The sequence below is a fragment of the Paenibacillus sp. 19GGS1-52 genome, from assembly GCF_022369515.1.
Lineage (GTDB): Bacteria > Bacillota > Bacilli > Paenibacillales > Paenibacillaceae > Paenibacillus_AQ.
The window spans coordinates 2,652,891-2,710,561 of the sequence record NZ_CP059724.1; the positions used below are offsets into that span (position 1 = coordinate 2,652,891).

Here is a 57,671-nt window from a genome sequence, read left to right on the forward strand (position 1 = left end):
ACTCCAGCGAAGCTGTTGCACTGCAAGATACTGCAGAGTTGTCCCGTGATCAACAAAGTAAAATTATTAGCCAAGTTACAACCAACTGGGATGCTAACGAAGCTAAGAATAAGGCACAAACTCACTTGACTGCAGCCGCGGCTGATCAAAAAGGTGATGTAGCGATTTTGGCTCCAAATGATGGTACGGCTCGTTCAATCGCCGATGTCTTCGCTTCAGATAGCGAAATCACCAGCTATGTGGTTACTGGACAAGATGCTGAAAAAGCATCCGTTCAATACATTATTGACGGCAAACAGTCGATGACTGTCTTCAAAGATGTTCGTAATCTTGTTAAAGATGCAATGGGAATGGCAGTTGCCATTCTGGATGGCAAAACACCTGAAACTACCGGATCGTACAATAACGGCAAAGTGGATGTGCAAGCCAAACAAACAGACGTTATCGTAGTCGACAAAGCGAATGTTAAAGCAACGCTCGTTGATTCCGGATATTATGAAGCAGGCGATTTCACCGGTCTATAATCGCACATAAACATAGCTTAGACGGAATAGTGATAGATACGTCTATCACTATTCCTCTATCTTATGACTTGTTTTGTTAAGGAGCGTAATTTAATTATGAATCCATATATTTTAGAAATGAGCAATATTACCAAAGAATTTACGGGTGTCAAAGCGCTCTCCAATGTTAACTTCAAGGTGAATAAAGGTGAAATTCATTGTTTGATTGGCGAAAATGGGGCTGGCAAATCAACCTTAATGAAGGTTCTTAGTGGTGTATACCCGCATGGAACGTACTCAGGGGACATCATCTTTGAAGGCAAGGTGCAAAATTTCGCGAAAATCAGTGACAGTGTAAAAACAGGGATTGCCATTATCTATCAAGAACTTGCGTTGTTTCCTGACCTCACCGTTTATGAGAATATTTTTGCTGGGAATGAAGTGAAAAAAGGCTCTCTGGTGGACTGGAATCAAACGATTGTTAAAGCCAAGGAAATGCTGAAAAAAGTAAATTTGAATGTGAACCCTGAGGTTCTTATCAAGGATTTAGGCGTAGGTAAACAGCAGCTAGTAGAAATCGCCAAAGCTTTGAGTAAGGATGTGAAGCTGCTCATTCTCGATGAACCTACAGCTGCGCTCAATGAAACGGATAGTGAGAATTTACTCCAACTGCTGAGAGAATTGAAAAAACAAGGCATAACCAGCATTATGATCTCCCATAAATTGAAGGAAGTCATTGCGATAGCGGATCAAGTTACCGTTCTGCGTGATGGCCGGACCATTTGTACACTGGATGCTGCTAAGAATGAAATCTCTGAGAATGTAATTATTAAGAACATGGTTGGCCGTGATATTGATGATATCTATCCCAAGCGATCGGATCAACAATTTGGTGGAAAAGTGCTGGAAATCCAAAACTGGACGGCCTTTGATCCTAAGTTGGGTCGAGAAATTGTGAAAAATGCGAATATTCATGTAAGAAAAGGGGAAATCGTCGGTATTGCTGGTTTGATGGGCTCTGGGCGAACAGAATTGGCATTGAGCATATTTGGCAATCCGCGGGCTTATAAATTGCAGGGACAATTATTTATGGATGGTGTCAAAAAAGTCTTTAAAAGTCCCAAAGATGCGATCAATGCGGGAATTGCCTATGTGACGGAGGATCGCAAAGGTGACGGCTTATTTTTGATTCAGGATATCAAACAAAATATTTCTGTAGCCAATCTAAAGGGGATATCGTCGCAGGGAGTTATCAACAACAATGAAGAAGTAAAGATCTCCAACGAATACAAACAATCACTTAACGTTAAAGCCCCTTCGGTTGAGCAACTCGTTGGTAATTTAAGCGGCGGGAACCAGCAGAAGGTATCTTTGGGCAAGTGGTTATTTGTTAATCCGAGCTTACTTATTCTAGATGAGCCGACTCGCGGGATTGATGTGGGAGCCAAATTTGAAATCTATACGATCATGAACAAGTTGATCAGCGAAGGTATGAGTATCATCATGATTTCATCCGAGCTGTCTGAAGTGCTAGGTATGAGTGATCGTGTATATGTTATGGCTGAAGGGAAAATAAAAGGTGAACTGTCGGCAAATGAAGCGGATCAAGAAAAAATAATGAAGCTTGCTACGCAATAGGAGGAAGACCGGTGAAAATACTTAACGAAGCGAAGTCGTTGATCAAGGTTAATATTCGGGATTATGGGATGTATATCGCATTAATCGTCATTATGCTGACATTTTCAATCTTGACTGATGGATTGTTTATGTCCTCCCGGAATATTAGTAACTTGATTGATGCCACAGGTTATATTGCAGTATTGGCAGTTGGGATGACGTTAGTCATCGTTATTCGGCATATCGATTTATCCGTCGGGTTTGCGGCCGGTTTCTTAGGAGCAATCGCGGCGATCCTCCTTACCCAGGCGGGAGTTTCCGTATTCCTTACGATTCCAATCATCCTAGTACTGGGTATTGTTGTTGGAATGTTCAATGGTTTCCTGGTTGCCCAAATGGGGATTCCATCATTTGTAGCTTCACTGGCAGGCATGTTGATTTTTAGAGGAGCACTGCTGCTAGTAACCGAGAAAACCGGAACGATCATGGTTAAAGACGAGCATTTTAATGCGATCGGTAATGGATTCATACCTTCAATCGCAAAAGTGGGGAATTTGAATTTACTTTCACTGATTGTTGGTGCATTAATTATTGTCCTCTTTATTTACTTTGAATTCTCTAAACGAAAAAACAAACTCCACTACAATTTTGAAGTAATATCAAATGGCATGTTTACCGTAAAAGTTGTATTTATTTCCGCTATCATTGCCTATATCACTTGGATTTTAGCAGGTTACAATGGTTTCTCCTGGACGGTAGTTATTGTGATGATCGTTGTTGTTATCTATCACTTCTTGACAACTTCTACTGTAATCGGACGACATATTTATGCCGTCGGAAGTAATCCGGAAGCAGCACATTTGAGCGGGATTAGTGTTAAGAAAATTACGTACATTGTCTTTGGCTCCATGGGAATGTTGACCGCTCTGTCGGGTATCCTCTTTACGGCCCGCTTGCAATCGGCAACAACAACTGCGGGAACCTTGTTTGAGCTCGATGCGATTGCTGCTGCTTACGTAGGTGGTGTATCCGCTGCCGGCGGTGTAGGTAAAGTTACAGGTTCTATTATTGGTGCAGTTGTAATGGCATCACTTTCCAGTGGTATGAATCTGCTTGGCGTCGGAATTTCTTATCAATATATGATCCGTGGCGGTGTGTTAGCCGCGGCAGTTATATTCGATGTTATTACTCGTAAACAAAGAGCATAGTTTAGGGTTATGCTGAGTTGTTAAAAAAACGCCGGAGCGCTAATGCGCTCCGGCGTTTTTTTGGCAAGACGAGAATTTAGGAAATCAGGCGTTAATAATTCTACCTAGCAGGGTTAGACTGTTGTATGGCGTCCAATAGAAGAAGAGAACTTAAGATTTTAGTAAGATTTGGGTAAGAAAAAAGAAAATTCAATTATGTAGTATTAGAAAATAAGGAAGAAGATAGCAGTTGAAAGGTAACTGATGGGCTTCAAGTTATATTGTACAGGGGGAGGTAGTTGTTGATGAAAGTAAAGAAACCCGAAAAAATATTGATCCTGTCCGGTACCCTTGGAGATGGACATATGCAAGCAGCGAGAGCAATGCTGGAGGCGTCAGCGCTGTATAGACCGGGAATGGTCGTGGAAGTAGTCGATTTTATGTCTTGGATACATCCCCGTATACATACCTTTGAGCGGTACTGCTTCTACCAGTGGGTGAACCACTTGCCTGCGTTGTACGGTTATATGTTTCAAAAGACACGAATGGACAACTCTTTATCCCGGTTATTAAAGCAACTCCGTACATTTAGCATTCAGCGAATGGTCACACTGCTGCAGGAAGCTAACCCTACATTACTGGTCAGTACTTTCCCGCCTGCGGCCGCGGCAATTTCTCTGCTGAAGGCGAAAGGGCTAATTGATTTGCCTGCGGTTACAGTTATCACAGATCATACTGACCACAGTTATTGGATACATTCGCATACTAATCTCTATTTGGTGGGTTCTGAGCGGGTACGTTTAGCCCTGCAGCGAAGGGGCATATCTAAGACGATCATTACTGTGACCGGTATCCCGGTACGTCCAGCCTATAGCCAGACTTTGGACAAGAGGAAATTGCGGGCAAAATGTGGTCTGAGTCCAACGGCTTTTAGTGTACTCGTTATGGGTGGGGGAGAGGGGATTATTAACAAGAATTTTATCGATCAAGTGAATTCGGAGACCCTGTCGCCAAATATTCATTTCAATATCATTTGTGGGCGTAACGAAAAATTAATGAAACGCCTGAAAGAGGAATTAAAGAACAGACCTAATGTGCGGATAAAGGGATATGTGGATGACATTCATGAATGGATGGCCATGGCAGATGTATTAATAACTAAACCAGGGGGACTCACTACCTCTGAAGCGCTGGCAAGCCGGCTGCCTATGCTTCTTTTTCAGCCTCAGTATGGACAAGAACGGGATAACGCAGATTTTTTGATCAGTGCCGGGGCAGCTTGGGAACTCAGCATTAACACATTGCAGTCTCAATTGCAGCAACTTATGGATAACCGGGAAATTTTGAGCGAGATGAAAGAAGCGGATAGAAAGCTAATGCATAGAGACTCTGCCCGGCTTGCGATAAATGAAATCTTGAACGTACAGCAATATGCTCTGAATGCAAAGTGGAATTCCCCCGAGCCGCAGTTGGCATTTATTTAATTAGGAAGGTGATCATATGGGCTTTAGGATACGCAAAACCACGGTGCAGTCCGTCTGGATGCTGTGGGAAAAAGCTTTTTCGTTGCTTTCACATTTTCGGGGATCGTATACAGAGCACTTTGGCATATGCAGTGTGATGCTAAAAAAGCACAGAGGACAGGCCATTGTATGTCAGGACACTACTGTCATTAAAGAGGGAGAGTGGGTGGGTGAACTCCACCTCGATAATGGAAGTATCCTTAAGCTGATCCAATCCGAGGGTACGGATCGTGCAGCACTCCGAACCGCTCGCATGCTGCGTACATCCATGAAGCAAATCAATAAAGCCTTCGAGTCGCACTCTGAGTTTAGGCAGGTCAAAGCTTTACTGGGTATTACGCTGCTACATCGGGGATTGACGCACGGTCTTGGCTTTGAACAACAGATGATGAAGTCCGGTATCTTTGAACGTATCACTACCCTCTATCTTCGATTGCTGCTATCTGCCATGCATCCCGATGGGAGACAGAGGATTGGTCGGCGAACGGAACAACTGGTGCCTATGCTGCTGATTCATTCACGGTCCTCACTGAAAAATCGATTCTCACCCGAACAGAATTTGTCTGGAAAGTAAGGGATAGGGGGAGTTATGTTTACATATCTTGTAGGAGGAATACTGTGCATTGCCACTCTTTATATGTTTGCTCCAAGTTTGATTACAAGAATGACAGGCTTTGGAGTCTTTCGCAAAGGAACGGTAAAAAAACAGGTGGCCTTCACTTTTGATGATGGACCACATCCGCATTATACACCGAAATTACTGGATTTGTTGAAACTGCATCAAGTGAAGGCTACCTTTTTCGTGCTTGGATCGCAAGCTGAACAGAATCCCGAACTCATTCGAAGGATGGACCGGGAAGGCCATCAGATTGGCATTCATAATTATTGTCATACTTCTAACTGGATGATGTTGCCCAGCACCGTCAAGCGTGAACATCTAGATCGCTCCGCTGATATTATAGAGTCGATTATCGGAATTAGACCCAATCATTACCGCCCACCTTGGGGATTAATCAATATATTTGATTTCTTCCGTTACAAGCAGTATCGGATTGTTCTATGGTCGCTGAAGGCGGGCGATTGGAACAGTCGGGTCTGTCAGACCCAGTTGCAGTCAACATTGTTAGGTCGCATTACCGATGGATCTGTGGTGTTGCTTCACGATAGCGGTGAGACGATGGGGGCAGACCAGAATGCTCCTTATTTTATGCTGCAAGCTTTGGAAGAAGTGTTAAATCAACTGCAAATAAGAAACCTGCAATTCGTTCGTCTTGATGAAATGGCTTGAGGGTATTTGGTAATAAAGGTGCTTCTGGAGCAGTATGAAATGTTCGCCAAACAGTTTTCTCTTGTTTAAGCTCACATCTGGATAACATGATGTGGGCTATTTGACGTTTAAAAAATATATAGAGCGTCTTCCTTTATGTATTTTAAATTTGTCACTAATTATTTCTTTATGTAGAGTAAAATACCAAAATAGGGAAAGGGTGAGTATGATTAATTTGTTAAAATTTTTTATCATATATTTGGCGGGTATACAATATTATGGATTTCATCTTCAGTTATCGCGAAGAGAGGAGATGGATTTATTCGTGTTTATATTCCCTCCTGGCTAAGCAAAACTTTATTTTTTCGGAGTACGTAGCAGTAAATTATGATATCTTAATCTTTAATTTATGCGTTTATACCTTTTTCCTTCTAATTGATCAGTTTGCCAGTGATTTAAGAAGAAAAAGACGAAGACGATAAATTCCCTAAATATTAATAACTCAACTTTCGCACCTGGAATATTGTCTTAAACCCTTGAGGGCGTAAGCAGAATTCAATACTTTTGTTGCTATTGACAAAAAACACCTTACTTGTTTGGTATCATGGAAGTGTCGAATCAACCATGCCAACAAGAAAGGTGCGTAACCCTATGTTACAACAACATTCCCTGTCTGAACAGTCTCGCTTTTCCAAACTTTTTGTCACTCTCCATATCGGGAAAACCTTACGACACGCAGGTATTTCCAAATCCTTTGGTCTTTCGAGTCTCGCGGTTTTTCAAATCGTTTTCTCTTTAGTCTTCGAAGGTAAGAACTGGTTTCGACTCCTAGAGAGTGACCGTGGAGCAGATCTTCCAGGCAAAGATGTTATCTATCGGTTTTTAAATCAAGCTTCTTTTGCTTGGCGGCGCTTCTTGCAGACCTTAAGTCTTCGCATTGTGCTCTATTTCGAATCGCTTATTTCATCTTCGCGTGTACGAGTATTCATCGTTGACGATTCCGTGTTGAGCCGAAACCGTAGTAAAAAAGCAGAGTTACTGGCACGAGTATTTGACCATTCCACGGGCAAATTCATTAAAGGCTACACCCTGTTAACGTTAGGCTGGTCGGACGGGTTTAGCTTCGCTCCGCTTGACTTTGTCATGCTTTCTTCGGCCAAGCTGGCCAATCGTATTTGCGAAATGGCTTCGAATCTCTCGAAACGCAGCGCCGGGTACAAACGTCGAATGGAGGCTTTTTCTCGGAAGCCGGATGCCGTTGTCGCCTTGCTGGAACGGGCTTTGAAAGCGGGATTCACTGCCGACTATGTGCTTATGGATAGCTGGTTTACCCAAGTTCCACTCCTTCGTCAGCTCACCGGCAAAGGCCTTGGTGTGATTGGCATGGTCAAGGAAATGAAACAACACTATCTGGTTCAAGGAACACGAATGACGCTGCGTGAAGTCTTTCAAAGCCTTCCCAAATCGAATGCCAAAGACATTAAAGGCTCTGTCATCGTACAGACGACCTGCGGTCTACCCGTGAAACTTGTTTTTGTGCGCAACCGAAATAAAAAACGAGAATGGCTCGCGATTTTAAGTACAGATGTGACGCTAGATGCAGCTGAAATCGTACGAATCTACGGCATGCGCTGGAGTATAGAGACCTTTTTCAAAGTCACCAAAAGTTATTTGAAACTGGGAACCGAGTTTCAAGGTCGTTCCTTCGATCAACTGATTAGCCATACAACGATTGTATTCAGCCGTTATTTAGCGATGGAGTACGAACGGCGTCAATCGAGTGATGACCGAACACTTGGAGGTCTCTTTTTTCTCTTCGCGGATGAAGTCCGCGATCTGGATTATCAGACCGCCCTCCAGCAACTCATGAATTTATTTCTTGAAATGTCCCAAGCCAATACTAAGAAGAACAAAACGTCCGTTTTTTGTCAACTAGAGGAATGGATCTCTAGTTTACCCAGCTATATCAAGGGTTTGTTTAGAGATTTGAGCTGCGAAAGTTGAGTTAATAATATAATATCATGCAGCATTTATGCTATCTAGGACCTGTACTCAAACCTTACAACTCATCGAGATCAAGAAAGCGTCGCAGCAAACGACGGTATACAATTTTGAAGTCAAAAATTTCAACTCTTACTTTGTATCTGATCTTGGGGTTTGGGTGATGTTAGTCGTAACGGTGCTCTGAATCAAGCAAAAAGAGATGCAGGTATACCGAGGAGTCAACGCCCTGAAGCGTTAAATAAAGTGGACATGCGCTCAGCACAACATGAAGGCGGACATGTAATTAAAGATTCAAATGTACGCAGGAACATTATCCATTTAAGAAATAGAGGTGGTTAAGAAATGTGGTATGAAGTTTTGGGAATGAACAATTTTCTAGTAAGTTTGTATGCACATGTACCTGAACTTGAGGACGTTCGTATTGCTGAAGTAAACATCCACGATGAAGGACGTATTGTTGCAGTTAAATTTGACATGCCTTATTATGCCGAACGTCCGCCCAAGAAATGGGTGGAATTAGGCAACAATACTGTTGCTGTAAGAATTGACTTGTCGGCTGTACAAGAAATTACAATTAACTCCAGTTCATTAGATTACAGGGGAAATATTGAAATCTTCAAGGATGAAGCCGAATTAATTGTAGTTAAAATTACTGGAACGATTAATGCTCTAATGAAGGCCGAATCAGGATTTATTCAATCTATTACTGGCTATTCTAATTAGATAAATGCCCTAAATGGCTAGTTATAGTATGTAAAGCAAAAAAGTATAAACTAAAGACGCTTTAGCGTACATTGAACAGGTCAATTATGGTCAGCTACCACCATGATTAACCGTTTATTTGTTATCTTCGCTTTCTCATGGATTTTCAATTCTGTTGAAACCCTAAGTTAGGCTACTTCATTATAATGAGGATGAGTAGGACAAGAAACGCAACTTTTAAGATGAAGAGTAAGTTAATTATAGCAAAGGTAGTAAAATAAACAGTAGTTAAATCGAGTTTTGAGGTGAACCTATGAAGAGAGAGAATCCAGTAGATGAGTTTCAAACGGTATATTTTATTACTGATTGGTGGGACGGGCCAAAAGCTGGATTTGCTGATTTTAATGGTACTGTTCATTGTTTTGAACGAGTATTTGATGACGTGAACGATGAATGGTCAAATTTGTATTTGATAAGACCTGTTTCAATTGAGGAATATTCACTACAGATTGAATCCTATCAGTTATTTTTAGATTGGACAAATGATAAGAGTTCAACAAGAATACATCCTACGTTAGACATAGAGAACAAAAGATATCATGAAGTAGAGCAACTTTTAGCTGAATTCAAACTTCAATTTTATAGTGAAAAGTACATTGGAGAATTCATATTAATAGCTAAAGATGAAAAAGAAAATGCAATCATGATAAATGACTTCAATTCTAAAGTAAAGTGGATAAGCGGATGATATAGGGGGAATTCAGGAGCTCTGAAGGCTAAGTCACTCACTTAAGGCAATAGCCCTGATAACCCATTATATAAACGAGGGATAGGGTTGGTCTTCTGAATACTTTGAAGTTAATGAAGTTGGATTAAATAAACTTCTTGATAGAAGCCTACTCAATGTACCGGGAATTATGCATCAGTACGGAAGGGTGAGTATGATTACTTTGTTAAAGGGTTTAGGTACTATTATTTCTGGATTTTCTATATTGTGGATTGCTTCTTCGATGGTAGCGAAGAGAGGAGATGGATTTATTCGTGTTTATATTCCACTTTGGCTAAGCAATATTTTATTTTTCCGGAGATTCCAAAACAAGGTTCCACTGTTATCAATTATTTTTCAGTTTTGGTTATATTTCTGTTTATTGTATTGTTTTCTAATATATTTAATGAAAATCTTATCATTTAACGAGTACGTAGAACTAAATAGGGCTTTCTTAATTATTAGTTTATGTGGTTATGTCTTTTTCGTCTTAATTGATATTGCAGCCCATGAATTGAGAAATAAAAGACGAAGACGATAAATTTCTCAGTTTTATATTCGAAACGTTTCAGATTGAATAATAAAATATCTTGCAGCGTTTATGCTATCTTGGGCCTGTACTCAAACTGTACAACTCGCAGAAATCTAGTAAAGATAAGTTTATTTGTTCGTTGATAATCCAGTTCAACATAAAGAGCAATTATCTAACGGAACAATACAAACTGGCCATCACCGAGATCGAGAAAGAGACGCGGCAAACGACAGTCTACAATTTCGAGGTCAAAGATTTCAAAAGGATTTAAAAAAAGGTAGGTGATTCATTCGTAATGAGTAAAGAGGAGAGAAATCAGAAGATTTTAGAATTAAGATTAAGAAATGAAAGAAAGAATATTGTAAAAAAGCTAAATCAGATTTCCCCCAATTTATCGCTTGATAGTTTTCTAGGATTAGAACAGACGAAGGAAATAAAGGAACTGGTATACCAATATATAGACGATAATTCGTCTCAACAAGAAAAACTGTCAAAAGGTACTGTGGTAACCATCGATAAATTGATGTCTGTAAAACCGGTGTTTGACAACTTTCTTAACGAAACAGCTTATTTACTTTTTGATAAAGATAGAGATATAGGAGCGATTACAACTAAATTAAATGACATTTACCTCAATATTGAATCTATTTTAGATTTCACTGAATTCTCAAAGGATTTTAGCGACTTAATAGTTGTAGGTCGTCAGTTTTGTTTTGGTTTGTGTATTGAGAGGCAGGAATATAACAACATTTTTGTTTACTGGACAAAGTAATTTTTCAACCTTGATTGGCTTCGTGCCTTTCAAGGTTTTACCCAGTATGCCTATGAAGATGGGTTTGGTCGTCTGACACTACTGAAACATCTGAAAGGCAGCACGATCCTGAACCAGTACAACTATACCTATGATAACAACGGGAATATTACAGAGCGGACCTCCACTGTTAAACTGTAACTTTCGGCTATGATGAGTTGGACCGGATCATCGCCAGCAGCGAAGCCAATGAACAGTATAGCTATGATGTGAAGGGTAACCGGACGGTGCAATTGTCGACGGCTTCGAGCCTACACACGGACACGATGGATTACAAATACGACGGCGATGGCTTGATGCGGGAGAGGAACAACGCAGAACCACCCGGTTCTACTATGACGGGGAGAATATCATCGCCAAAGGCAGTATTTCTAGCAGTACCATTAGCTTTAAAGCCAGATATGTGCGCGGCTATCAGCTGATCAGCATGAAAAATCAGTGGGGTACGGTAGGCTATTATCTGGAGAATGGTCACGGTGACGTAGTGAACCTGTACACACAGGATCAGACGCTCTTGAACACCTACGACTATGATCTTTGGGGAAATCCTAAGGTCACGAAGGAGCTAGTATCTAATCCTTTAGCAGAAATACACTATCCATATTACAAAAATTCTGCCGAATTTGATGACTTTAAATTTAAATGAGAGGAGTAATAATAAATTTATGATAGTTAAGTGTATATATAATGCTGGTAAAGATTTACCTGAAGAAACATTAAAAATAATTCATTTTTCAACTACTATATTTCAATTGAATATAGGTAATGAGTATCCAGTCTATGGAATTGCAATTTGGAAGGGAACATTAAATTATTTGACTATGGATAAGTATTTAGATTTACCATCTTGGCATCCTGCTGATTTATTTGAAATAGTTGATAGTGAATTACGATATGAATGGCACCATAAATATTATGGTTTTACTGAGGGTGTGCATTTAAATGCTATTTGGGGATATAAAGAACTTGCTCAAGAAGAGGAACATTATACAGAACTTATTGAACGGGAAGATACTGCTATCCGTATCTTTTTAAAAAGAAAAAAAGAGTTTGAAGAGTATTCTCAATAAGTAGTAACGAAATCTTAAATAACTTTCTTAGAATTTGTGAGGAGAATTGCTATTTCAAATTTATAGCAACGGTAGAATACCCTACTGTGATATAGAAGGTGGAAGGCAATCTAAGCCAAAAGAATAATCGCAACTAATCGGAGGGATAGCCCGACTATTATATTGTCAGGACGTAACTGAACATTTTATAACGGGAAGTTCATGTGTTAAAGGCTAGCCACCAGCCCTCTAATTAAGCCCGAAATTCACCAAAAAATTCGGGAGGGGGCGGCACATGAAAGGGGTCACTGTATCCATTGACCGCATTGTCATTGACTTTTCAGACGTGTATTGGGACTTCTTCAACGAATTCCATAAACGATTTTGCCATTTCTACGGGGTCAGGATGACGGTGGGGGACACGGTAATTGTCAAGACAGTTGTCGTGATTTCATAGAATGTATGTAGTCATTTTAATTGTTCTTCATCGGTGTCCATAACTCCGTCTTTTTCAGGATTGAGCCATACTTTTTCATTCAGTTTCCAGTTGCGTGTCTCTCCAGACCAACGGCTAGGATTTTTCGCTTTTGCTGCCTCATAGACGTGCTTTCTCTTCTCAAAAATTTCTTCAGAAAGACCTGAATGTCTTTGATTGGGGGTTAAGAAATTTAACCCACTGTGGCGATGCTCGGTGTTGTACCAACGGACAAATCGTAGGGTCCATTCCCGTGCCTCATCCCTTGATCCGAAGCCTTTGAGAGGGTAGTTTGGGCGGTATTTACAGGTTCTGAAAATAGATTCCGCATAGGGATTGTCATTGCTGACTCGCGGTCTGCTGCGGGATGGAATAATGCCCAAACTGTATAACGTTTCAAGCAGAGTCGCGCCTTTCATAGGACTACCGTTGTCCGAATGCAGAATGAGCGGGCTTTTTCGAACGGCACATTGCTCACTCAACACGGTTCTCCGCATGAGCTGACTGGCATATTCGGAGGATTCTTCTTCCCAAATCTCCCAGCCTACGATTTTACGACTGTATAAATCGAGCACGAGATAGAGATAGTAAAACACGCCTTTGATCGGACCCTGCAACCAGCTAATATCCCACATCCAGACTTGATTGGGTGCGGTGGCGCAGTGGCTAGTCAGAGGTTTAGAGGTAGGCTTTAGGCTACGCCCACGGTGATGCTGTTGCTGATACTTGTGCATGACCCGATAAAAGGTAGACTCGGAACCGAGATAGATCCCTTGATCTGCGAGTCTAGGGACAATCTGACTGGGTGGTAAACTCTTAAATTCCACTTGATTGATTACGGAAACAATCTGCTGTACTTCGGGTTCGCTGAGTTGATGAGAAGGCGCTCGCTTAATGGCATGGGGTCGTTGATCTTCGAGCGGCGTTCGCTCACTACGCCAGCGCTGTAACGTTCGTTGGGTCAAAGAGAGCTCTAGACAAGCCTTTCTTTCTCTTGCTCCTGCCTGTACGGCTTCCCCGATAAGGGTGATGGCGATTTGACGATCTGAGGCAGGAATCATTCGTCCTCGGGGTCCCCCCAAATCGCTCGGGCCTTTTTTCGAAGCACCAGTAAGGCAGCGGTTTCGGCTAAGGCGGCCTCTTTTCGTTTTAACTCGCGGGCAAGGTTCTTGTTCTCTCGTTCTTTGTTACGTAGTTCTTTTTGCAGCCGGGTGGCTTGTTCAGCAACGCCTCCGTTGGCTTGCATACAGGCGTCACGCCAGGCTTCGATTTGTTCAACAAACAGACCTTTTGCTCGACAGTACTCAGACAATTCGATCTCACTTAGTGTGGCTGTCTCGACAACAATGGCGAACTTGTCTCGGGTGCTCCACTTCTCTGTTTCCTTTTCACCACCAGGGAAAACGCCACCGGTCGCCCGGGCTTCCTTCTGCCACTTATACAAGGTGCCTTCCCCGAGGCCGCTGTCCCTTGCGATCTGACTCACCGATTCATTGTTTGGGGGCATCATCCGCTGCATAATCCTATGTTTGAGTTCGTCACTGTATCTAGCCATTGTCGCTCCACCTCAGTCTCTCTTTTAATCTACTTTACATACTATTGAGAGGTACGACAACTAGCATGACACAGGGGGGACAGAGAATTTCAATACCGAATCAAAATCAATACGGGAGAATACTTCATGCACATCTCCTAAAAGTTGGTCTTTGCCCCGAAAACTCGAAAGAACACGCTAAGAATTGAAGTCTTTCCGAAATCGCTTGTTTACTTCCGTAATTGGCTCGAACAAATCCGAGAATATTCCAATCAGGTGTTGTTCGTGCGGTGTGATGTTGCATTTGACATTCCCGTTCCATTGAAGGACTTGTTCACGATGTCAACGAAGGGTCGTAAGCTACGGATGTTCAAAGGTACTCGTTATTACAACGCTAAACATCAACGTCAGGAGGATGGCTATTGTCGAGTGTATGACAAGAAGCGTCAGTTATCTGAGACATGGAGGCAGAATGGACTAACACAGAGATGGTCGGCAAACAATAAGGAATAAGAAACGGAGGTAAAAATGAATACAGAAATGAATGCAAATTTCCTATATGCACAAGTCGATGAAGAAATTGATGTGCTAATGATTGGGTTTACTGATGATGAGTTTGATACAAAAGAGTATATTTTGTTGCAAAAAACTCTAAATTCTAGTGAAGAAGATTTTGAAGAAAGATTTGATAAGATTCATATTACTTATAATGATGAGTCGCAGTCGTTATACGGTGGTATTTTGAAATTTTACTTTGCACTCAATCGTATAGAAATAACTCTGAATGTAGAGGCGACTGAGATATTGAATTGTACCTCTGTTATTGTTATTAACTCAACTTTCGCAGCTCAAATCTCTAAACAAACCCTTGATATAGCTGGGTAAACTAGAGATCCATTCCTCTAGTTGACAAAAAACGGACGTTTTGTTCTTCTTAGTATTGGCTTGGGACATTTCAAGAAATAAATTCATGAGTTGCTGGAGGGCGGTCTGATAATCCAGATCGCGGACTTCATCCGCGAAGAGAAAAAAGAGACCTCCAAGTGTTCGGTCATCACTCGATTGACGCCGTTCGTACTCCATCGCTAAATAACGGCTGAATACAATCGTTGTATGGCTAATCAGTTGATCGAAGGAACGACCTTGAAACTCGGTTCCCAGTTTCAAATAACTTTTGGTGACTTTGAAAAAGGTCTCTATACTCCAGCGCATGCCGTAGATTCGTACGATTTCAGCTGCATCTAGCGTCACATCTGTACTTAAAATCGCGAGCCATTCTCGTTTTTTATTTCGGTTGCGCACAAAAACAAGTTTCACGGGTAGACCGCAGGTCGTCTGTACGATGACAGAGCCTTTAATGTCTTTGGCATTCGATTTGGGAAGGCTTTGAAAGACTTCACGCAGCGTCATTCGTGTTCCTTGAACCAGATAGTGTTGTTTCATTTCCTTGACCATGCCAATCACACCAAGGCCTTTGCCGGTGAGCTGACGAAGGAGTGGAACTTGGGTAAACCAGCTATCCATAAGCACATAGTCGGCAGTGAATCCCGCTTTCAAAGCCCGTTCCAGCAAGGCGACAACGGCATCCGGCTTCCGAGAAAAAGCCTCCATTCGACGTTTGTACCCGGCGCTGCGTTTCGAGAGATTCGAAGCCATTTCGCAAATACGATTGGCCAGCTTGGCCGAAGAAAGCATGACAAAGTCAAGCGGAGCGAAGCTAAACCCGTCCGACCAGCCTAACGTTAACAGGGTGTAGCCTTTAATGAATTTGCCCGTGGAATGGTCAAATACTCGTGCCAGTAACTCTGCTTTTTTACTACGGTTTCGGCTCAACACGGAATCGTCAACGATGAATACTCGTACACGCGAAGATGAAATAAGCGATTCGAAATAGAGCACAATGCGAAGACTTAAGGTCTGCAAGAAGCGCCGCCAAGCAAAAGAAGCTTGATTTAAAAACCGATAGATAACATCTTTGCCTGGAAGATCTGCTCCACGGTCACTCTCTAGGAGTCGAAACCAGTTCTTACCTTCGAAGACTAAAGAGAAAACGATTTGAAAAACCGCGAGACTCGAAAGACCAAAGGATTTGGAAATACCTGCGTGTCGTAAGGTTTTCCCGATATGGAGAGTGACAAAAAGTTTGGAAAAGCGAGACTGTTCAGACAGGGAATGTTGTTGTAACATAGGGTTACGCACCTTTCTTGTTGGCATGGTTGATTCGACACTTCCATGATACCAAACAAGTAAGGTGTTTTTTGTCAATAGCAACAAAAGTATTGAATTCTTCTTACGCCCTCAAGGGTTTAAGACAATATTCCAGGTGCGAAAGTTGAGTTATTAATTATGACCATGAGAAAGTAGATATTAATGAGCTCCATAACTACCTTCTTCAGATGTTTTCTAATGAAAAGGACATATATAGTTACAATATTTAATTTTAGATACCTTGACTAGCTTCATGCCGGTTAGCGCATCTATGTCCTACATGTAATGCTGAAATGAAAGTGAAGTCATTTTCCGGGCAAAAAAGAGATTGGGATATTGATCATACTCCGGCATGGACAAATAGGAAATTCCCATCCAATATTACAAGAAAGAAGTTATAAATAATTACCAAAAAAGTAGTAGATTAAAATGTCTGGCTTGTAATCAAAAAGGAAATAGGAGGGATTGAGTTTTTGTGGAAAAATATACTGAATTCTTGGAAGATCATTTAGGCAAGATTGAATATGGTTGGAGTGAAGATAGCACAGGTAATGAAATGCCATTTCAAGTAGTAAAGTATAGTGATGGACCCTTTACTGGTTCTGTAACTTATTCAACCTTAGGATTGAGTAACGAGAAGTTAGTATCTTCCGTTTCAAAAAAGCAGATTAGGCAAGAGTTAATATTTGTTTCATATTCAACTTTTGGGGATGAGAATATACCTGGCATTCTCCAACAAGTGGGGTTAGAGGCAATGAAAATAATAATGCCTATTTAAGAGGAGATGTTATAGGGCCATATGGGACATTATTTGAAGGCTCAGAATTAGAAGCATTATATGTTACAATGCCAGTTTATTTCCCAGATTCATTTCATACATTTGATGGTGTTGGTGATGTATCGATAATTCAAGCGTGGCTAATACCAATTACATTTAATGAAGCGAATTTTATAAAGCAAAATGGATGGGAAGAGTTCGAGGATATGCTAGTGAATGTAGATCCTGATTTAATTAATTTTAAACGTGCAAGTTTCATTACTTAAGAGAGCTAAAATTTCATTAACCTTGATTGGCTTTATGCTTTTCAAACTTACCCCATGTAATACCGCTACAAGAATTTTTTGATTTCCTTTGTACGTACGTAAATGCTTGATGAGTATAAACTAATTAACGCTAAAGCGTTACACGAAACAGGTAGATTATGGTCAGACAGCACCATGATTAACCTGTTTTTTGTTATCTTCGCTTTCTTGCGTTTTTTCAAATTCAAAGTACACGGAAACTCACACTCAACTACTAAACCTACTGTAGGATATTCTATTAAAGACAAGAATAGCGGTGGGGGTGCTGAAGTATGGTGAAATCACAAGATGAGAAAAACGATATACACAGAAATGGTATAACTTAACAAAAGTGATTACTAAATACTGGGAGGTAGGGAAATGAAGTTTTTCATATCAATATATTCAGGTAAGGCAACATTGTAAGGACAGCCACCTTGCCCTCTAATATAGTCCGGAATTCGTTAAAAAATTTCGATTGGGTACTGAACATGGAAGGAGTAGAAGTTTCGATTGACCGCATTGTAATGTAAGCTCAAATCGCCGCATGAAACTATGGCTGGGTTGCATCGGCGTGACGGCGACCTTCACCTATTATAAGAATGGGTTGCGCAAGTCGATGACGGATGAGACCGGCACGACACAGTACCAGTGCAACCGGGATTCCACGCTGCGTAAAGTGACGTATCCGGACAGCAAGAAGGTACTCTACGAATATAACGAATCCGGCACACGTAAGAGCATGACCGACCCTTTTGGAGCGATCACGCTGTACCTGTATGACAATGATGACCGCATGACGAAGGTCTCTTTGAAAGAAAGCAGTACCGGCGCTGAAGCTACGCAAGCCCAATATACGTATACCGGCAGCGTGCTGGATACCATCACCTATGGCAATGGCCTAATTACCCAATATTTATATGAAGATGGGTTTGGTCGTCTGACAGGCATGAAACATCTGAAAGGCAGCACGATCCTGAACCAGTACAGCTATACCTATGATAACAACGGGAATATTACAGAGCGGACCTCCAACGGCCAAACGGTAACTTTCGGCTATGATGAGTTGGACCGGATCATCGCCAGCAGCGAAGCCAATGAACAGTATAGCTATGATGTCCAGGGTAACCGGACGGTGCAATTGTCGACGGCTTCGAGCCTGCACACCGACACGATGGATTATACCTATGATCAGGCCAACCCGTTGAAATCGGGCACTCGCAACGGAGTCGTCACCACCTATAAATACGACGGCGATGGCTTGATGCGGGAGAAGAACAACGGTAGCACCACCCGCTTCTACTACGACGGGGAGAATATTATCGCCGAAGGCAGTATTTCTGGCAGTGCGGTTAGCTTCAAGGCCCGGTATGTGCGGGGCTATCAGCTGATCAGCATGAAAAATCAATGGGGTACGGTAGGCTATTATCTGGAGAACGGTCACGGTGACGTCGTGAACCTGTACAAACAGGATCAGACGCTCTTGAACACCTACGACTATGACCTTTGGGGAAATCCTAAGGTCACCGAGGAGGCAGACCAGTACAGTAATCCTTTCCGCTACGCTGGTGAATATTGGGATACAAACACGGGCTTGCAGAACCTGCGAGCCAGATGGTACGATCCAAGCATTGGGCGCTTCATCACCGAAGATACATGGGAAGGACGAATTAACCATCCGGACAGCCAGAATCCGTATGTTTATGTGGTGAATAATCCGCTTAGATATGTGGACCCGAGTGGATTGAAAGCACAAGCATTTTTTAGTATAGAAGCTAGTGCTGATTTTTTTGCAGGTATTGGCGTAGAACTGAAAATTGATTCTGACGGAAAATTAACTTTCGGGGCAGAAGTAAGGCTTTCTGGAAATATAGGAGCAGAGGTCTCAGCTGGAATAGGGGGAACTTATAGTAAGGGGGATACTTCCAACAAATCGGGAAACTTTAATGGTGACACTGAAGTAGACGTAGGTGGTGGGAATTCTGCGGGATTGTCAGGGACTTTTAATGATTTTAATAATTATGAGATTTCAGGAGAGCTAAGAACAGGAATAGGTACACCTGGAACTAAAAACAGTTCATCTAACATGTCTAGGAATTATGAAAGTGTACTTTATGATTTTTGATGAGTTTTCTTTTTTAGAAAGTAGGAGGCAAATGTGAAGAATAAAAAAGTATATTTGATTGTGGGAATAGTGATTATTGGCATTATACTATTTATTTTTATCAGTCATAAATGGGACGGTATTGTGAACAAAGAGATTAACAATAAAATAGAATCTATTGGAGGGCAGGTTGAAAATATTGAGAAAATTGATGTGAGTAAAACGCCATTTAAGAAAGACAATGTGGGGGGATATATTTCGAAATCACATACGAACATCAAGGGAAACATAAAATAGCATATTATCGTAGACATAACTCATTAAATATTGAAAGTATTCCTTCAAAAGGAGCGCCCGTAGAATGGATTATTGAAGAATAGTAGGGTCATTGTCAATCCGCATCATGTACACAAAAGCAAAGAACTGGAAGACAATTCACCGACGAAAAACGACTATAAGGATGCAAAAGTCATTGTCGATTTGGTGCGAAACGGGGAGTACAGCGAACCGTAATTGCCGACGAACATCTATGCGGATTTGCGGATTCTCATGAATCTTCGCGTGAAGATCATGGTGAACCTCGGGCAGGTGCAAAGACGGATGCAGAACTGGCAGGAAGACAAAGGAAGCACGAAGCAGCCGCAGGAAACTAATCTATAAGGGCAACAACTCTGTAAAGGAGCAAGAAACGGCATCCACCTCTTGAGAGGCCGAACGAAGGATTGTAAGGGCAAAGACCCCGCGTGACATGTAAGGGTAAGCCGTCAAGAGACAGGTGTGGATATCCAAGATGCGATCATAGAACGTATCCGTGGGTTGGGGATCAATCCCCAACCTCTATTCCCGCCATCAGCTCTGTCAGAAAATAATGTCATCCTTACATGACTTCTCCAGCTCTCCAGCTCTCAATCTGTCAATGGATGAAAACTTGAGAACGAGTGAGCAAACAAGAGAAAATATTAATTTATAGTGGGAGGTGATTATATTGAAGACATTTGGAAGAGGAATGTTATATTCTATTATCCTGATAGTGATTTTACTTGTTATTTCTTTTCTTATAGGTGATGTTATAACTTTGCCTTGGTATGTGTTTATACCTCTAGTTTTTTTAGTTTGGGGGCTAGCCTTTTATCAATCTAAAAAAGAGAAGGGGAACATGACTGATAAATAGTAACAATTCTTAGCAAAAAATACAGGAATATAGGACTCGTGATTATTCACAGTCCTATTTTTTATATTTACACATCCAATTGACTAATATTAACTGCATGTTACCAAGAAAAGAAGATATGTGGAATTCCACTTCCATAAATCATCGTTAATGCTCCTAAAATAACTCCTGCGACTCTAGCAAAACGCTAGAAATTCTTGAATTTGGAGTCGTATGATCTAATTTCGCTCTTCTTCCAGTATATCTCTCATAGAGTATGATCTTCTTGCCAAAAATAAAGAAAACAGACTGAATTGATATTCCAATAAATCTAACAGCCTAATCAAGCAGAGACCATTCACTCATATAAGCACGCTCCTCTATACAGTCGATATGTAATTGACTTAGAAACTTCGGGGGAAGAACGGAGTAGCAGCAAGAATGGGTTGCGCAAGTCGATGACGGACGAGACCGGCACGACACAGTACCAGTACAACCGGGATTCCACACTGCGGAAAGTGACGTATCCGGACAGCAAAACGGTACTCTACGAATATAACGAATCTGGCACGCGTAAGAGCATGACCGACCCGTTTGGAGCGATCACGCTATACCTGTATGATAATGATGACCGCCTGACGAAGGTGTCTTTGAAAGAAAGCAGCACCGGTGCTGAAGCAACGCAAGCCCAATATACGTATACCGGCAGCGTGCTGGATACCATCACCTATGGCAATGGCCTAATTACCCAGTATGCCTATGAAGACGGGTTTGGTCGTCTGACGGGCATGAAACATCTGAAAGGCAGCACGATCCTGAACCAGTACAGCTATACCTATGATAACAACGGGAATATTACAGAGCGGACCTCCAACTGTCAAACTGTAACTTTCGGCTATGATGAGTTGGACCGGATCATCGCCAGCAGCGAAGCCAATGAACAGTATAGCTATGATGTGAAGGGCAACCGGACGGTACAATTGTCGACGGCTTCGAGCCTACACACCGACACGATGGATTATACCTATGATCAGGCCAACCCGTTGAAATCGGTCACTCGCAACGGTGTCGTCACTGCCTACAAATACGACGGCGATGGCTTGATGCGGGAGAAGAACAACGGCAGCACCACCCGTTTTTATTATGACGGGGAAAATATCATCGCCGAAGGCAGCATTTCTGGCAGTACGGTTAGCTTTAAAGCCAGATATGTGCGGGGCTATCAGCTGATCAGCATGAAAAATCAGTGGGGGACGGTAGGTTATTATCTAGAGAATGGTCACGGTGACGTTGTGAACCTGTACAAACAGGATCAGACGCTTTTGAACACCTACGACTATGACCTTTGGGGAAATCCTAAGGTCACCGAAGAGGCAGACCAGTACAGTAATCCGTTCCGCTACGCCGGTGAATATTGGGATACTAACACGGGCTTGCAGAACCTACGAGCCAGATGGTACGATCCAAGCATCGGGCGATTCATCACCGAAGATACGTGGGAAGGACGGATTAACCATCCGGACAGCCAGAATCCGTATGTTTATGTGGTGAATAATCCGCTTAGGTATGTGGACCCGAGTGGAAATTATTATTGGAGTGTGGCAGGAGCCATTGCTGGTGCAATAGGTAACGCTGGTTATCAATCTATTAAAGCAATATTAGCAGGAGACGATATATTAGCAGCAGCAGCAGCAGGAGGGCTGGTTGAAGGAGCAATAACTGGAGGGTTTGCAACGTCAGGAGTGCCTATTTTAATGGCTGCTTCCGGTGCTGTGGGAAGTGCGGTTGGAAATGCTGTTGAACAACTTGTGGCTAACGATGAACCTTTTAGTATTAGGGAGACTTTACTTGAAGGTTTTAAAGGGGGAGGAACTAACTTTGGAAATCCTACTAACAATGCTATCTCGTATGGAATAGATGCGATAGAAGTTGTTTTAGAAAGACTCTCAGACTAAAAAGTATAGATTACTAAATCAATTCACATGTTAGATCCTGGTTAAAGAACACTTGAATTTTCCAGGCTCTAATGTTAACCTTTGTCTAAAAGCGGGGCGATAATTTGCTTTATTTCTTTGACATCATTTCTCCAGTTGGAACTATTGCGATGGTAATTATAATTACTAGATATTTAGTTAAGAAAGCCGGTGAGGATGTGTCTGTCAGCTTAAGTAAATACACATTCCCATTATCATTTAGGACTCAAAAATGGTTATATGTGTGTGGTTGTTTTATTGTTTTAGTGGGGATGTCGGTGATCATAAAAGGATGGATTGAAGGAAATAATATTGGAATATGGATTGGTTTTGTTTTTATCTTTCTTAGTATTTTAGCAATGCTCTATCTCTTTAGAAGAGAGTATATACTTACTGAAAATAAGTTGATTATAAAGTCTCTTTTTAAAATAAAAGAAATAGATATGGATCAGATCAATAAATTGGAGTTAGTAAATCAGCATATTTATATCTATCTTGATAAGAAGACAAGAGTGGAGCTTGACCCCTTTGTAAGCGATATGTCTCTATTATTAAGTTTGATTAAAAAGTTGACTTTCCAATACGGTAAGAGGAGGATTTGAATTATGTCCATAAAAACCCAAGCAATGATTATTGGTTTATTTACAGGAATTGGCATTCCTGCTTTAGTTTGGTTATTATTTGACGAATGGTCCGTAAGCAGGAAGATTATTTATACTATTTTTGGTGTTGCTGTAGGTTTTGTTTCACATTACATGGCAATGCATACGAAAAGCGATAGAAAATAATTACATGAAGATAGGAAAGGCTCTTCAGAATAACCCATTCTGAACCAGTACAGCTACAATTACGATAATAACGGCAATATTACGCAGAGAGGTTCGAACGAACAGAGTGTAACGTTTGGCTACGATGAGCTGAATCGCATTATCTCTAGCAGTGAAGCCAATGAGCAGTACAGTTATGACAAGAAGGGCAACCATCTGACCCTGCTGTACACGGCACCGGATCTTCACACCGATACCATGGAGTATACCTACGACAAAGCCAACCAACTGAAATCAGTTACCCGCAACGGAGCAGTAACGACTTATAAATATGACGGCGACGGGCTGATGCGGGAGAGAAACAACGGTAGCACCACCCGCTTCTACTATGACGGAGAGAACATCATTGCGGAAGGTAGCATATCCGGCAGCAACGTCAGCTTCAAGGCCCGATATGTGCGCGGCTATCAGACTCTCAGCATGAAGTATCAAGGGGAACCGTGTCACGGTGATGTGGTTAATCTATACAAGAAGGACCAGTCACTCCTGAATACCTACGACTATGACCTTTGGGGAAATCCTAAGGTAGCGGAGGAGCGGACCAGTACGGAAACCGTTCCGCTATGCCGGAGAGCACTGGGATGAAGGCACCAGCTTTTAGAACCTACGCGCACGGTGGTACGATCCAAGCATCGGAAGGTTCATCACCGAGTATACGTGTGATGGACGGGTGAACCACCTGGATAGCCAGAATCCGTATATTTATGTCATCAATAATCCGCTAATTTATGTCGATCCGAGTGGTCATATTTTGAATACCATAGTGGACGCTGCATCTTTTGTATATGACGCGTATGAATTTGTAAAAGATCCGAGTTGGTCCAATGCAAGTTATGTAGGTTTGGATGTCCTGTCAGCTGCTGTACCCTTTGTGCCTAGTGGCAGTTCGGCAATTCGAGCAGCGTTACTCAAACCCAAAGATGTTTTCTAATGAAAAGGACATATATAGTTACAATATTTAATTTTAGATACCTTGACTGGCTTCATGCCATTCAAGGTTTTTCTTTTGGTGGGGGCGGGTGACGAATGAACCCATCATTCAACCAATAACACACTTAACCTATGTAATGCAGCTACAAAAATTTCTTCATTTTATTTGTACGCACAAGAAATGCTTGGATATTATAACTTAAATATCGCTATACCGATACATTCGACAGGTCTTTTCAAATTCCATTTGCATCTGTAGATTACTATACAACGATAGGGACGGTGAGAAAAATATAAATCTCAACTTTAACAGTCGACACCGCGACAACTGCAGAACCGGCTGATCGAAAGCAAGACTTATAACTATAAGCATTTACTAACGACTTCTACGGCAGAACAACAAGGGGAGTACAAAGAATCCACCAGCTACACCTATGACACACAGCGTGAACTGGCCACGGCTATTCGCCAGAGTTATTACAGCTTAGACGAAAGCGAGGAATCCACTTACACCGAGAATTTGTATACGTACGATGCTTATGGCAATGTGCTGACGTATACGGACCCCAAAAATTATCGGTCCACGTATACGTATCACGGCACATTCCGCAGCCTACCGGTAAGTGAGGAAACGACGTATGGGTTGACAACGGGGAGTCCAGTAACCCAAAAGTTTATCCAAACGGTCTCCGGGGCGAAGCCGGAAGTTACCAAGTCAGAGCAGAAATATAAGAATAACTTGTCGGACACCACTGAGCAGACCGACACTACCGAGTATACCTATGATACGTACGGAAATGTCTTGACGACCAAGCTACTGCTGGAGGACAACAAAAACCAGTTGACCACGTATACCTATGACAGCAACAGTCTGTTCCCGGTCAGTGTGAAGCAACAGGTCACCAAGAACGGGACGACCCATACCCTTGAAGAGAAATACGAATACACTTCGGGTACTGGCTGGGAGAAGAGTTACCTGGATCCCAACGCGGTCAAGGCAGGTACCAGTGCCGTCGCCAGCCGCAAATATGAGACGCAATACGATCTGGTCGGACGCGTGACCAACATCAAATCGTCGATGATCACCGGCGAATCGGCCAAGCCGGAACGGACCTTTTCTTATACCTATAACACGACAGACCAGACCTATACCACCCAAGGAATAGACGAAGAGGGCAATAAAACGCTTAGCATCTATGACGGCCTCGGCCGCATCCGCGAAGTGAAGGCCCCCGCCGCCAATACGGTGATGGACAGCACCACGGCTACCCATAAAACGGTGACGAAGCAGTCGTACTTCTATAATGGGTTAGGTGAAGTGATTACTGTGAAGGATGCGCTCGACCGTGCGACCCGTTACGACTATGACAATGTCGGACGCGGCAAATCAGGCATCTCGCCCATGAATATTGAGATGGGTGCTTCCTTCAATGATATGTTGCGAACGGTTACGACCACATCACCGATCACACTGACCAGCAGTGCCACGACCGAATCGGTTAGTGATGAATTAGGCCGCATGACCAGCACCAAGCAACTGAACAGCGACCCCACGAAGAGTGACATTTTACAACGGTCCACGGCCTATGAGGTCGGAAAGGATCCGTTCCGGGTCTCGTCTGCAGATGGAAATGGAAATCAGGAGACCTATCAAGGCAATGGTCTAGGCTTGCTGGGTGACCTGAAACAGACGATTAACGGACAGGAGCAAATTTCTTCTTACGGCTACAACAAATTGCGGCAGACTACCAGCAAATCTATCGGTGGACAGATTCAAACGTCGTATGCTTACGATGAGCTGGGTCAGCGCATCTCCAAAACCGACACTACCGAGGGTACCGAAACCTATGGTTATGATGACAACGGAAACCTGACGGACGGTACCGATCGGCTGGGCAATCCAGCGCTGCATACGTATGATGAGCGGAATCAGTTGGCCGCTTGGAACTATGGTTCTGCAGGCAGTGCGGTGACGGCTAGCTTCACCTATTACAAGAATGGTCTACGCAAGTCGATGACGGATGAGACCGGCACGACACAGTACCAGTACAACCGGGATTCCACGCTGTGGAAAGTGATGTATCCGGACAGCAAGAAGGTACTCTACGAATATAACGAATCCGGCACACGTAAGAGCATGACCGACCCTTTGGAGCGATCACACTATACCTGTATGACAATGATGACCGCATGACGAAGGTCTCTTTGAAAGAAAGCAGCACCGGCACCGAAGCTACGCAAGCCCAATATACGTATACCGGCAGCGTGCTGGATACCATCACCTATGGCAATGGCTTTATTACCCAATATTTATATGAAGACGGGTTTGGTCGTCTAACGGGTATGAAACATCTGAAAGGCAGCACGATCCTGAATCAATACAGCTATACCTATGATAACAACGGGAATATTACAGAGCGGACCTCCAACGGTCAAACTGTAACTTTCGGCTATGATGAGTTGGACCGGATCATCGCCAGCAGCGAAGCCAATGAACAGTATAGCTATGATGTCAAGGGCAATCGGATGGTGCAATTGTCGACGGCATCAAGCCTGCACACCGACACGATGGATTATACCTATGATCAGGCCAATCAGTTGAAATCGGTCACTCGCAACGGCACCGCAACCACCTATAAATACGACGGTGATGGCTTGATGCGGGAGAAGAACAACGGCAACACCACCCGGTTCTATTATGACGGCGAGAATATTATCGCCGAAGGCAGTATTTCTGGCAGTACGGTTAGCTTTAAAGCCAGATATGTGCGAGGCTATCAGCTGATCAGCATGAAGAATCAGTGGGGTACGGTAGGGTATTACCTGGAGAACGGTCACGGTGACGTAGTGAACCTGTACAAACAGGATCAGACGCTCTTGAACACCTACGACTATGACCTTTGGGGAAATCCAAAGGTCACCGAAGAGGCAGACCAGTACAACAATCCCTTCCGCTACGCCGGTGAATACGGGGATACCAATACGGGCTTGCAGAACCTGCGAGCGCGATGGTACGATCCAAGTATTGGAAGGTTCATCACCGAGGATACGTGGGAAGGACGGATTAACCATCCGGACAGTCAGAATCCGTATGTTTATGTGGTGAATAACCCATTGATTTACGTGGATCCAAGCGGACATATTTTTGATGTAATCTTTGACATAGCTTCTCTTGCTTATGACACGTATCAGTTTGTACAAGACCCGAGTTGGGAAAATGTAGGTTATATGGGTCTGGATGTTGCCGCAGCAGCGATTCCTTTCGTTCCTAGTGCGAGCGCCCCGCTTCGATCGTTAAATAAAGTGGATGATGTATCCGACGCGGTGTCTTCCGTGGCTAAGGTATCGGGTAATGCAAGGACATTCACTTCACCTGACAAATATGTCGGGGAAACTGCAACTGCAATTGAAGCGAAATATCCAGGCAGAGTCGTCGATGTTAATAAAAACGTGTATCGACCAGATGGAACTAAGTTAACAGATTATGATATCGAACTTGATAATGCGATAATACAGGTCAAATCAGGTTCGGGAAAAGGTGCAACTGGTCAGGCTTCAAGGACAGCATCCAGTTCAAATAAAGAGGTTATTATTTATTTGCCTGATCAAAGCCCAAATGCAGCGGTAGTTAAAGGAGCACAAAAGGAAGGATTCAAGGTGTTTACTAATCAAGATGATTTAATAAATTATGTAGGGAGATAGACAGGGCAGGAGGTGTAAATATGCAATGGATTATATTAATTGGAGATAATTTGAATCTCAAATCAATTCGGAACATAGTGCATTTTGGTGCAAATAAGACTGCCGATATTGATGATAAAAGATTTGTTGTAGACTATGGTGTCGATCATGTGTTTTATGATGAAGTGGATAACATAATAAATGATTATGAGACAGAAGAATTTGAAAAGATCCCGTTTCAAAACCCGCATTTTATCATGATGACTTATACTTCTAAACAAAGGATGATACAAATATTAAGTCAAGATAATTATTTGCAAGGAATCTACATCGATAACGACCATGGAATGATAGTACCGATAGATGAATTTATTAAGTCACCCAAGACTGATTATTAATCATTAAAGATATGAGACGCTTTATACTTGAAAAAACCTTGATCGAGTGCTCGTTGCTCAATCAAGGTTTTTCTTTACCCTATATTCACCTATTACCTACATCATTAGAACGTCCTAAAATCGAAACTCGCAAGCGACAATGCATAACTGAAAATGAGGACGAGCACACAAGTGAATAGGAGAAACCGATACCTCATGCACGTTAATTTCGATCAGCATGAAATGCAGCTATCACTTAGTCTTGAGCCGGGTATGCTCCTCATGCACGTAATTGCGGAACCACAGCCCTTGCAAGTAGAAGTCTAAATCCCTCTCTTGTCAGCAAACGACCGTTCTCATACAATCACTCAGTATCAGATGTCGGGGAAACATGTTGAGTTACAGCAACTTCTAATGCTGTAACCGAGAGAGGGGAGAAACATGCGAAATGCCGTTGGTTATGTCCGAGTATCCACGCAAGGACAAGCAAGAGACGGATACAGTCTGTCATACCAAGTCGATGAAATTCAACATTACTGTCAGGAGAACAACTTGAATCTCATTCGCATCTATGAAGATCGAGGAATAAGTGGAGCAAAAGTCGATGAAGAAGGACTCACGGTTGAACGAGAAAGCTTGCAGAACATGCTTGCTGAGCTGCCACACATGAACATTCAGTCCGTCATCGTACTAAACACTTCACGCTTATGGCGTTCAGACATGGCAAAAGTATTAATTCAACGAGAATTGAAACGGAATCAAGTCGATGTGCAATCCATCGAACAACCGAATTACAGCATATTCACTCATGATCCCAATGACTTTCTTGTCAACGGAATGTTGGAACTGCTTGATCAGTATCAACGCTTAGAAATTACTTTGAAGCTTGGCAGAGGAAGACGTAAGAAAGCCGAACAAGGCGGTTACGCTGGCGGTGGCATAATTTTCGGATACAAATCTAACAAGGGACAAAAGGCGATAACGATTGATGAAGAGAAGGCAAATATTGTTCGGCGATTATTTGAATTGAAAGTAAGCCATTCCATGTGGACATTAACGCAATTTGCTGAACAACTGAATTCAGAAGGCTATCATACATATCAAGGCAAAGCCTTCACCAAGGTACAGATCAAGCGCATATTCGATCATGAATCTATGTATCGGGGAACGTATATCTATGGAAGTATTGAAGCGGTTGGACAGCATCAAGCCATTATCTAAAATTATTTTCAAACGTTACTTAAAAAAGTGATGGATATTATTATATATCGTTTTGTACAGGAAAGAATGGACTGGCTGGCGTGCCAATGCGGGTCATATGACTAACGCTCGAACTGAGGTTGCCGACATTCTTTTCAACATTAACGATATGGAGGGATACAATGCGTCATTTTAAGGAAAAGCATATTTATATCGGGGTGGATGTGCATAAAGGCACTCACACTGCAGTAGTGATCAATTGCTGGAATGAAAAGCTGGATGAAATAACTTTCCCCAATATCCCAAGTGCTTTCGGGGAGTTTCTTCAACGTGTGAAAAAGCAGGTCAAGAAGGGATTCTCACCGATTTTTGGATTGGAAGATGTGGGTGGAGTTGGTCGTTCATTAGCATTATATTTATTAGAGTACAAGTGTACCGTTAAATCGGTTAATTCAGCACTATCGTATTCCGAGAGAAAGAGCTACCCAACCACACAGAAAAGCGATAGTTGGGATGCTGAATGCGTGGCTCGAGTTCTGTTAAGTAAGCTGGATATGGTGCCTGATGCCGATCCACAAGACATATACTGGACAGTCGGACAGCTAATGTCTCGCAGAACAGGACTTATCAAGGCGCATATTGCCTTGAAGAATCAACTGCATGCACAGTTAAGTCATCATTACCCAAGTTACAAGAAGTTTTTCTGCGACATTGATGGGAAATGTGCGCTTGTATTCTGGCACACGTTTCCCTCACCCGAACTACTTGAAGGTATGGAAGTGGAAGAACTGGCAATCATTCTTCGGAAAGCGAGCCACAATACTTGCTCCACAAAGAAAGCAGAAGAAATCCTAAACATTGTTAATGAAGATGGGGACACAACTCGAGATTATCAACATTACAGGGACTTTCTCATTCAAAGTTTCGTTCGGGATATTCGATTCAAGCAAGAGGAAATGAAGAACATTCATGATGAATTACGAACGCTTCTCACACACATCGACTACAAGCTGGAATCCATGCCAGGTATTGATTTGGTAACCGCAGGATATTTGATTGCAGAGATCGGGGACGTTCATCGTTTCGCAAGTCCTAATAAGTTAGCCAGATTTGCAGGGATCGCCCCCGTAATATTCAGTTCGGCGGGGAAAGGTAAAGCCATGAAAAGCAGGCAAGGAAATCGTATTCTTCATGGGCTGTTTTACAACTTAGCAATGCAACAGATACAAGTAGCTAAAGGTAGTCGCAAACCAAGAAATCCGTTATTTCATGAATACTTTCATAAACGGATTAATGAAGACAATAAAACTAAAGGACAAGCTATGGTTTGCGTCATGAGGCGGTTGGTGAATATTATTTACGGGATGATGAAGAACAAGACAGAGTTTGTTTTGCCTGAACCCAAAACGATAGAAAAGCAAGTAGGATAAGGCGTATATTGGTGGTAATTGGAATAGATGACTATACTAATTTAAAAAAAGAAATCAGCTTTACTACATAGGGTACAGGTAATGCTCTTCCAAGCAGAAATGGTGCTCTAAATGAAGCTAAACGTGATGCAGGCATACCTAGAAGCCAACAACCTGGATCTGTCAGCCGTGAACCTATGCGTAGCGTAGAACACGAAGGTGGACACGTCATTAAAGATGAAAATGGTAATGTTATAAAGACGAGAGAATATCAATACACAAATAATAATGAAGAAAAGATAATTATTCAGGATCACGGTGCAGGTCATACAAAAGGTGATCAAGGCCCACATTTTAATGTTCGACCTGAAGAGTATCCACGTACTGGTAAAGTTCCAGGAACAAAAGAACATTATCCTTTCGAAAAATAAACAGGAGATGATTGCATGTGGCATAATATACTACAGGGAAGCAAATTTATTTCTAACTTATACAATGATGTTCCTCAACTTAAAAATGTTCGTATATCTGCATTGAAAATTCAAGATGAAGGGCGAAAAGTATCAATTGAGTTTGATATACCAATCTATACTGAACGACCTCCACAAAAATGGGTGGACTTGGGGTATAATACTGTTTTTGTTGAGATAGACTTTTTTGATATTAGTGATATATCTTTAAAATCAGTAGGAAACAAATTTATAGGAGACATAGAAATAGATGAAGTCGAATCAGGATTAATCATAATCAATATATCTGGATCAGTAATAGCTTCAATTACAGCGGATGTAGGTATGATTCAATCTGTTCGAGGATATATTAATAGCTGATAGATATGAATTAATAACCTTGATTGGCTTCTTCATGCCTTTCAAGGTTTTCTTTTTTGGTGGGGGCTACCCAGTGCCGAATGAATGAACCCATCATTAAACCAATAACACATCTAACCCATGTAATACCGCTACAAGAAATTTTTGGTTTCCTTTGTACGCACGTAAATACTTGAAAAGTATAACCTAATTAACGCTAAAGCGTTACATAAAACAGGTCGATTATGGTCAGATACCACCATGATGAACCTGTTTTTTGTTATCTTCGCTTTCTTGCGGTTTTTCAAATTCAACCGCAACTGTAGAATGATCTGTGGCGATAGAGAGGGTGGGAAGCAGGAATCGCAACTTTTAAGCTGTCCGGCACGACAACTAGATTATAGACAGACAAAGTAAAGAGCACTTTGTCCGCAACATAACTGACTATTGCAACGATGATTACGGTGCAGAAAAGAAATCTGGTGACGACCAGTCAATATATACAGGTAAGGCAACGTTGTAAGGCTAGCCACCTTGCCCTCTAATATAGTCCGGAATTCGTTAAAAAATTTCGATTGGGTACTGAACATGGAAGGAGTAGAAGTTTCGATTGACCGCATTGTAATGTAAGCTCAAATGGCCGCTTGGAACTATGGCTCTGCTGGCAGTGCGGTGACGGCTAGCTTAACCTATTACAAGAATGGGTTGCGCAAGTCGATGACGGACGAGACCGGCACGACACAGTACCAGTACAACCGGGATTTCACACTGCGGAAAGTGACGTATCCGGACAGCAAAATGGTACTCTACGAATATTACGAATCCGGCACGCGCAAGAGCATGACCGACCCTTTTGGAGCGATCACGCTGTACCTGTATGACAATGATGACCGCATGACGAAGGTGTCTTTGAAAGAAAGCAGTACCGGCGCTGAAGCTACGCAAGCCCAATATACGTATACCGGCAGCGTGCTGGATACCATCACCTATGGCAATGGCCTGATTACCCAGTATTTATATGAGGACGGGTTCGGTCGTCTGACGGGCATGAAACATCTGAAAGGCAGCACGATCCTGAACCAGTACAGCTATACCTATGATAACAACGGGAATATTACAGAGCGGACCTCCAACGGTCAAACCGAAACCTTTGGCTACGATGAGTTGGACCGAATCATCGCCAGCAGCGAAGCCAATGAACAGTATAGCTATGATGTAAAAGGCAACCGGACGGTGCAATTGTCGACGGCTTCGAGCCTGCACACCGACACAATGGATTATACCTATGATCAGGCCAACCAGTTGAAATCGGTCACCCGCAACGGAGTTGTCACCAGCTACAAATACGACGGTGATGGTTTGATGCGGGAGAAGAATAACGGCAGCACCACCCGGTTCTATTATGACGGCGAGAATATCATCGCCGAAGGCAGTATTTCTGGCAGTACGGTTAGTTTTAAAGCCAGATATGTGCGCGGTTATCAGCTGATCAGCATGAAAAATCAGTGGGGTACGGTAGGCTATTATCTGGAGAACGGTCACGGTGACGTAGTGAACCTGTACAAACAGGATCAGACGCTCTTGAACACCTACGACTATGACCTTTGGGGAAATCCAAAGGTCACCGAAGAGGCAGACCAGTACAGTAATCCGTTCCGCAACGCCGGTGAATACGGGGATACAAACACGGGCTTGCAGAACCTGCGAGCGCGGTGGTACGATCCAAGTATTGGACGATTCATCACCGAGGATACGTGGGAAGGACGGATTAACCATCCGGACAGCCAGAACCCGTATATCTATGTGGTGAACAATCCCCTGATTTACGTGGATCCAAGCGGACATATAGCTACAACAGTAGCTGGTGCCATAGTGGGTGGAGTTATTAGTGCAGGAGCTAATATTTATCATCAAGTGGCAACAGAAAATAAAAGCTGGAAAACATTTAATTATGGTGAATTGGCAGTAAACACTGTAGGGGGGCGGCTACAGGCGCTTTAGCTGGAACAGGGATCGGCATATTTTCAATGGCTGGCATTAGTGGAGGAGTAAATGCAGGGGTTACCTGGGCATCTAATAAACTAAATGGAGAGTCAACTTCTGTAAAAGACGCTGCTGTAAGTTTTGGCACAGGTGCAGTATCGGGACTACTAGGAGGAAAAGGGGCTCTTGCAGATCCTGAAGTTAAAGCCGCTACGAATAGTTTATCCAAATTAAGCGGAATGGCTAATATGGGTGCAACATGGACTAAATCAGGATTAGATATAGCGGAAGAAACGATAAGAACCACTACACGAAAGGCTTTTACCTCTGGAACTGGGAGGGGAATTGCAGGATCAATTATAACAAGCTATGAAGATTTTAAAGATATCACATCTACTATCAAAGATAAGGCCGAGAATGCTTATGAGAAATTCAATGAATTATTTAATTAAATAAATAAACTTCATGTTGGAGGCCTGCTCAATGTAGCGGGCTTTCTTCAAAATTGGGAAAGGGTGAGTATGATTATTTTTTTAAAGGGGTTTTATGCTGTAATTGGTGGATTTGCACTATTATGGATTGTATCTTCAGTTATAGCGAAGAGAGGAGACGGATTTATTCGTGTTTATATTCCCTCCTGGCTAAGCAAAACTCTATTTTTTCGGAGAATCCAAAGCAAGGTACCATTATTATCTATTTTGACTCAATTATGGTTGTATTTTTATTTTTCATGCACTTTTCTAATGTATGTAAAGAGTATTGTATCATTTAAAGAGTACGTAGCACTAAATTATGATATCTTCATCTTTAATTTATGTGGTTATGTCTTTTTCGTCTTAATTGATATTGCTGCCCAGGAATTGAGAAATAAAAGACGAAGACGATAAATTTCTTAAATCTTTGACAAGTCATAATCCTGATAAATAGATTTTTAAGCGGCGACTTGGGATTGGGTATATCACCAGAGAACAAGTCGTCAGTATTATATTGGAAACGTTTCAAATTGAATAATAAAATATCATCAGCGTTTATGCTATCTAGGGCCTGTACTCAAACTGTACTTAAAGGGTATGAAATATGAGTGGATTAAAATGGCTGGAAAATTGGTACTTAGAAAACTGTGATGGAGACCGGGAGCACGGGTATGGTATTAAAATTGAAACGCTAGATAATCCTGGTTGGGCTGTTGATATACACCTAGATGGGACATGGTTAGAAGATAAGATGTTTCAAATTATCAAAATTGATCGTACTGAGATGGATTGGGTTTATTGTAGTGTGAGTGATAACATTTTTAAAGGAAATGGTGGGCCAAATAACTTGGAGGGTAAGCGTCAAACCTAGCACACCTGTAGATCTTAAACCAGTCATGAGATCATAGGCATATCTTAAATCAAGGAGATCTGCCCGATGACCAAAGCACAACAACGCCAGAAGGAATGGACCGAACGCATCGCGAACTATCGGACCAGTGGACAAACCATGTCCGTCTGGTGCCACAGTCATGGGGTCACGCCGCATCAATTAAAATACTGGCTTCGCAAATTAGATCCCGTGACCCCTCGGACTTCTGCACCGCGCTTTATCCCCGTTACTTTGACCCCGCAATCCCCGGTAGCCTCCTTGACTCTTCGAATAGGACCGGCATCCATTGACATGCAGGAAGGATTTTCTCCCGAACTGTTGCGTCAGATCGTTCGTGCGCTGGAGAACCTATGCTAACGCTGCCGGAAAAGGTTTATTTAGCCGGCGGCAGCACGGATTTGCGCAAGTCCATCGACGGGCTTGCCGCCCTGGTTCAGGAGAGCTTTCAGCTCGATCCGTTCGGACCCTGTCTATTTGTGTTTTGCAATCGCCAGCGCGACAAACTCAAAATGCTCTACTGGGAACATAATGGCTTCTGGTTGTTGTACCGTCGTCTGGAACGCGGAACGTTCCAGTGGCCGGGCCCCGGCAACCCCCCGGTTGCCGTTTCTTTCCGCGAACTTCGCTGGTTGCTTGACGGGCTTGCCCTTCACCAGCGCCAGGCTCATAAGCAGGTCACGGCTCAGACCGTCGTTTGAAAGATTTTTTTTATTTTATTAGACTTGGGTAGCAGGGAAATAAACAGCTTTGTCGAAATTTAGGGTATGGAAAATCGAGCGAATTCCCCATCCACAACTGAAGAGTATACAACTAAAATAGCCAAACAGGATGCACAGATGCCGAGCTGACTGCTAAACTCCAGTGGTACGAAGAACAGTTCCGTCTGGCCCAGCATAAACGCTTCGGCACCTCCAGCGAGAAAACCCATCCGGATCAGTTGGAGATGAACCTGTTTAATGAAGCCGAAGTGTTGGCGACTCCGGCTTCCGAAGAGCCTCCGACCGAGACGATTACCTACAGCCGCAAAAAATGGACGGACAGTCGCGAGGCCAAACTGGAGAAATTACCCGTCGATACCCTTCACTACGAACTGCCCGAAGAAGAGCAAGTTTGTACGTGCTGTGGCGGAGACCTTCATCCCATGAGCACGGAGACCCGGAACGAAATTACCGTGATTCCAGCAGAAGTCAGAGTCCAACGTCACATTCGGCAGATCTATGCCTGCCACCGTTGTGAACGCGAAGAGATTCAGACGCCGATCGTTACGGCTCCTATGCCTAAATCGGTCTACCCAGGGAGTCTGGCTTCGCCGTCCATTCTGGCGCATGTGATGAACCAGAAATATGTGGAAAGCCAGCCGCTTTATCGCCAGGAGCAACAGTTTGCCCGGTCGGGGCTGACGCTATCGCGGCAGACCCTGGCGAATTGGATGATGTACGGGGCGGATCAATGGCTGACGCCGCTGTTTGAGCGAATGAAGGAGCACTTACTGCAACAAGATATTCTGCATGCGGACGAAACGACGCTGCAGGTGCTGCGTGAGCCTGGAAAGTCCGCAGAGACCCAGTCCTATCTGTGGCTGTACCGGACCGGTCGCCTGGGGCCGCCCATTGTGTTATACGAATACCGCCCGACGCGTGGAGGGGAACATCCCCGAAACTTTTTGGCTGGATTCAGCGGATATCTGCACGTGGACGGGTATGCCGGTTACCACAAGGTGGCCAAAGTGACCTTGGTCGGGTGCTGGGCTCATGCGCGCCGCAAGTTTGACGAAGCCCTGAAGGCCTTGCCCGCCTCGGAAGCACGGATTGGAACAGCCGCCCAGCAGGGGCTCACGTTTTGCAATCAGTTGTTCGCGATGGAGCGAGAACTGAAGGAAGTGACGCCGGAAGAACGGGGAATCGTCCGAATGGAGCGCAGTCGCCCGATTCTGGATGCTTTTTCGGCATGGCTACGTCAGCAAAAATCTCGGGTCCTGCCGAAAAGCGCACTGGGCCAAGCGATTACCTACTGCCTGAATCAGTGGGAGAAGTTGACCGCTTTCCTAAAAGACGGGCGACTGGAGATCGACAATAACCGCAGCGAACGGGCGATTAAACCGTTTGTGATTGGACGCAAAAACTGGCTTTTTGCAAACACTCCACGCGGAGCTAAGGCCAGTGCCGTGATCTACAGCGTAATGGAAACGGCAAAGGAAAACGGGCTAAATCCGTTCCAGTACTTGAAGTTTCTGTTTGAACAACTTCCACAGCTCCCTGATCTAAAAGATGCGGAAGCGCTGGACCCATTTTTGCCTTGGTCATCCGCTTTGCCACCGATCTGTCGGGTATTGAAATCCTAATCTCATCTTAAAATTACAGCCCTCATCTTGGTGTCAAGGTGTGGGCTGTTTGACGCTTACTCTTGAAAGAACTCGCGGATTTCCGTAATGTTCTTGCGGGAGTGTAGAACGACCGGCTCCATCAGTACATGGTTGTTATTAGACTGCACGGCAAATCCGCTATTGAAACTCTTTGGTTATTTGCCTTGCAGCGAAGCGGGTCGGGCTTAGAAAGGAAGATTCGACGAAGAGAAAAGTTCTTGTTCTATAAGGGATTCAAGACCGATCAAATGGAGTTTAGAATTCAACGTACTGCTGGTTTTTAGATTGTGTTAATCTGTCTAATAGTAAACGCAATTGAGAGAGAGGGATGTTCCTTGACAAGAAACGTATTATATATTGAAGATAATGAGAAGATAGGCAGTTGGGTAAAAGAAGAATTGGAACAGCGGGGATTTTCAGTTCAGTGGCTGCTTTCTGGTGAAGGAGCCGAAAAAGAAGTGAATCAGCATGAAATCGTTATTTTAGATATCATGTTACCCGGTTTAGACGGATTTACTGTGGGAAAACGATTAAAAAAGGCAGCTCCTGCTGTTCCTATATTGCTGTTAACTGCTCGAACATCGATAGATGATAAGATAGAAGGTTTACAATTTGCTGATGACTATTTAACGAAACCATTCCATACGGATGAATTAGTTGCAAGATTAGAAGTATTAATCCGTCGAAGTGGTGGAACACATTCCGAACGCATTTCATTAGGAAATTATATTGAAGTTGATCCAGAAGTCCAAATGGTATTTGACAAACACACAGGAGAAGAAATTATATTGACAGGGAAACAACACCAAATTCTAATGTACTTCTTACACCACCCCAATCAAGTTTTACCAAAAGAACAAATTTATGAAGCGATTTGGGAGGAAGTTTATATCACTGGTGATAAAACATTAATGGTACATATCCATCGACTGCGTCAAAAGCTGGAACGTCATCCGGATTCGCCGGAGATTATTGAAACGCTGAAGGGAATAGGCTATCGGGTGAAGCTATGAAACAGACCAGATCCTTATTTCGCCGTTTTCTAAAAGTGCATTTTCTATTTATTTTTTTCCCTCCAATTGTGCTTATTTTCTTCTCCGCGTTCTTTGGGTCTTCTATCCATGGAGCAAAGCTCAATACGTTAAATCTATTTTACGCTACACTGCTTTTGTTTAGTTTTATTATGCTTGCATTCGTTGTAATTTCTTGGCTGTTCTTCTTGAGACTTCGTAAACGTATTACCCGCTTACAGGAGGCCATGTCATTTTCAGCTAATGATCATTCAATTCCTAAGCCCATAACGGTTCAAAGTGATCGTATGGATGAAATAGAGCGGTTAGGAGGTTCTTTTAATTGGATGATTCAGCAGATTGAGGACAGCCGCAAGCGAGAATATGATGAGGAATTACTACGAAATCGGCTCATTTCGAATTTATCTCACGACTTACGAACGCCTCTTACCATTTTGAGAGGACATATCACCCGATTAAATAAGGAATCCATAAGTTTAGAAGGACAAAGCTCATTAACAGAGATGAACCATACGATTACAAGAGTCGGAGAACTAATGGATGATTTACTTTCCTATACATTGCTTACATCAGGGAAACATCCTTTTGAGCCCGCTTCAACTGATATTGGACGTTTAGTAAGAGCATCTGTTGCTGCGTGGTATCCTGTATTTGAAGAACAAGAAATTCAGCTCGATGTTGATTTACCGACAGATGAGACTTTTTATTGGGAAGCAGATCCTAAATGGATGACACGGGTTCTGGATAATTTATTTCAGAATATATTTCGCCATGCAGCAGAGGGGAAATATGCAAACATTGTGGTTGATGTAGAAAATGAATTGATCATTGTTGCAGACAGAGGTCCAGGTATGGGTAACTCGTCCTATGAGCGCGGGGCGGGGATTGGTTTATCGATTTCAAATGTTATGTTGAACAAAATGAAGCTGAAAGCTGACTTTACATCAAATGAAAATGGCACAAGGGTAGCTATTGGTAGAGCTTAACCTAAAGTTAACCCAGAATTAAACAACATGATCACCGGGATGTAACTTTGCTTCTTTATAATTAGAACCATAACAGAAAGGAAGTGTTATGGTTGCTTACAATTCATAACGTAGTCAAACATCGCGGAACTCAAGAAATCTTATCAGGGATCAGTTTTAAAGCTAGACCAGGTAGAGTAACTGGTTTTTTAGGTCCAAATGGGGCAGGTAAAAGTTCTACACTTCGCATCCTGCTTGGATTAGATCATGCCACCTCAGGAAGTGCACTAATTAATGGAAAGCCATTCGCAGAATTACAAAATCCTCTAGCAACAGTAGGTGCTGTACTTGATGGATTTGGAGCTCATCGTATGCGAACAGGACGGGCACATTTGCGTTGGATTGCCCGAGCCGCAGGATTGTCTCGCTCACGTGTCGAGGAAGTTCTGGAAATAGTAGGTCTTACTAATGCAGCTGGTAAAAGAGTTGGGAATTATTCCATTGGTATGGGGAGAAGACTTGGAATGGCAGCTGCATTACTTGGTGATCCAGAAATATTGGTTTTAGATGAACCCGTAAACGGGCTCGACCCGGAAGGAATTCGTTGGATTCGGACATTTTTACGTGAACGTGCTGAGTCTGGAAACACGGTGTTACTATCCAGTCATCTAATGGGAGAGCTTGCAGAGACGGTTGATGATGTGGTGATTATTAAGTATGGGAAAATCGTTGCAGATGGAACATTGGAAGAAGTAATAGGTAACCATTCCACGCTGGAGAAAGCCTTTTTTTTCCTGACATCTGAAAATGCAGGTGAAGTTGTATGAGAGCATTCAACGCGGAACTATCTAAATTGTTCTCCCTGCCGGGCATTTGGCTTGCCTTTTTCATTGGAGCATTTGCCCCAGCAGTCATTGCTGCCTTGGACAGTACAGCACAAAAAGAGGAGATTATAGCTGGAGTTAGCACACGGCTATCGGAAGTTGGTTATATCGGATTAGCTCTTGGTGTGCAAGGTGTAATTATTCTTGGTGTGCTTGCTGTCAGCAGTGAGTATTTGACAGAGAGCAGTGAATCTGGTGGAGGACAACAGATTACAACAAGTTTAACGGTTGTTTCATCCCGACTTCATTTTTTGCTGGCAAAAGCAGGCGCTGTGACTGTGATCAGCATACTGCTATGTATTGTTGCTATTATGACAACTGTGTCAGCAACGCATCTTATTCTTGGTGAATACACCCCTGCATTTGAATGGTCTAGACTTATCGGTGCAGTTTGTTACTGGACATTCACTGCTCTTTTAGCACTTGGGATTACTTTGCTTACTAAGAATGGCATCATCCCGCTTGCTGTGCTCATGATAAATTCATCCGTTGTATCATTTAGTGTCCTGCTTGCTAAGGTTACAAAGTTGGCGTTTTACTTACCAGATAGGGCTGGCGCTGATATGTTTATGTTTACGAACAACAGGTTTCACACCCCGTTCACAGGCGGTTTAGTTATGTTTACCTGGATAGTCGTTTTTTTCATTGTTGCTGCTATTGTATTCCATAGAAGGGACGTTGCATCATGAGTGTCTCATCTAGCAGGAAGATAACACGAATCCTAGGTGCTGAACTGGATAAATTAGTTACATTACCATTGACATGGCTCACTCTTACGGGTACATTTGTTATTAATTTAGTTTTAGCCGCAGCTTTTACTTCTGTTACTCTACAAGGGGCAGCAGGAGCGCAAAGTATACTGAATATAGGACTTGCTTCTATGGGATATCTTCAAGCAGGCTTCATTATTCTTGGGATCTCAGCTACTTGTTCGGAGTATACAGGTGGACAGATTCAAACGACTTTAACTACAATACCTTGGCGCGGGCTTCAATTATTCACGAAACATTTGGCATTAGCAATTATAACCATACCTGTGGCATTTATTATTGCTGCATCTGGTGTGCTATATCCTTTTATTATGCTGAGAGACACTGCAGTAGTGGATGAACTGGACATAATGATAGAAACATTAGTAGGTGCAACAGGCTATCTAACATTAACCACACTTCTCAGTGCAGCTATAGGTGCTTTATTAAGACGAACCACTCCTGCTTTAGTGGTACTGCTTGGTTATTATTTCATTGTCAGTTCATTGTCGAGAGATTTTCTACATAGTATTAAAAATTATTTTCCGGATACGGCAGGATATTATATGTATATGCTACCTTCTTCTGATGAAATAAATGTCCTTACACCAATGCAAGCCTGCTTTAGTGGTACTGCTTGGTTATTATTTCATTGTCAGTTCATTGTCGAGAGATTTTCTACATAGTATTAAAAATTATTTTCCGGATACGGCAGGATATTATATGTATATGCTACCTTCTTCTGATGAAATAAATGTCCTTACACCAATGCAAGGGACGGGTATTTCAATGTTATGGACACTGATCTTTATTATAGTAGCTATTGTATTTTACCGTAAACGAGAAGCCTAAGTTTAGGTTTCGTGTTTTTTTCAAAATAAGGAATGAATGAATTGCTAGAAGTATGCCCTTACCTTATTGGAAGGGACAACTACCGTTTCTTTTATCAAACAAACATATGGGACACCCATTTTCTTGTAAATGTACATATGAATTATCTGATAGGAAAGAGAGTTCAATACTCTTTTTGCTGTTCAAAATAATTAATGAATTTCTTAGGAAAAGGGGTGAAAAATGAAATCCTCTAAAAAAGTTAAAGTATACGCTTACCTTTGCTTTCTGGTAGTTTTTTTACTGATTTTTCCGGTTATTGCACACGCAAAATCAGTACACTTAATATTGGTTAAATATGATTCCGAGATGAAATCCGTTGGTTCCAAAACGTACGTTGAAAGGTCGATGGAGCCTTCTTTGCAGAAGGGAATATTGGAAGATATTAAGGTGTCTACTGAAGCTATTGCGAATGTATTTGGAGGAAAGAGTGCTTCTCCCTTCTTAATATTTGTACAATCAGATCAAGGGCAACAGAATTATGCGGAAAACCCCACTGGGCAAACATATTATTATTCTTGGGGAAACTACATTGTGTATGGGCCGAAAGGAAGAAATACGGCTGTAATATCCCATGAGTTGGTTCATGCTGAGCTTAGAGAGCGCCTTCTGAATAAGGATCGAGTGCCCGCCTGGTTTGACGAAGGGCTGGCTACTATGGTTGATGGACGGTATTCGGATAATCAGTCTGTATGGGCCCGTGAAACGGATAACGGGAAACAGAATATAAATTTCGATAAAATGAACTCGCATGCCGCATTCGCATACGGTACAGCAGAGGCTGAAACTAATTACAATCTGGCTTGTTATGAAGTAACCCGGTGGTATTCAATTGTTGGACAGGATGGGATAATGAAATTCATCTCCGAGTTGAATTCCGGCAAAGATTTTAACTCCGTATATTCAAGTATTGAAGCAGATTCCTAAGAACATTCAGGCATAACCTAAAACGAACACGATGTGGTAAGCGTCAAATAGCCCTCATCTTGGATCAATTATGTATTATAATAACTCATGATGAACAATTGCTAACGAAATTAGAAGAAACTAAGAATCCGATAAATAGATTGTCATCTTGTGAATGATACTCGCAAGAATCAGAATAATGCGATTGTGATCCGGTGAAGTGATAAAGTGATTTAATGCAGCAAAAGGAAGCCATGAACGAATTTGTTATGACCACAAGATATAGGATTGAAGGAGGAAGGAGTCGTTAAATTTTTGTTTGAATTTCTCAATATGATTAAGTGGAATTTATAAAAAGAGAGAGGGGGAACTTTCCAAAGTACCTTTTAAGGGGTCCGAGGATGCGATTTCTTCGGAGTATTTTGTGAGTTCAAAAAAGAGGAATTCTGAAAGGATGATAGTTGTGCAGCAAAATTTGCAAAAAGGACTTGATGAGGTTGGAGGAACAGGCCAACTTCCACTCAAGAAGAATAAAAACGAAATTTTAGAATGGATTAAGGCAATCGCGATTGCTGTAGTGCTTGTTGTTTTGATTCGCTGGCTTTTGTTCAAACCCTTTATTGTTGAAGGTTCTTCAATGAAGCCTAACTTTCATACTAGAGAACGAGTGATTATAAATGAGATTTTGTATGATATAAGATCCCCTCGCCGGGGTGAGGTCATTGTATTTCATGTGCCTTCCGAGGGTAAGGATTTTATCAAACGGGTCAGCGGTGTTCCTGGAGATTACGTAAAGGTTGAGGGGGATGTAGTCACTATTAACGGAGAAGTGGTTAGCGAGCCTTATATCAAGGAAGCTATCGATGATGCGCATAATAATAATGCTTTGTATAATAATAAGAATTTCCCAAATGAAGATTTCTCGGATGCGACAGTACCGAAAGGATATTTATTCGTAATGGGAGATAACCGTTCGGACAGTAAGGACAGCCGAATGATCGGATACGTACCATTAACGGATGTTGTCGGACGGGCAGATCTAATTTTCTGGCCCTTGGATGATATAAAAATAATCAACTATAATAGATAGTCAACTGGGAATACTGATTAATAAGGCTTCCTTGATGGTTCTGAGTTTGTTTTTGAGTGGAGAGGAAAAGAGAGATTTTTATAGCTGCGGGTTGTGCTTGGGCCATTTCCGCCAACAGTTTGCCCGGTCGGGGCTGACGCTATCGCGGCAGACCCTGGCGAATTGGATGATGTATGGGGCGGATCAGTGGTTGACACCGTTGTTTGAGCGAATGAAAGAACACTTGCTGCAACAGGATATTCTGCACGCGGACGAAACGACGCTGCAGGTGCTGCGTGAGCCTGGGAAGTCCGCGGAGTCACCGTCTTATCTGTGGCTGTACCGGACCGGACGCATGGGTCCGCCCATCGTGTGTTATGAATACCGCCCGACGCGTGGTGGGGAGCATCCCCGAAACTTTTTGGCTGGATTCAGTGGATATCTGCACGTGGACGGGTATGCGGGTTACCACAAGGTGGCCAAAGTGACCTTGGTCGGGTGCTGGGCTCATGCGCGACGCAAGTTTGACGAAGCCTTAAAGGCCTTGCCTTCCGCGGAAGCCCGGATTGGAACGGCCGCGCAGCAGGGGCTCACGTTTTGCAATCAGTTGTTCGCGATTGAACGAGAACTGAAGGAAGGGACGCCGGAAGAACGAGGAACCGTCCGAATGGAGCGCAGCCGCCCGGTTCTGGATGCTTTTTCGGCATGGTTACGTCAGCAAAAATCTCGGGTCCTGCCGAAAAGCGCACTGGGCCAAGCGATTACCTACTGCCTGAATCAGTGGGAGAAGTTGACTGCTTTTCTGAAAGATGGGCGACTGGAGATCGACAATAACCGCAGCGAACGGGCGATTAAACCGTTTGTGATTGGACGCAAAAACTGGCTTTTTGCAAACACTCCACGCGGAGCTAAGGCCAGTGCCGTGATCTACAGCGTGATGGAAACGGCAAAAGAGAATGGACTGAATCCGTTCCAGTACTTGAAGTTTCTGTTTGAACAGCTTCCACAGCTCCCTGATCTAAAAGATACGGAAGCGCTGGACCCATTTTTGCCTTGGTCATCCGCTTTGTCAGCGATCTGTCGGGTATTAAAAGCCTAATCTCAACCTAAAATTCCAGCCCTCATCTTGGTGTCAAGGTGTGGGCTGTTTGACGCTTAGCTTCAAGTCACTGATAGACAAGGGTATAAACCTAAGATCATGTGAATTAATCACATTATTATCTCCTTTAGCGATTACTGATGAGCAATAATAGGCACTAGGATCATACTCGTGACAAACAGAAAACAACTTTCATTAATTCCCATTTTATGGTAAACCATTTGATTAGTTATTACAATAGTATTGAAGTGACAGCTCAGATGAACCCTTTTCTCTAAATGGAGCGGATTACTCACTCTTGCTCATTTACTGATATGTTTTGACAGAATGTTTTTTCTATGTTAAATTAAAAATATTATTTTCTGATTTAGCTAAATAGCTAAATAGCTAAATAGATAAATTAAAAGCTCCCAAATACCAAAATGTATGTAGAAATGAGGTTAAATATGGCTATTAACAAAGTGTTCAAAGCCCTTGCTGATCCTACGAGAAGGGAGATATTAGAACTTTTAAAAGAAAAAGATTTAACGGCTGGGGAAATAGCTGAACATTTTGATATCAGTAAACCCAGCATCTCACGCCATTTGAATATTTTGAAGGAAGCTGAATTGGTGTGGGATGAGCGAAAAGCGAATTATATTGTTTATTCGTTAAATACCACTGTTTTTCAAGGCGTACTAAAGTGGCTCATTGATTTCCGAAATGAAAAGGAGATGTGATTATTTTGACTAAAACCGTAAGTAAACTTCGTTTGTGGACGGGATGGTTTATCCCACTTGCTTTGATTATGATAGCTATTGGAGTTAGTGTGTGGACGTACCCTGCATTACCGAATCGCCTAGCAACTTATAGTGATGTAGATTGGGCTACTCGAAAAGAATTTATTGTCACTTTAATTCCTGTTATTATGTTGTTTATTTTCACTTTGTTCCGACTAGCTCCTTTTATTGGACGTAAATATATGGATATTCAACGATTAAAAAGTATGCTCAATGCCCTGCTTGTTTTTATGATGCTGTTGCTGTTGGTTCTTCACACGGTTATCTTATTGCAACCTTTGAATTATCAGGTCCCTTTTAGAGTGCCGACTATCGTTTCTATTGTGATCGCCATCTATTTCATTATGATAGGGAACTATTTACCACATATCCAACGCAGTAAACTTCCTAAAGAACCTGCTCATTCTAAGGGAAATCTACAAGAAGTATTTATTTCCGTGATAAAAATGAAATTGTTAGGTTTGAATTTCTTAGCAGACCTGTATCTGCTTGGTTTAGGATCTAATAATGATAATCCACGCTTGCAAAAGCAATTACGTTCCTTTGCGTCACGTATTCTGATCTTTGGTGGGATGATCATTGGCCTAACGGCCTTCCTCCCAGGTAACTACCCCATCGTTGGTATGATTGTCGTCGTCGTAGCTGTTGCAATAACGTCGATTATAGTAGTCGCTCGTTTAAAGAAGACATACAAAGCTATTAATTAGAGAGCATCATGATAAATACTAGAGTACTCATTTTTTTTCATAGATCGCCCATCCTTGCAAATAAATTTTTTGTATAAATGTAACAGGATGCAAACTGAAAACCTTTCGTAACGAATAGAGCTAGTCCTCCTTTCGTTATGATTACATATGTAATTAGTGGATTAAAGGGTAGAATACCTTATTTTTTTGTTTTCAAAATCCGCCCATAAGTTTCAATAGCAAGGGCGCGTGAGCTCTTCAGATCTACAATGGCCTCTGGCCGGGCGAGATGGATTTCTTTGTTGGACAGATGGGCAAGCTCTGGCATCCAGTACCGAATATATGTTCCCTCTGGATCATTCGTCTGGGATTGGGTGACCGGATTCCTTGGAGGAATTACTGGTTATTTTCCAGGAGTGGTCTACAAAGCATGAAAAATAATGTGGATTGGATTTAATTCAAAGTAAAAATATGTTTCTTTGAACGAACCTTGATTGGCACAATGCCTTTCAAGGTTTTCTTTTGAGGGGCTAGCCCGTGACGAATGAATTCATCATTCAACCAATAACACTCTTAACCCATTTAATACCGCTATAAGAATTTCTACATTTTCTTAGTACGCATATAAATGCTTTAATATATAACCTAAGATAACGCTATTCGATACATCGAACAGGTCAATTATGGTCAGATATCACCAAGAATGACATTTTTTGTGAAGGGTAACAGGACGGTACAATTGTCGACGGCTTCGAGCCTGCACACCGACACGATGGATTATACCTATGATCAGGCCAACCCGTTGAAATCGGTCACTCGCAACGGTGTCGTCACTGCCTACAAATACGACGGCGATGGCTTGATGCGGGAGAAGAACAACGGTAGCACCACCCGCTTCTACTACGACGGGGAGAATATTATCGCCGAAGGTAGCGTGTCCGGCAGCACCGTCAGCTTCAAAGCCCGTTATGTGCTCGGCTATCAGCTGATCAGCATGAAGAACCAATGGGGTACGGTAGGGTATTACCTGGAGAACGGTCACGGTGACGTAGTGAACCTGTACAAACAGGATCAGACGCTCTTGAACACCTACGACTATGACCTTTGGGGAAATCCAAAGGTCACCGAAGAGGCAGACCAGTACAACAATCCCTTCCGCTACGCCGGTGAATACGGGGATACCAATACGGGCTTGCAGAACCTGCGAGCGCGATGGTACGATCCAAGCATCGGGCGATTCATCACTGAAAATACGTGGGAAGGACGGATTAACCATCCGGACAGCCAGAACCCGTATATCTATGTGGTGAATAACCCATTGATTTACGTGGATCCAAGCGGACATATTTTTGATGTAATCTTTGACATAGCTTCTCTTGCTTATGACACGTATCAGTTTGTACAAGACCCGAGTTGGGAAAATGCAGGTTATATGGGTCTGGATGTTGCCGCAGCAGCGATTCCTTTCGTTCCTAGTGCGAGCGCTCCGCTTCGATCGTTAAATAAAGTGGATGATGTATCCGACGCGGTGTCTTCGGTGAAGAAGGCCGTCAGCAGCATATGCAATTGCTTCGTTGAAGGAACAGAAGTGCTTACGGACCAAGGTGAAAAACCGATCAAGGAGATTGAGATCGGAGACAGGGTCCTCTCCAAAGATGATGAAACCGGAGAAGTGGCCTATAAAGAAGTCGTGGGACTGTTCCAGAAACAGGCGGACCAGATCTATACGATCCACATCGGGGAAGAGATTATCGAGGTAACGGGAGAGCATCCGTTCTGGCTGGACGGTCAGGGATGGACACTGGTAAAAGAGCTGAAGGTTGGAGATTTGCTAGTTTCCAGTGAAGGTTCCAAACTGGCCATCACCGAGATCGAGAAAGCGCCGCGGCAAACCACAGTCTACAATTTTGAAGTCAAAGATTTCAACTCCTATTTTGTATCTGACCTTGGGGTTTGGGTGCATAATTGTGCGGTTGGGGGGACGGGTAATGCTGGACCAACCGAACCTTACAACAGGAAAAAACATTACGGTTATACACCAAAAACCTCGGACAGAAAAGCGATAGGGGGAGAATCAGTTGACCATGATCCTCCATTAGTAAAGCGTTATTATGAAGGAGATCCGAAAACAGGAGAAAAGCCAGGTTATTTGCAAACTCCGGCTGAACGTAAAGCAAGTGCAAATGACCGCACAAGAATGCAGCCTGCAACAAAAGCTGAGCAAAATAGTCAAGGTGGGCAAATGTCACAATATTCAAAGGGGCAGAAGAAAAACCATGGACTTTAATATTAATAATAAAATAATCCAAGATCATTATTTAAAAATATGGGGTAACTCTTGCAGTAGCCATGAATTATTGAAAGGTCCAATTCATGAATTACCACCAGGGTTCAAGGTGTTAAAGTTTCCACCAACATCTTCAAGAAACATGTGGGCATACGCAACCAGTAGTCTTTCTCAGTCGCAAGAGGATAACCCTATAGAAATTCACGTTTTCGCTCCCCAAGAACAGGATTCTCTTATTGAACTTCTTACAGTTATTGCTCATTACCATAACACAGGAGCAAAACTTAAATTAGGGGACACTGTAAATTTTGGAGTGCCATGGTTGCCACAATCAAAATGCGAATACGGTATAATATCACTACCATATTTAGATGGTCCTTCATTGGAATGGCTACAAAATGACACTTTTCAAACAAGATTCTTATGGTTAATACCAATTACTAGGCAAGAAGTGGATTATAAGAAGAAATTTGGACTGGATTCTTTAGAGGAAAAATTTGATGATCTATCATTTAACTATTTAGACCCCTATAGGGATAGTGTCGTATAATTTAAAGAACGCTTAACCTCGATTGGCTTCATGCCATTCGAGGTATCTTTTTTTGATGGGGGCTACATAGTGCCGAATAAACCCTTTATTTTAAAATAACACAAACAACTCATGTAATTAGAGCGGACCTCCAACGGCCAAACGGTAGCCTTTGGCTACGATGAGTTGGACCGGATCATCGCCAGCAGCGAAGCTAATGAACAGTATAGCTATGATGTCAAGGGTAACCGGACGGTGCAATTGTCGACGGCTTCGAGCCTGCACACCGACACGATGGATTATACCTATGATCAGGCCAACCCGTTGAAATCGGGCACTCGCAACGGAGTCGTCACCACCTATAAATACGACGGTGATGGCTTGATGCGGGAGAAGAACAACGGTAGCACCACCCGCTTCTACTACGACGGGGAGAATATTATCGCCGAAGGTAGCGTGTCCGGCAGCACCGTCAGCTTCAAAGCCCGTTATGTGCTCGGCTATCAGCTGATCAGCATGAAGAACCAATGAGGTACGGTAGGGTATTATCTGGAGAATGGTCACGGTGACGTAGTGAACCTGTTCAAACAGGATCAGACGCTTTTGAACACCTACGACTATGACCTTTGGGGAAATCCAAAGGTCACCGAAGAGGCAGACCAGTACAGTAATACGTTCCGCTACGCCGGTGAATACGGGGATACCAATACGGGCTCGCAGAACCTACGAGCCAGATGGTACGATCCAAGCATCGGGCGCTTCATCACCGAAGATACGTGGGAAGGACGGATTAACCATCCGAATAGCCAGAACCCGTATATCTATGTGGTGAACAACCCACTGATTTAAGTGGATCCAAGCGGACATATTTTTGAAGTAATCTTTGACATAGCTTCTCTTGCTTATGACACGTATCAGTTTGTACAAGACCCGAGTTGGGAAAATGCGGGATATATAGGTCTGGATGTTGTAGCATCGGCGAGTCCTTTCGTTCCTAGTGGGAGCGCTCAGCTTCGTACGTTAAATAAAGTTGATGATGTATCGGATGCAGTGTCTTCCGTGGCTAAGGGTATGGCTGGAGCCTTAGAAAAGCGAGCAAATGAAATTCATGGTTCTCTTCCAGTGTTTACGCAATCTAAAACAACAACTGCTGTTGGTAGTTTGAAAAATTCTGATGGAAGTATTGAATATTTAGTTGGTTCTAGTGAAAAAAGATTGCGTCCTGCACAGCGCAATTTACTTAATCCTAATGAGGTGGAAGCAACTGGGATTGGACATGCTGAAGAAACAATAATTAATCAAGCAAAAGCTAACGGGCAAACTGTAGAAGAGATAGCTGCAAGTCGTCCTATATGTAAAGCATGCAAAAAATTGTTAAATGATAATGATATAAAGGCAGGAAGTCCCTTTAAAAAATAAAATGAAAAGGAGAAAAAGATAAATATGTTATTCGAGCCAACAATATTATTCAACAATCTAGAAAGATTGACAAACAAACAGAAAATAGCTTTCGGTGCTTCCTTATGTGAAAGATTACTGCCAAACTACATGAAATTTACTGAAATCGAGAAGTGGGGTGACTTTAGTTTTATGAGAAGGACTTTAGATGAGATATGGAAGCATATCTTAGAAAATGAAATCTCCGAATCGAGAATAGAAGAATTAATGGTAGGATGTTATCGATTGACGCCTGGTGCAGATGATTTCATATCAATCTATACATCATTTGCTATTGATGCAGGTGGAGCAATTCATGAAACATTGAAATGTTGCTTAGATGGTAAGGCTGAACATATTGTCGATGTAGCAAGTTTTGCTCGAGATTCACTGGATAAGTATATCCAAGAGAAAAACGATTTGCAGTATTCAGATCCAAGTTTTGAAGAAAGAATACTGAATGATCCTCTAATGCAAAGAGAACTTCAAAGGCAGAAAAAAGAACTGAATTTACTCAGGAATGAGATCATATTAAATGTACAATTTATTAGTAATGAATTGTTGTTCAATAAAGGAAAAAGTATTCTGGATAATTAAAAAACTGTATTGATATTAGTTTGGTTATACCTCATCAAATAGATAGATCAAGAAAGCTAAGGGGCTAGCGCGTGCCGATACTCTATCGGCCTCGCTGTTTGAGTTTAGAAGGAAATCGTTGGTAGTTTTAAACTCAAACTACAGTAGGCTATTATTTAGAGAATGGTCACGGTGACGTAGTGAACCTGTACAAACAGGATCAGACGCTTTTGAACACCTACGACTATGACCTTTGGGGAAATCCAAAGGTCACCGAAGAGGCAGACCAGTATAGTAATCCCTTCCGCTATGCCGGTGAATACGGGGATACAAACACGGGCTTGCAGAACCTACGAGCGCGGTGGTACGATCCAAGCATCGGGCGATTCATCACCGAAGATACGTGGGAAGGACGGATTAACCATCCAGACAGCCAGAACCCGTATATCTATGTGGTGAACAATCCATTGATTTACGTGGATCCAAGCGGACATATTTTTGATGTAATCTTTGACATAGCTTCCCTTGCTTATGACACTTATGAGTTTGTACAAGACCCGAGTTGGGCTGGATGCAATTTCTTCGGTGGCTAAAGCTACTGAAGAGGTCGCATCGAACTCTCTTCGAAGATCTGCTGACCAACAAGCTTTAGATGATGTAGCTAAAGATTCTGTAAAATCTGCAAAACAAGGGAATCCTATTTCTGAAGCAGAAGCAAAAACTCTTGATGATTGGGCTACAGAGTATAGTGTCCCTCAACACCATCAAGCTTATACAGGAAGTGGACAGCATTTTCCTGGTGGGAATTTCCAAGATCATACCTATATTTATAATAAACATGTAATATACAAACCATAAGGAGGGAAATATTTGAGCGAAATCGAGTTATATTCAAATGGAATACTTTTAAGAACTGCTGACAAAATATATGGAAACTATCTAGGTGTAGAAGGTGATTGCTGGACCATTGATGAGGATACGGAAGGAATAGAACAACAAGAGGGAGACTACCTTAATAATTATTGTTCTGAAAATATTACTCTTTCTTGGACTGATGATAATGTTGTAGATGTTAGTTGTAATGTTGATTTTACCAATAGATATATTAATGCATATATAAAAGCAAATATTCAATTTGAAGTTTTATTTTGTAAAACGAACAGACAATTACCAAGTTATAATCTCGATATAGAAGAGCAGGGAAATTTTAAATATATTGGTTTTGATTATGCTTTTTCAGGTGGGAGTTTCTACTCTTCTATCTTTAGTGATTTATATTCGAACAGGTTACCTGGATTATTTGATATTAAATTAAATGAATATGGATTGATTAATTCTGAAAAAGATTTAATTGATTTTGTTAGAAGGCGAGAAAAGCTAAGTATGAAAGACAAGGAAGGCATGTTTGAAAAAGGGTTATTTACAATTTATAAACTTTGGAGGTATGTTGGTGAGTTTCCCATTAATTTGGGATAACTTAAACTGCAAACCTTGATGATATTACAGCGGCCATATTAGATGCTGCTGAAACCTGGCATGATTAAGAGAAAGACAAATTATATTCAGTCGTTTTAAGTTTTGAAATTTTGATTTAATGGGGGTGAGTACTATGGCTATGTTGATGGGTATTGTTAAAGCTTTATTATTCCCCGCATTACTTTTTCTCGGGTATCCATTTATTAAAAGGAAAACGGAAATCAAAGAATCTGATGTTGCTATTGAAGAGATAAAGTTACCGAAGTATTTTTTTCTCACCAAACGGGCTTATATAGTCCTTTCAATTGGCATCATTGCTTCATTAGCTTTAGGTTGGTTAAGTTATATAAGTGAATCATTTGTTCTAGCAATTCTAGCTTGTTCTTCATTCCTTTTGATGATCCTATTATTATACTTTGTGTATCATTCTTATTTTTGCATAACGGATAATTATGTTATTTATAGAGAATTTAAAATAATAAGAATACTCTATAAGGATATCAAACGAGTTGAGCGGGAAAATCACAAAATATGTATTATACTTAAAGATAATAGAAAGATTGAATTGAGTATATTTTTCGATGAATCAAATTTAATGATGGACTTATTGAAAAGAAAAGTTCAAAACAACTGATGTTTTTATAACCCATCCGGGGTTTGAAAGAAAGCAGCACCGATGTTCCAAAATCCCCAATAGAATGGATTTCAAACCCACTTGTCATTAAATAACCCTACTTTCACTAAAAGAATCTAAGACAGTGATAAGAGAGATGAGACTATGATAAAAAATAATGAGCAAATAAATATGCTTGGTAGTGAAATAATTGAAGCGCTCAAAGAGATTGAGATAATTATGACTTCTCTACACAAGATGGGTTCTTATTATGCTTTAAAATACCATGAAGGAGAGTTGAATAAAGATGATATGGAATATGAAAAAGAAACTACCCGATTCATTGATGAATGGAAAGTAACGCATAGGCTTGCAAAAGTTAGAAGCATTTTATCGGCCAACTTTGATAACACATTAGGTGACGATGATATGGATGATATTGAAAGAGCTATAGAGCGGTTGGGATTTTGGGATATACCAGGTGATGACCCAATTGAAATTGAAGAATAAAAGCAAAGTTTAAATAAAAAAATAACATCACTTTGATTAGCTTAGGCCTTTCAAGGTTTCTTTTTTTGTGGGACTACCCAGTGCCGAATGATTTCACCACTCTTAACCCATGTAATTCAGCTACAATGCTTCTTGATTATGTTGTACGCATGATTAAGCTGTTTTTTTATCTTCGTTTTCTTGCGAATTTCTTGTCCCAGCTATCTACTTGGAGAATCCATAATAAAATATCATGCAGCGTTTATGCTATCTTGGCCTGAACTCAAACTGTACAACTCGTAGAAAACATAATTGTGCGATTGAGGAAATCTAAAAATAGATCCTACTGGTTGGGGTAACAAATCATGGAAGGTAGGTATGCCTGGTGATCAAAATTAAAAGTTATGTCAATGATCCTATTGATATTGATTTGCCAACTTTAGAGTATTCCAATCTAGACAGGCTTAATTTACACAGAGCATTATTAAATGGGGTTAATTTACGTAGTGCAAGTTTGATAGGGGTAGATTTGCGTTCGGCAGAGCTAGAAAACACAAATTTAAGTTATGCCAACTTAACTGAAGCAAACCTGATTGCAGCTTGGTTACAAAATGCACTACTGATGAATGCTACACTTGTAAAATCGAAACTTAATGGTGCAGATTTAAGGGATGCTAATCTTCAAAATGCTGATTTAACAGATGCAGATGTTTGGAATACAAATTTTAAGGGTGCAAAGCTCTTTGGAACCAATATGACTTGCGAAAGATTAGATGAGGCTTTATTAGAAGGCGCACTATTTAATAAGTATACGATCTGGCCTACTCCGTTTAATCCTTTACTGCATGGAGCAATAGAAATTTAGTATCAAGGTTTCTTTTTCTATAGGAAGCTGCTGCGGTTTGGGGGGCAGAACATATCATTGATAGAGTCATGGGAGAAGACAAGTGGCATAAACGCTAAGTAGTAAATAAATCTTGATTGGCTTCATGCCTTTCAAGGTTTCTTTTTTTGTGGGGCTACCAACGGTCAAACCGAAACCTTTGGCTACGACGAGTTGGACCGGATCATCGCTAGCAGCGAAGTCAATAGACCCGTACAGTAATCTCTTCCGCTACTCCGGTGAATACTGGGATACAAATACGGGTTTGCAGAACCTGCGAGCGCGGTGGTACGATCCAAGCATCGGGCGTTTCTTCACGGAAGATACGTGGGAAGGACGGATTAACCATCTGGATAGCCAGAACCCGTATATCTATATGGTGAATAACCCACCGATTTACGTGGATCCAAGTGGACATGTTTTTGATGTAATCTTTGACATGGCATCCCTTGCGTATGATGCTTATGAGTTTATACAAGACTCGAGTTGGGTAAATGCGGGTTATATAGGTCTGGATGTGGTCTCTTCTGTAGATAAGGTTACGACTGGAGCTTTAGAAAAATAAGCCTAATGAAGTAGAAGCAACAGGGATTGGACAAGCTGAAGAAACAATTAATCAAGCAAAAGCTAACGGGCAAACAACATTATTCAACAATCTAGAAAGGTTGACAAACAAAAAGAAATAGCTTTCGGTGCTTCCTTATGTGAAAGATTACTGCCAAACTACATGAAATTTACTGAAATCGAGAAGTGGGGAGACTTTGGTTTCATGAGAAGGACTTTAGATGAGATATGGAAGTATATTTTAGAAAATGAAATCTCCGAATCGAGAATAGAAGAATTAATGGTAGGATGTTATCGATTGACGCCTCAGGAATGAGATCCTAGTAAATGAACAATTTATTAATAACTCAACTTTCGCAGCTCAAATCTCTAAACAAACCCTTGATATAGCTGGGTAAACTAGAGATCCATTCCTCTAGTTGACAAAAAACGGACGTTTTGTTCTTCTTAGTATTGGCTTGGGACATTTCAAGAAATAAATTCATGAGTTGCTGGAGGGCGGTCTGATAATCCAGATCGCGGACTTCATCCGCGAAGAGAAAAAAGAGACCTCCAAGTGTTCGGTCATCACTCGATTGACGCCGTTCGTACTCCATCGCTAAATAACGGCTGAATACAATCGTTGTATGGCTAATCAGTTGATCAAAGGAACGACCTTGAAACTCAGTCCCCAGTTTCAAATAACTTTTGGTGACTTTGAAAAAGGTCTCTATACTCCAGCGCATGCCGTAGATTCGTACGATTTCAGCTGCATCTAGCGTCACGTCTGTACTTAAAATCGCAAGCCATTCTCGTTTTTTATTTCGGTTGCGCACAAAAACAAGTTTCACGGGTAGACCGCAGGTCGTCTGTACGATGACAGAGCCTTTAATGTCTTTGGCATTCGATTTGGGAAGGCTTTGAAAGACTTCACGCAGCGTCATTCGTGTTCCTTGAACCAGATAGTGTTGTTTCATTTCCTTGACCATGCCAATCACACCAAGGCCTTTGCCGGTGAGCTGACGAAGGAGTGGAACTTGGGTAAACCAGCTATCCATAAGCACATAGTCGGCAGTGAATCCCGCTTTCAAAGCCCGTTCCAGCAAGGCGACAACGGCATCCGGCTTCCGAGAAAAAGCCTCCATTCGACGTTTGTACCCGGCGCTGCGTTTCGAGAGATTCGAAGCCATTTCGCAAATACGATTGGCCAGCTTGGCCGAAGAAAGCATGACAAAGTCAAGCGGAGCGAAGCTAAACCCGTCCGACCAGCCTAACGTTAACAGGGTGTAGCCTTTAATGAATTTGCCCGTGGAATGGTCAAATACTCGTGCCAGTAACTCTGCTTTTTTACTACGGTTTCGGCTCAACACGGAATCGTCAACGATGAATACTCGTACACGCGAAGATGAAATAAGCGATTCGAAATAGAGCACAATGCGAAGACTTAAGGTCTGCAAGAAGCGCCGCCAAGCAAAAGAAGCTTGATTTAAAAACCGATAGATAACATCTTTGCCTGGAAGATCTGCTCCACGGTCACTCTCTAGGAGTCGAAACCAGTTCTTACCTTCGAAGACTAAAGAGAAAACGATTTGAAAAACCGCGAGACTCGAAAGACCAAAGGATTTGGAAATACCTGCGTGTCGTAAGGTTTTCCCGATATGGAGAGTGACAAAAAGTTTGGAAAAGCGAGACTGTTCAGACAGGGAATGTTGTTGTAACATAGGGTTACGCACCTTTCTTGTTGGCATGGTTGATTCGACACTTCCATGATACCAAACAAGTAAGGTGTTTTTTGTCAATAGCAATAAAAGTATTGAATTCTTCTTACGCCCTCATGGGTTTAAGACAATATTCCAGGTGCGAAAGTTGAGTTAATAATAAAGTTTGAGTTTAGAAGGAAATGTTGTAAATCCTTACATACCTAAAAGACAAGAAGCTGTAGATTGGGAAGGGAAAACGCTCAACGTCTATGGAAAGAATAAGGAGAGATTAACTTGGACTTAAAAGAATTCGATTTAGATTTACCGTACCTTGCAGACGATGAACAGATAAAGTCGATAATGAGCGGACAAAAATGTCAATATCATGATGCAACCCAAATAGATTACAACTTAAATTGGAAAGGGAAGAGGCGTTCATTTAGACTGGAAACCCGTTGTGTTACTGCTATGTATGAAAGGCTCTTTGGTAAATGAAAACAGAGGATTGTTGGAAGATTCTTGTGGAATGTGTTGAAGACATTACTGAGGAGCGGATTTTGAATCTTTCTGGCGTCGTTACGGTACAAGTGAAATTTAGTTTTGATGAATTTTGTTTTTTAAGTGAAAATGAGAAAAAAAGAACTACACTAAATCTTCTTATGAAAGGAA

63 protein-coding genes and 6 pseudogenes (2 of these 69 cut by a window edge) are annotated in these 57,671 nt (G+C 42.0%); 64 read left to right on the top strand and 5 right to left on the bottom strand.

Annotated features, from left to right (window positions below; translation table 11 throughout):
* From H1230_RS12420 to H1230_RS12480, 13 genes are all read left to right on the top strand, one after another.
* Positions 1–524 carry the end of a sugar ABC transporter substrate-binding protein gene (locus tag H1230_RS12420; protein WP_239715758.1) on the top strand. It extends 586 nt beyond the left edge of the window, so 524 of the gene's 1,110 nt are visible here — the last part of the coding sequence; its start codon lies off the left edge, out of view; it ends in the stop codon at positions 522–524.
* 96 nt (positions 525–620) lie between these two features.
* Entirely contained in the window at positions 621–2,141 is a 1,521-nt protein-coding gene (locus H1230_RS12425) for a sugar ABC transporter ATP-binding protein (protein ID WP_239715759.1), read from the top strand.
* 11 nt (positions 2,142–2,152) lie between these two features.
* Positions 2,153–3,328 (top strand): sugar ABC transporter permease, encoded by a 1,176-nt coding sequence (locus H1230_RS12430; protein ID WP_239715760.1) that lies wholly within the window; start codon positions 2,153–2,155, stop codon positions 3,326–3,328.
* A gap of 284 nt (positions 3,329–3,612) precedes the next feature.
* On the top strand, positions 3,613–4,791 hold the full coding sequence (locus tag H1230_RS12435; protein WP_239715761.1) for an MGDG synthase family glycosyltransferase: 1,179 nt from the start codon (positions 3,613–3,615) through the stop codon (positions 4,789–4,791).
* Positions 4,792–4,807: 16 nt separating this feature from the next.
* Complete coding sequence (locus H1230_RS12440; protein WP_239715762.1) at positions 4,808–5,404, top strand: YkoP family protein; 597 nt, start codon at positions 4,808–4,810, stop codon at positions 5,402–5,404.
* A gap of 15 nt (positions 5,405–5,419) precedes the next feature.
* Positions 5,420–6,118, top strand: coding sequence for a polysaccharide deacetylase family protein (locus H1230_RS12445; protein ID WP_239715763.1), 699 nt, complete (start codon positions 5,420–5,422; stop codon positions 6,116–6,118).
* A gap of 630 nt (positions 6,119–6,748) precedes the next feature.
* On the top strand, positions 6,749–8,101 hold the full coding sequence (locus H1230_RS12450) for an IS4 family transposase (RefSeq protein WP_239714794.1): 1,353 nt from the start codon (positions 6,749–6,751) through the stop codon (positions 8,099–8,101).
* A 342-nt stretch (positions 8,102–8,443) separates the two neighbouring features.
* The gene (locus tag H1230_RS12455; RefSeq protein WP_239715764.1) at positions 8,444–8,824 is read left to right on the top strand and encodes an Imm50 family immunity protein; all 381 of its coding nucleotides are present in this window, start codon (positions 8,444–8,446) and stop codon (positions 8,822–8,824) included.
* A gap of 292 nt (positions 8,825–9,116) precedes the next feature.
* Positions 9,117–9,551 (top strand): hypothetical protein, encoded by a 435-nt coding sequence (locus H1230_RS12460; protein ID WP_239715765.1) that lies wholly within the window; start codon positions 9,117–9,119, stop codon positions 9,549–9,551.
* Positions 9,552–10,396: 845 nt separating this feature from the next.
* Complete coding sequence (locus H1230_RS12465; RefSeq protein ID WP_239715766.1) at positions 10,397–10,873, top strand: YxiF family protein; 477 nt, start codon at positions 10,397–10,399, stop codon at positions 10,871–10,873.
* Between the two features lie 466 nt (positions 10,874–11,339).
* Positions 11,340–11,558 carry a hypothetical protein gene (locus tag H1230_RS12470; RefSeq protein WP_239715767.1) on the top strand — a complete coding sequence of 73 codons (219 nt, stop codon included), beginning with the start codon at positions 11,340–11,342 and terminating at the stop codon, positions 11,556–11,558.
* Positions 11,559–11,577: 19 nt separating this feature from the next.
* Positions 11,578–11,982, top strand: a complete 405-nt coding sequence (locus H1230_RS12475; RefSeq protein ID WP_239715768.1) for a phosphoribosylaminoimidazole synthetase — start codon at positions 11,578–11,580, stop codon at positions 11,980–11,982.
* Positions 11,983–12,256: 274 nt separating this feature from the next.
* The gene (locus H1230_RS12480) at positions 12,257–12,418 is read left to right on the top strand and encodes a hypothetical protein (protein WP_239715769.1); all 162 of its coding nucleotides are present in this window, start codon (positions 12,257–12,259) and stop codon (positions 12,416–12,418) included.
* Between the two features lie 11 nt (positions 12,419–12,429).
* Here the strand turns inward: H1230_RS12480 and H1230_RS12485 are convergent.
* Positions 12,430–13,991, bottom strand: a pseudogene (locus H1230_RS12485) (IS3 family transposase).
* Positions 13,992–14,309: 318 nt separating this feature from the next.
* On the opposite strand from H1230_RS12485, the gene H1230_RS12490 reads away from it, so the two are divergent.
* Together H1230_RS12490 and H1230_RS12495 are read left to right on the top strand one after the other, a co-directional pair.
* Positions 14,310–14,483, top strand: coding sequence for a hypothetical protein (locus H1230_RS12490; RefSeq protein WP_239715770.1), 174 nt, complete (start codon positions 14,310–14,312; stop codon positions 14,481–14,483).
* A 15-nt stretch (positions 14,484–14,498) separates the two neighbouring features.
* Positions 14,499–14,855 (top strand): Imm10 family immunity protein, encoded by a 357-nt coding sequence (locus H1230_RS12495; RefSeq protein ID WP_239715771.1) that lies wholly within the window; start codon positions 14,499–14,501, stop codon positions 14,853–14,855.
* Here H1230_RS12495 and H1230_RS12500 read toward each other — a convergent pair.
* Entirely contained in the window at positions 14,805–16,157 is a 1,353-nt protein-coding gene (locus H1230_RS12500; RefSeq protein WP_239714794.1) for an IS4 family transposase, read from the bottom strand. The two genes, H1230_RS12495 and H1230_RS12500, sit on opposite strands and share 51 nt — an antisense overlap.
* Before the next feature lie 496 nt (positions 16,158–16,653).
* Between H1230_RS12500 and H1230_RS12505 the strand changes: the two genes are divergently transcribed.
* The 34 genes and pseudogenes from H1230_RS12505 (at position 16,654) to H1230_RS12670 (ending at position 46,490) form a co-directional block, all read left to right on the top strand.
* On the top strand, positions 16,654–16,956 hold the full coding sequence (locus H1230_RS12505; protein WP_239715772.1) for a hypothetical protein: 303 nt from the start codon (positions 16,654–16,656) through the stop codon (positions 16,954–16,956).
* 11 nt (positions 16,957–16,967) lie between these two features.
* Positions 16,968–17,222, top strand: a complete 255-nt coding sequence (locus H1230_RS31610; protein ID WP_481857170.1) for a suppressor of fused domain protein — start codon at positions 16,968–16,970, stop codon at positions 17,220–17,222.
* A 565-nt stretch (positions 17,223–17,787) separates the two neighbouring features.
* Positions 17,788–19,365, top strand: a complete 1,578-nt coding sequence (locus H1230_RS12510; protein ID WP_239715773.1) for an RHS repeat domain-containing protein — start codon at positions 17,788–17,790, stop codon at positions 19,363–19,365.
* A gap of 33 nt (positions 19,366–19,398) precedes the next feature.
* Complete coding sequence (locus tag H1230_RS12515; RefSeq protein WP_239715774.1) at positions 19,399–19,641, top strand: hypothetical protein; 243 nt, start codon at positions 19,399–19,401, stop codon at positions 19,639–19,641.
* An 87-nt stretch (positions 19,642–19,728) separates the two neighbouring features.
* Positions 19,729–19,956 (top strand): annotated as a pseudogene (locus H1230_RS12520) (IS110 family transposase); the annotation flags it as partial.
* A 373-nt stretch (positions 19,957–20,329) separates the two neighbouring features.
* Positions 20,330–20,515 (top strand): hypothetical protein, encoded by a 186-nt coding sequence (locus tag H1230_RS12525; RefSeq protein ID WP_239715775.1) that lies wholly within the window; start codon positions 20,330–20,332, stop codon positions 20,513–20,515.
* A 437-nt stretch (positions 20,516–20,952) separates the two neighbouring features.
* Positions 20,953–22,449, top strand: a complete 1,497-nt coding sequence (locus H1230_RS12530) for an RHS repeat-associated core domain-containing protein (RefSeq protein ID WP_239715776.1) — start codon at positions 20,953–20,955, stop codon at positions 22,447–22,449.
* Positions 22,450–22,553: 104 nt separating this feature from the next.
* Complete coding sequence (locus H1230_RS12535; RefSeq protein WP_239715777.1) at positions 22,554–23,069, top strand: EbsA family protein; 516 nt, start codon at positions 22,554–22,556, stop codon at positions 23,067–23,069.
* A gap of 3 nt (positions 23,070–23,072) precedes the next feature.
* Entirely contained in the window at positions 23,073–23,255 is a 183-nt protein-coding gene (locus H1230_RS12540; protein WP_239715778.1) for a hypothetical protein, read from the top strand.
* A gap of 78 nt (positions 23,256–23,333) precedes the next feature.
* On the top strand, positions 23,334–23,879 hold the full coding sequence (locus tag H1230_RS12550) for a hypothetical protein (RefSeq protein WP_481857171.1): 546 nt from the start codon (positions 23,334–23,336) through the stop codon (positions 23,877–23,879).
* Between the two features lie 31 nt (positions 23,880–23,910).
* Positions 23,911–24,225, top strand: a pseudogene (locus H1230_RS12555) (RHS repeat-associated core domain-containing protein); the annotation flags it as partial.
* Positions 24,226–24,744: 519 nt separating this feature from the next.
* On the top strand, positions 24,745–26,418 hold the full coding sequence (locus H1230_RS12560; RefSeq protein WP_239715781.1) for a hypothetical protein: 1,674 nt from the start codon (positions 24,745–24,747) through the stop codon (positions 26,416–26,418).
* Positions 26,419–26,429: 11 nt separating this feature from the next.
* Positions 26,430–27,926, top strand: coding sequence for an RHS repeat domain-containing protein (locus tag H1230_RS12565; protein WP_239715782.1), 1,497 nt, complete (start codon positions 26,430–26,432; stop codon positions 27,924–27,926).
* 20 nt (positions 27,927–27,946) lie between these two features.
* Positions 27,947–28,303, top strand: a complete 357-nt coding sequence (locus tag H1230_RS12570; RefSeq protein ID WP_239715783.1) for a hypothetical protein — start codon at positions 27,947–27,949, stop codon at positions 28,301–28,303.
* A 420-nt stretch (positions 28,304–28,723) separates the two neighbouring features.
* Positions 28,724–29,503, top strand: coding sequence for a recombinase family protein (locus H1230_RS12575; protein WP_239715784.1), 780 nt, complete (start codon positions 28,724–28,726; stop codon positions 29,501–29,503).
* A gap of 161 nt (positions 29,504–29,664) precedes the next feature.
* The gene (locus tag H1230_RS12580) at positions 29,665–30,912 is read left to right on the top strand and encodes an IS110 family RNA-guided transposase (protein ID WP_239715785.1); all 1,248 of its coding nucleotides are present in this window, start codon (positions 29,665–29,667) and stop codon (positions 30,910–30,912) included.
* Between the two features lie 176 nt (positions 30,913–31,088).
* A complete protein-coding gene (locus tag H1230_RS12585) occupies positions 31,089–31,322 on the top strand; it encodes an HNH/endonuclease VII fold putative polymorphic toxin (protein ID WP_239715786.1) in 234 nt (77 codons plus the stop codon).
* A gap of 15 nt (positions 31,323–31,337) precedes the next feature.
* Positions 31,338–31,721 (top strand): Imm50 family immunity protein, encoded by a 384-nt coding sequence (locus H1230_RS12590; RefSeq protein ID WP_239715787.1) that lies wholly within the window; start codon positions 31,338–31,340, stop codon positions 31,719–31,721.
* Between the two features lie 615 nt (positions 31,722–32,336).
* Positions 32,337–33,701, top strand: coding sequence for an RHS repeat-associated core domain-containing protein (locus H1230_RS12595; protein WP_239715788.1), 1,365 nt, complete (start codon positions 32,337–32,339; stop codon positions 33,699–33,701).
* A 26-nt stretch (positions 33,702–33,727) separates the two neighbouring features.
* Positions 33,728–34,135, top strand: a complete 408-nt coding sequence (locus H1230_RS12600; protein WP_239715789.1) for a hypothetical protein — start codon at positions 33,728–33,730, stop codon at positions 34,133–34,135.
* A gap of 625 nt (positions 34,136–34,760) precedes the next feature.
* Positions 34,761–35,027 carry an immunity 53 family protein gene (locus tag H1230_RS12605; protein WP_239715790.1) on the top strand — a complete coding sequence of 89 codons (267 nt, stop codon included), beginning with the start codon at positions 34,761–34,763 and terminating at the stop codon, positions 35,025–35,027.
* 66 nt (positions 35,028–35,093) lie between these two features.
* The gene (gene tnpA, locus H1230_RS12610; RefSeq protein ID WP_239715791.1) at positions 35,094–35,405 is read left to right on the top strand and encodes an IS66 family insertion sequence element accessory protein TnpA; all 312 of its coding nucleotides are present in this window, start codon (positions 35,094–35,096) and stop codon (positions 35,403–35,405) included.
* Complete coding sequence (tnpB, locus tag H1230_RS12615; RefSeq protein WP_239715792.1) at positions 35,399–35,746, top strand: IS66 family insertion sequence element accessory protein TnpB; 348 nt, start codon at positions 35,399–35,401, stop codon at positions 35,744–35,746. The genes tnpA and tnpB overlap by 7 nt, the downstream gene beginning before the upstream one ends.
* A gap of 66 nt (positions 35,747–35,812) precedes the next feature.
* A pseudogene (tnpC, locus tag H1230_RS12620) lies at positions 35,813–37,389 on the top strand (IS66 family transposase).
* Between the two features lie 356 nt (positions 37,390–37,745).
* The gene (locus H1230_RS12625; RefSeq protein ID WP_239715793.1) at positions 37,746–38,423 is read left to right on the top strand and encodes a response regulator transcription factor; all 678 of its coding nucleotides are present in this window, start codon (positions 37,746–37,748) and stop codon (positions 38,421–38,423) included.
* Positions 38,420–39,427 carry a HAMP domain-containing sensor histidine kinase gene (locus tag H1230_RS12630; protein WP_239715794.1) on the top strand — a complete coding sequence of 336 codons (1,008 nt, stop codon included), beginning with the start codon at positions 38,420–38,422 and terminating at the stop codon, positions 39,425–39,427. Before H1230_RS12625 ends, H1230_RS12630 begins: the two co-directional genes overlap by 4 nt.
* An 83-nt stretch (positions 39,428–39,510) precedes the next feature.
* Complete coding sequence (locus tag H1230_RS12635) at positions 39,511–40,233, top strand: ABC transporter ATP-binding protein (protein WP_481857137.1); 723 nt, start codon at positions 39,511–39,513, stop codon at positions 40,231–40,233.
* The gene (locus tag H1230_RS12640) at positions 40,230–40,979 is read left to right on the top strand and encodes an ABC transporter permease (RefSeq protein ID WP_239715796.1); all 750 of its coding nucleotides are present in this window, start codon (positions 40,230–40,232) and stop codon (positions 40,977–40,979) included. The genes H1230_RS12635 and H1230_RS12640 overlap by 4 nt, the downstream gene beginning before the upstream one ends.
* Positions 40,976–41,725: an ABC transporter permease gene (locus H1230_RS12645; RefSeq protein ID WP_239715797.1), complete on the top strand. Its 750-nt coding sequence runs from the start codon at positions 40,976–40,978 to the stop codon at positions 41,723–41,725. The genes H1230_RS12640 and H1230_RS12645 overlap by 4 nt, the downstream gene beginning before the upstream one ends.
* Positions 41,726–42,290: 565 nt before the next feature.
* Positions 42,291–42,857, top strand: a complete 567-nt coding sequence (locus H1230_RS12650; RefSeq protein ID WP_239715798.1) for a hypothetical protein — start codon at positions 42,291–42,293, stop codon at positions 42,855–42,857.
* A 433-nt stretch (positions 42,858–43,290) separates the two neighbouring features.
* Positions 43,291–43,926: a signal peptidase I gene (gene lepB, locus H1230_RS12655; RefSeq protein ID WP_239717280.1), complete on the top strand. Its 636-nt coding sequence runs from the start codon at positions 43,291–43,293 to the stop codon at positions 43,924–43,926.
* 79 nt (positions 43,927–44,005) lie between these two features.
* Positions 44,006–45,004, top strand: a pseudogene (tnpC, locus tag H1230_RS12660) (IS66 family transposase); the annotation flags it as partial.
* A gap of 446 nt (positions 45,005–45,450) precedes the next feature.
* Complete coding sequence (locus H1230_RS12665) at positions 45,451–45,723, top strand: autorepressor SdpR family transcription factor (RefSeq protein WP_275591214.1); 273 nt, start codon at positions 45,451–45,453, stop codon at positions 45,721–45,723.
* 5 nt (positions 45,724–45,728) lie between these two features.
* Positions 45,729–46,490: an SdpI family protein gene (locus H1230_RS12670; RefSeq protein ID WP_239715799.1), complete on the top strand. Its 762-nt coding sequence runs from the start codon at positions 45,729–45,731 to the stop codon at positions 46,488–46,490.
* Between the two features lie 178 nt (positions 46,491–46,668).
* Here H1230_RS12670 and H1230_RS12675 read toward each other — a convergent pair whose 3' ends face one another.
* Positions 46,669–46,866: an FAD-binding domain-containing protein gene (locus tag H1230_RS12675; protein WP_275591249.1), complete on the bottom strand. Its 198-nt coding sequence runs from the start codon at positions 46,864–46,866 to the stop codon at positions 46,669–46,671.
* A 318-nt stretch (positions 46,867–47,184) separates the two neighbouring features.
* On the opposite strand from H1230_RS12675, the gene H1230_RS12680 reads away from it, so the two are divergent.
* A complete protein-coding gene (locus H1230_RS12680) occupies positions 47,185–48,756 on the top strand; it encodes a polymorphic toxin-type HINT domain-containing protein (protein ID WP_239715800.1) in 1,572 nt (523 codons plus the stop codon).
* Positions 48,746–49,306 (top strand): suppressor of fused domain protein, encoded by a 561-nt coding sequence (locus tag H1230_RS12685; protein WP_239715802.1) that lies wholly within the window; start codon positions 48,746–48,748, stop codon positions 49,304–49,306. Before H1230_RS12680 ends, H1230_RS12685 begins: the two co-directional genes overlap by 11 nt.
* A 117-nt stretch (positions 49,307–49,423) precedes the next feature.
* Here the strand turns inward: H1230_RS12685 and H1230_RS12690 are convergent, their stop codons facing one another.
* Positions 49,424–49,849 (bottom strand): hypothetical protein, encoded by a 426-nt coding sequence (locus H1230_RS12690; protein ID WP_239715804.1) that lies wholly within the window; start codon positions 49,847–49,849, stop codon positions 49,424–49,426.
* Positions 49,850–49,858: 9 nt separating this feature from the next.
* Here H1230_RS12690 and H1230_RS12695 point away from each other — a divergent pair, with 9 nt between their 5' ends.
* The 11 genes and pseudogenes from H1230_RS12695 to H1230_RS31615 all read left to right on the top strand — a co-directional run bounded on the left by H1230_RS12695 (position 49,859) and on the right by H1230_RS31615 (position 55,639).
* Positions 49,859–50,134 (top strand): RHS repeat-associated core domain-containing protein, encoded by a 276-nt coding sequence (locus H1230_RS12695; RefSeq protein WP_239715806.1) that lies wholly within the window; start codon positions 49,859–49,861, stop codon positions 50,132–50,134.
* Positions 50,135–50,344: 210 nt separating this feature from the next.
* Positions 50,345–50,704, top strand: coding sequence for a hypothetical protein (locus tag H1230_RS12700; protein ID WP_239715808.1), 360 nt, complete (start codon positions 50,345–50,347; stop codon positions 50,702–50,704).
* A 24-nt stretch (positions 50,705–50,728) separates the two neighbouring features.
* Positions 50,729–51,319 carry a DUF416 family protein gene (locus H1230_RS12705; RefSeq protein ID WP_239715809.1) on the top strand — a complete coding sequence of 197 codons (591 nt, stop codon included), beginning with the start codon at positions 50,729–50,731 and terminating at the stop codon, positions 51,317–51,319.
* 173 nt (positions 51,320–51,492) lie between these two features.
* Positions 51,493–51,891: pseudogene (locus H1230_RS12710) on the top strand (RHS repeat-associated core domain-containing protein); the annotation flags it as partial.
* Positions 51,884–52,156, top strand: coding sequence for a hypothetical protein (locus H1230_RS12715; RefSeq protein WP_239715813.1), 273 nt, complete (start codon positions 51,884–51,886; stop codon positions 52,154–52,156). The pseudogene H1230_RS12710 and the gene H1230_RS12715, both read left to right, overlap by 8 nt.
* A gap of 12 nt (positions 52,157–52,168) precedes the next feature.
* Positions 52,169–52,774, top strand: a complete 606-nt coding sequence (locus H1230_RS12720) for a hypothetical protein (RefSeq protein ID WP_239715815.1) — start codon at positions 52,169–52,171, stop codon at positions 52,772–52,774.
* Between the two features lie 133 nt (positions 52,775–52,907).
* Positions 52,908–53,408, top strand: a complete 501-nt coding sequence (locus H1230_RS12725; protein ID WP_239715817.1) for an EbsA family protein — start codon at positions 52,908–52,910, stop codon at positions 53,406–53,408.
* A 144-nt stretch (positions 53,409–53,552) separates the two neighbouring features.
* Positions 53,553–53,897: a hypothetical protein gene (locus H1230_RS12730; RefSeq protein WP_239715819.1), complete on the top strand. Its 345-nt coding sequence runs from the start codon at positions 53,553–53,555 to the stop codon at positions 53,895–53,897.
* 364 nt (positions 53,898–54,261) lie between these two features.
* Positions 54,262–54,741 carry a pentapeptide repeat-containing protein gene (locus H1230_RS12735; protein ID WP_239715821.1) on the top strand — a complete coding sequence of 160 codons (480 nt, stop codon included), beginning with the start codon at positions 54,262–54,264 and terminating at the stop codon, positions 54,739–54,741.
* Between the two features lie 148 nt (positions 54,742–54,889).
* Positions 54,890–55,324 carry an RHS repeat-associated core domain-containing protein gene (locus H1230_RS12740; RefSeq protein WP_239715824.1) on the top strand — a complete coding sequence of 145 codons (435 nt, stop codon included), beginning with the start codon at positions 54,890–54,892 and terminating at the stop codon, positions 55,322–55,324.
* A gap of 81 nt (positions 55,325–55,405) precedes the next feature.
* Complete coding sequence (locus tag H1230_RS31615) at positions 55,406–55,639, top strand: DUF416 family protein (RefSeq protein ID WP_481857172.1); 234 nt, start codon at positions 55,406–55,408, stop codon at positions 55,637–55,639.
* A 31-nt stretch (positions 55,640–55,670) separates the two neighbouring features.
* Here H1230_RS31615 and H1230_RS12745 read toward each other — a convergent pair whose 3' ends face one another.
* On the bottom strand, positions 55,671–57,023 hold the full coding sequence (locus H1230_RS12745) for an IS4 family transposase (protein WP_239714794.1): 1,353 nt from the start codon (positions 57,021–57,023) through the stop codon (positions 55,671–55,673).
* Positions 57,024–57,296: 273 nt separating this feature from the next.
* Here H1230_RS12745 and H1230_RS12750 point away from each other — a divergent pair, with 273 nt between their 5' ends.
* Positions 57,297–57,497 carry a hypothetical protein gene (locus H1230_RS12750; protein WP_239715826.1) on the top strand — a complete coding sequence of 67 codons (201 nt, stop codon included), beginning with the start codon at positions 57,297–57,299 and terminating at the stop codon, positions 57,495–57,497.
* Positions 57,494–57,671, top strand: partial view of a hypothetical protein gene (locus tag H1230_RS12755; protein ID WP_239715828.1) — the beginning only. Its footprint extends 362 nt past the window's final position; the window shows 178 of its 540 coding nt (coding positions 1–178); it begins with the start codon at positions 57,494–57,496; its stop codon lies off the right edge, out of view. Before H1230_RS12750 ends, H1230_RS12755 begins: the two co-directional genes overlap by 4 nt.

Bases quoted from the DNA above. Each gene is read 5' to 3' on its own strand.
- H1230_RS12425 (WP_239715759.1), top strand. From the start codon at position 621: ATGAATCCATATATTTTAGAAATGAGCAATATTACCAAAGAATTTACG.
- H1230_RS12435 (WP_239715761.1), top strand. From the start codon at position 3,613: ATGAAAGTAAAGAAACCCGAAAAAATATTGATCCTGTCCGGTACCCTT.
- H1230_RS12440 (WP_239715762.1), top strand. From the start codon at position 4,808: ATGGGCTTTAGGATACGCAAAACCACGGTGCAGTCCGTCTGGATGCTG.
- H1230_RS12445 (WP_239715763.1), top strand. From the start codon at position 5,420: ATGTTTACATATCTTGTAGGAGGAATACTGTGCATTGCCACTCTTTAT.
- H1230_RS12450 (WP_239714794.1), top strand. From the start codon at position 6,749: ATGTTACAACAACATTCCCTGTCTGAACAGTCTCGCTTTTCCAAACTT.
- H1230_RS12455 (WP_239715764.1), top strand. From the start codon at position 8,444: ATGTGGTATGAAGTTTTGGGAATGAACAATTTTCTAGTAAGTTTGTAT.
- H1230_RS12460 (WP_239715765.1), top strand. From the start codon at position 9,117: ATGAAGAGAGAGAATCCAGTAGATGAGTTTCAAACGGTATATTTTATT.
- H1230_RS12465 (WP_239715766.1), top strand. From the start codon at position 10,397: ATGAGTAAAGAGGAGAGAAATCAGAAGATTTTAGAATTAAGATTAAGA.
- H1230_RS12470 (WP_239715767.1), top strand. From the start codon at position 11,340: ATGAAAAATCAGTGGGGTACGGTAGGCTATTATCTGGAGAATGGTCAC.
- H1230_RS12475 (WP_239715768.1), top strand. From the start codon at position 11,578: ATGATAGTTAAGTGTATATATAATGCTGGTAAAGATTTACCTGAAGAA.
- H1230_RS12480 (WP_239715769.1), top strand. From the start codon at position 12,257: ATGAAAGGGGTCACTGTATCCATTGACCGCATTGTCATTGACTTTTCA.
- H1230_RS12490 (WP_239715770.1), top strand. From the start codon at position 14,310: ATGTCAACGAAGGGTCGTAAGCTACGGATGTTCAAAGGTACTCGTTAT.
- H1230_RS12495 (WP_239715771.1), top strand. From the start codon at position 14,499: ATGAATACAGAAATGAATGCAAATTTCCTATATGCACAAGTCGATGAA.
- H1230_RS12500 (WP_239714794.1), bottom strand. From the start codon at position 16,157: ATGTTACAACAACATTCCCTGTCTGAACAGTCTCGCTTTTCCAAACTT.
- H1230_RS12510 (WP_239715773.1), top strand. From the start codon at position 17,788: ATGAAACTATGGCTGGGTTGCATCGGCGTGACGGCGACCTTCACCTAT.
- H1230_RS12530 (WP_239715776.1), top strand. From the start codon at position 20,953: ATGACGGACGAGACCGGCACGACACAGTACCAGTACAACCGGGATTCC.
- H1230_RS12540 (WP_239715778.1), top strand. From the start codon at position 23,073: ATGTCCATAAAAACCCAAGCAATGATTATTGGTTTATTTACAGGAATT.
- H1230_RS12570 (WP_239715783.1), top strand. From the start codon at position 27,947: ATGCAATGGATTATATTAATTGGAGATAATTTGAATCTCAAATCAATT.
- H1230_RS12575 (WP_239715784.1), top strand. From the start codon at position 28,724: ATGCGAAATGCCGTTGGTTATGTCCGAGTATCCACGCAAGGACAAGCA.
- H1230_RS12580 (WP_239715785.1), top strand. From the start codon at position 29,665: ATGCGTCATTTTAAGGAAAAGCATATTTATATCGGGGTGGATGTGCAT.
- H1230_RS12585 (WP_239715786.1), top strand. From the start codon at position 31,089: ATGCGTAGCGTAGAACACGAAGGTGGACACGTCATTAAAGATGAAAAT.
- H1230_RS12590 (WP_239715787.1), top strand. From the start codon at position 31,338: ATGTGGCATAATATACTACAGGGAAGCAAATTTATTTCTAACTTATAC.
- H1230_RS12595 (WP_239715788.1), top strand. From the start codon at position 32,337: ATGGCCGCTTGGAACTATGGCTCTGCTGGCAGTGCGGTGACGGCTAGC.
- H1230_RS12600 (WP_239715789.1), top strand. From the start codon at position 33,728: ATGGCTGGCATTAGTGGAGGAGTAAATGCAGGGGTTACCTGGGCATCT.
- H1230_RS12605 (WP_239715790.1), top strand. From the start codon at position 34,761: ATGAGTGGATTAAAATGGCTGGAAAATTGGTACTTAGAAAACTGTGAT.
- tnpA (WP_239715791.1), top strand. From the start codon at position 35,094: ATGACCAAAGCACAACAACGCCAGAAGGAATGGACCGAACGCATCGCG.
- tnpB (WP_239715792.1), top strand. From the start codon at position 35,399: ATGCTAACGCTGCCGGAAAAGGTTTATTTAGCCGGCGGCAGCACGGAT.
- H1230_RS12630 (WP_239715794.1), top strand. From the start codon at position 38,420: ATGAAACAGACCAGATCCTTATTTCGCCGTTTTCTAAAAGTGCATTTT.
- H1230_RS12640 (WP_239715796.1), top strand. From the start codon at position 40,230: ATGAGAGCATTCAACGCGGAACTATCTAAATTGTTCTCCCTGCCGGGC.
- H1230_RS12645 (WP_239715797.1), top strand. From the start codon at position 40,976: ATGAGTGTCTCATCTAGCAGGAAGATAACACGAATCCTAGGTGCTGAA.
- lepB (WP_239717280.1), top strand. From the start codon at position 43,291: ATGATAGTTGTGCAGCAAAATTTGCAAAAAGGACTTGATGAGGTTGGA.
- H1230_RS12665 (WP_275591214.1), top strand. From the start codon at position 45,451: ATGGCTATTAACAAAGTGTTCAAAGCCCTTGCTGATCCTACGAGAAGG.
- H1230_RS12685 (WP_239715802.1), top strand. From the start codon at position 48,746: ATGGACTTTAATATTAATAATAAAATAATCCAAGATCATTATTTAAAA.
- H1230_RS12705 (WP_239715809.1), top strand. From the start codon at position 50,729: ATGTTATTCGAGCCAACAATATTATTCAACAATCTAGAAAGATTGACA.
- H1230_RS12725 (WP_239715817.1), top strand. From the start codon at position 52,908: ATGGCTATGTTGATGGGTATTGTTAAAGCTTTATTATTCCCCGCATTA.
- H1230_RS12730 (WP_239715819.1), top strand. From the start codon at position 53,553: ATGATAAAAAATAATGAGCAAATAAATATGCTTGGTAGTGAAATAATT.
- H1230_RS12745 (WP_239714794.1), bottom strand. From the start codon at position 57,023: ATGTTACAACAACATTCCCTGTCTGAACAGTCTCGCTTTTCCAAACTT.